Source organism: Streptomyces sp. XY006 (assembly GCF_002237655.1).
Taxonomy (GTDB): domain Bacteria; phylum Actinomycetota; class Actinomycetes; order Streptomycetales; family Streptomycetaceae; genus Streptomyces; species Streptomyces levis.
Map to the genome: position 1 here is coordinate 511264 of NZ_NOKT01000001.1, position 56848 is coordinate 568111.

Annotated in this window: 49 protein-coding genes and 1 pseudogene (2 of these 50 running past the window's edge); 30 read left to right on the forward strand and 20 right to left on the reverse strand. The window is 70.8% G+C overall.

All coding sequences use genetic code 11. The features are described from left to right. The 3 genes from CHR28_RS02295 to CHR28_RS02305 all read right to left on the reverse strand — a co-directional run. On the reverse strand, positions 1-1533 hold the 5' portion of the coding sequence (locus CHR28_RS02295; protein WP_094051685.1) for a glycosyl hydrolase. 1275 nt of this gene lie to the left of the window's left edge; 1533 of the gene's 2808 nt are visible here — the first part of the coding sequence; its start codon is at positions 1531-1533; the stop codon falls past the left edge of the window. Between the two features lie 333 nt (positions 1534-1866). Next, positions 1867-3192, reverse strand: a complete 1326-nt coding sequence (locus CHR28_RS02300) for an alpha/beta fold hydrolase (RefSeq protein WP_094051686.1) — start codon at positions 3190-3192, stop codon at positions 1867-1869. A 398-nt stretch (positions 3193-3590) separates the two neighbouring features. After that, positions 3591-5636, reverse strand: coding sequence for a terpene synthase family protein (locus tag CHR28_RS02305; protein ID WP_094051687.1), 2046 nt, complete (start codon positions 5634-5636; stop codon positions 3591-3593). A gap of 462 nt (positions 5637-6098) precedes the next feature. Between CHR28_RS02305 and CHR28_RS02310 the strand changes: the two genes are divergently transcribed. From CHR28_RS02310 to CHR28_RS02325, 4 genes are all read left to right on the forward strand, one after another. Then, the gene (locus tag CHR28_RS02310; RefSeq protein ID WP_094051688.1) at positions 6099-6362 is read left to right on the forward strand and encodes a hypothetical protein; all 264 of its coding nucleotides are present in this window, start codon (positions 6099-6101) and stop codon (positions 6360-6362) included. A 257-nt stretch (positions 6363-6619) separates the two neighbouring features. After that, on the forward strand, positions 6620-6874 hold the full coding sequence (locus tag CHR28_RS02315) for an EF-hand domain-containing protein (protein WP_094051689.1): 255 nt from the start codon (positions 6620-6622) through the stop codon (positions 6872-6874). Positions 6875-7276: 402 nt separating this feature from the next. Then, positions 7277-7699 carry a phage holin family protein gene (locus tag CHR28_RS02320; protein WP_179272293.1) on the forward strand — a complete coding sequence of 141 codons (423 nt, stop codon included), beginning with the start codon at positions 7277-7279 and terminating at the stop codon, positions 7697-7699. After that, the gene (locus CHR28_RS02325) at positions 7696-8148 is read left to right on the forward strand and encodes a DUF3618 domain-containing protein (protein ID WP_094051690.1); all 453 of its coding nucleotides are present in this window, start codon (positions 7696-7698) and stop codon (positions 8146-8148) included. Before CHR28_RS02320 ends, CHR28_RS02325 begins: the two co-directional genes overlap by 4 nt. 153 nt (positions 8149-8301) lie before the next feature. On the opposite strand, the gene CHR28_RS37645 is transcribed toward CHR28_RS02325, so the two are convergent. Beyond that, the gene (locus CHR28_RS37645; RefSeq protein WP_179272287.1) at positions 8302-8454 is read right to left on the reverse strand and encodes a hypothetical protein; all 153 of its coding nucleotides are present in this window, start codon (positions 8452-8454) and stop codon (positions 8302-8304) included. Between the two features lie 398 nt (positions 8455-8852). Here CHR28_RS37645 and CHR28_RS02330 point away from each other — a divergent pair, with 398 nt between their 5' ends. The 3 genes from CHR28_RS02330 to CHR28_RS02340 all read left to right on the forward strand — a co-directional run bounded on the left by CHR28_RS02330 (position 8853) and on the right by CHR28_RS02340 (position 11012). Continuing rightward, a complete protein-coding gene (locus CHR28_RS02330; protein WP_094051691.1) occupies positions 8853-9578 on the forward strand; it encodes a class I SAM-dependent methyltransferase in 726 nt (241 codons plus the stop codon). Between the two features lie 123 nt (positions 9579-9701). After that, complete coding sequence (locus CHR28_RS02335) at positions 9702-10286, forward strand: DinB family protein (protein WP_094051692.1); 585 nt, start codon at positions 9702-9704, stop codon at positions 10284-10286. A 360-nt stretch (positions 10287-10646) separates the two neighbouring features. Continuing rightward, positions 10647-11012 carry a hypothetical protein gene (locus CHR28_RS02340; protein ID WP_143655775.1) on the forward strand — a complete coding sequence of 122 codons (366 nt, stop codon included), beginning with the start codon at positions 10647-10649 and terminating at the stop codon, positions 11010-11012. Positions 11013-11260: 248 nt separating this feature from the next. Here CHR28_RS02340 and CHR28_RS02345 read toward each other — a convergent pair whose 3' ends face one another. Together CHR28_RS02345 and CHR28_RS02355 are read right to left on the reverse strand one after the other, a co-directional pair. Further along, positions 11261-12076: a family 16 glycosylhydrolase gene (locus CHR28_RS02345; protein WP_179272288.1), complete on the reverse strand. Its 816-nt coding sequence runs from the start codon at positions 12074-12076 to the stop codon at positions 11261-11263. 351 nt (positions 12077-12427) lie between these two features. Continuing rightward, complete coding sequence (locus CHR28_RS02355; RefSeq protein ID WP_094051695.1) at positions 12428-13000, reverse strand: GlcG/HbpS family heme-binding protein; 573 nt, start codon at positions 12998-13000, stop codon at positions 12428-12430. A gap of 249 nt (positions 13001-13249) precedes the next feature. Between CHR28_RS02355 and CHR28_RS02360 the strand changes: the two genes are divergently transcribed. Together CHR28_RS02360 and CHR28_RS02365 are read left to right on the forward strand one after the other, a co-directional pair. Beyond that, positions 13250-14662: a sensor histidine kinase gene (locus tag CHR28_RS02360; RefSeq protein WP_094051696.1), complete on the forward strand. Its 1413-nt coding sequence runs from the start codon at positions 13250-13252 to the stop codon at positions 14660-14662. After that, entirely contained in the window at positions 14659-15318 is a 660-nt protein-coding gene (locus CHR28_RS02365) for a response regulator (RefSeq protein ID WP_094051697.1), read from the forward strand. The genes CHR28_RS02360 and CHR28_RS02365 overlap by 4 nt, the downstream gene beginning before the upstream one ends. A gap of 380 nt (positions 15319-15698) precedes the next feature. Here CHR28_RS02365 and CHR28_RS02370 read toward each other — a convergent pair whose 3' ends face one another. From CHR28_RS02370 to CHR28_RS02380, 3 genes are all read right to left on the reverse strand, one after another. Then, entirely contained in the window at positions 15699-16277 is a 579-nt protein-coding gene (locus CHR28_RS02370; protein ID WP_094051698.1) for a hypothetical protein, read from the reverse strand. A 353-nt stretch (positions 16278-16630) separates the two neighbouring features. Beyond that, a complete protein-coding gene (locus CHR28_RS02375) occupies positions 16631-17563 on the reverse strand; it encodes an NAD-dependent epimerase/dehydratase family protein (RefSeq protein WP_094051699.1) in 933 nt (310 codons plus the stop codon). A 298-nt stretch (positions 17564-17861) separates the two neighbouring features. Then, the gene (locus tag CHR28_RS02380) at positions 17862-18788 is read right to left on the reverse strand and encodes a LysR family transcriptional regulator (protein WP_094051700.1); all 927 of its coding nucleotides are present in this window, start codon (positions 18786-18788) and stop codon (positions 17862-17864) included. Between the two features lie 358 nt (positions 18789-19146). Between CHR28_RS02380 and CHR28_RS02385 the strand changes: the two genes are divergently transcribed. Both CHR28_RS02385 and CHR28_RS02390 read left to right on the forward strand, forming a co-directional pair. Further along, the gene (locus CHR28_RS02385; protein ID WP_094051701.1) at positions 19147-20157 is read left to right on the forward strand and encodes an aldo/keto reductase; all 1011 of its coding nucleotides are present in this window, start codon (positions 19147-19149) and stop codon (positions 20155-20157) included. Positions 20158-20208: 51 nt separating this feature from the next. Then, positions 20209-20628 carry an SRPBCC family protein gene (locus tag CHR28_RS02390; protein ID WP_094051702.1) on the forward strand — a complete coding sequence of 140 codons (420 nt, stop codon included), beginning with the start codon at positions 20209-20211 and terminating at the stop codon, positions 20626-20628. Between the two features lie 167 nt (positions 20629-20795). Here the strand turns inward: CHR28_RS02390 and CHR28_RS02395 are convergent, their stop codons facing one another. After that, positions 20796-21581 (reverse strand): DUF1963 domain-containing protein, encoded by a 786-nt coding sequence (locus CHR28_RS02395; RefSeq protein WP_094051775.1) that lies wholly within the window; start codon positions 21579-21581, stop codon positions 20796-20798. A gap of 189 nt (positions 21582-21770) precedes the next feature. Then, positions 21771-22331, reverse strand: a complete 561-nt coding sequence (locus tag CHR28_RS02400) for a TetR/AcrR family transcriptional regulator (RefSeq protein WP_094051703.1) — start codon at positions 22329-22331, stop codon at positions 21771-21773. A 95-nt stretch (positions 22332-22426) separates the two neighbouring features. Between CHR28_RS02400 and CHR28_RS02405 the strand changes: the two genes are divergently transcribed. Next, positions 22427-23167, forward strand: a complete 741-nt coding sequence (locus CHR28_RS02405; protein ID WP_094051704.1) for an SDR family oxidoreductase — start codon at positions 22427-22429, stop codon at positions 23165-23167. A 356-nt stretch (positions 23168-23523) separates the two neighbouring features. Here the strand turns inward: CHR28_RS02405 and chrA are convergent, their stop codons facing one another. After that, entirely contained in the window at positions 23524-24945 is a 1422-nt protein-coding gene (gene chrA / locus CHR28_RS02410) for a chromate efflux transporter (RefSeq protein ID WP_256984078.1), read from the reverse strand. 291 nt (positions 24946-25236) lie between these two features. On the opposite strand from chrA, the gene CHR28_RS02415 reads away from it, so the two are divergent. The 5 genes and pseudogenes from CHR28_RS02415 (at position 25237) to CHR28_RS02435 (ending at position 27954) form a co-directional block, all read left to right on the forward strand. Then, positions 25237-25755: a Chromate resistance protein ChrB gene (locus CHR28_RS02415; RefSeq protein ID WP_256984079.1), complete on the forward strand. Its 519-nt coding sequence runs from the start codon at positions 25237-25239 to the stop codon at positions 25753-25755. Continuing rightward, a complete protein-coding gene (locus tag CHR28_RS02420; RefSeq protein ID WP_094051705.1) occupies positions 25752-26186 on the forward strand; it encodes a chromate resistance protein ChrB domain-containing protein in 435 nt (144 codons plus the stop codon). Before CHR28_RS02415 ends, CHR28_RS02420 begins: the two co-directional genes overlap by 4 nt. 134 nt (positions 26187-26320) lie before the next feature. Then, positions 26321-26437 (forward strand): annotated as a pseudogene (locus CHR28_RS38720) (DUF2795 domain-containing protein); the annotation flags it as partial. 260 nt (positions 26438-26697) lie between these two features. Continuing rightward, positions 26698-27207 (forward strand): hypothetical protein, encoded by a 510-nt coding sequence (locus CHR28_RS02430; RefSeq protein ID WP_094051706.1) that lies wholly within the window; start codon positions 26698-26700, stop codon positions 27205-27207. Between the two features lie 141 nt (positions 27208-27348). Continuing rightward, entirely contained in the window at positions 27349-27954 is a 606-nt protein-coding gene (locus tag CHR28_RS02435) for a dihydrofolate reductase family protein (RefSeq protein ID WP_094051707.1), read from the forward strand. Between the two features lie 21 nt (positions 27955-27975). Here the strand turns inward: CHR28_RS02435 and CHR28_RS02440 are convergent, their stop codons facing one another. Further along, a complete protein-coding gene (locus CHR28_RS02440) occupies positions 27976-28701 on the reverse strand; it encodes a dienelactone hydrolase family protein (RefSeq protein ID WP_094051708.1) in 726 nt (241 codons plus the stop codon). 571 nt (positions 28702-29272) lie between these two features. Between CHR28_RS02440 and CHR28_RS02445 the strand changes: the two genes are divergently transcribed. After that, on the forward strand, positions 29273-29638 hold the full coding sequence (locus CHR28_RS02445) for a MerR family transcriptional regulator (RefSeq protein WP_094051709.1): 366 nt from the start codon (positions 29273-29275) through the stop codon (positions 29636-29638). A 215-nt stretch (positions 29639-29853) separates the two neighbouring features. On the opposite strand, the gene CHR28_RS02450 is transcribed toward CHR28_RS02445, so the two are convergent. Beyond that, positions 29854-30594: a class I SAM-dependent methyltransferase gene (locus CHR28_RS02450; protein WP_094051710.1), complete on the reverse strand. Its 741-nt coding sequence runs from the start codon at positions 30592-30594 to the stop codon at positions 29854-29856. A gap of 304 nt (positions 30595-30898) precedes the next feature. Between CHR28_RS02450 and CHR28_RS02455 the strand changes: the two genes are divergently transcribed. Beyond that, positions 30899-32485, forward strand: coding sequence for an FAD-binding oxidoreductase (locus tag CHR28_RS02455; protein WP_094051711.1), 1587 nt, complete (start codon positions 30899-30901; stop codon positions 32483-32485). Between the two features lie 244 nt (positions 32486-32729). Here CHR28_RS02455 and CHR28_RS02460 read toward each other — a convergent pair whose 3' ends face one another. Then, complete coding sequence (locus tag CHR28_RS02460; RefSeq protein ID WP_094051712.1) at positions 32730-33896, reverse strand: IS701 family transposase; 1167 nt, start codon at positions 33894-33896, stop codon at positions 32730-32732. 267 nt (positions 33897-34163) lie between these two features. Here CHR28_RS02460 and ispH point away from each other — a divergent pair, with 267 nt between their 5' ends. The 5 genes from ispH to CHR28_RS02485 all read left to right on the forward strand — a co-directional run bounded on the left by ispH (position 34164) and on the right by CHR28_RS02485 (position 42220). Beyond that, complete coding sequence (gene ispH / locus CHR28_RS02465; RefSeq protein ID WP_094051713.1) at positions 34164-35114, forward strand: 4-hydroxy-3-methylbut-2-enyl diphosphate reductase; 951 nt, start codon at positions 34164-34166, stop codon at positions 35112-35114. Between the two features lie 27 nt (positions 35115-35141). Then, positions 35142-36185, forward strand: a complete 1044-nt coding sequence (locus CHR28_RS02470; protein WP_094051714.1) for a polyprenyl synthetase family protein — start codon at positions 35142-35144, stop codon at positions 36183-36185. Positions 36186-36189: 4 nt separating this feature from the next. Further along, positions 36190-38040, forward strand: coding sequence for a 1-deoxy-D-xylulose-5-phosphate synthase (locus CHR28_RS02475; RefSeq protein ID WP_094051715.1), 1851 nt, complete (start codon positions 36190-36192; stop codon positions 38038-38040). After that, positions 38037-39206: a flavodoxin-dependent (E)-4-hydroxy-3-methylbut-2-enyl-diphosphate synthase gene (ispG, locus tag CHR28_RS02480; protein WP_094051716.1), complete on the forward strand. Its 1170-nt coding sequence runs from the start codon at positions 38037-38039 to the stop codon at positions 39204-39206. The genes CHR28_RS02475 and ispG overlap by 4 nt, the downstream gene beginning before the upstream one ends. Before the next feature lie 605 nt (positions 39207-39811). After that, the gene (locus CHR28_RS02485) at positions 39812-42220 is read left to right on the forward strand and encodes an ATP-binding protein (RefSeq protein WP_094051717.1); all 2409 of its coding nucleotides are present in this window, start codon (positions 39812-39814) and stop codon (positions 42218-42220) included. Between the two features lie 86 nt (positions 42221-42306). Here CHR28_RS02485 and CHR28_RS02490 read toward each other — a convergent pair whose 3' ends face one another. From CHR28_RS02490 to CHR28_RS02510, 5 genes are all read right to left on the reverse strand, one after another. Then, on the reverse strand, positions 42307-43272 hold the full coding sequence (locus CHR28_RS02490; RefSeq protein ID WP_094051718.1) for a UbiA family prenyltransferase: 966 nt from the start codon (positions 43270-43272) through the stop codon (positions 42307-42309). Between the two features lie 36 nt (positions 43273-43308). Then, positions 43309-44697 carry an NDP-hexose 2,3-dehydratase family protein gene (locus CHR28_RS02495; protein WP_094051719.1) on the reverse strand — a complete coding sequence of 463 codons (1389 nt, stop codon included), beginning with the start codon at positions 44695-44697 and terminating at the stop codon, positions 43309-43311. After that, a complete protein-coding gene (rfbB, locus tag CHR28_RS02500) occupies positions 44694-45683 on the reverse strand; it encodes a dTDP-glucose 4,6-dehydratase (RefSeq protein ID WP_094051720.1) in 990 nt (329 codons plus the stop codon). Before rfbB ends, CHR28_RS02495 begins: the two co-directional genes overlap by 4 nt. Further along, positions 45680-46735 (reverse strand): glucose-1-phosphate thymidylyltransferase, encoded by a 1056-nt coding sequence (locus tag CHR28_RS02505; RefSeq protein ID WP_094051721.1) that lies wholly within the window; start codon positions 46733-46735, stop codon positions 45680-45682. Before CHR28_RS02505 ends, rfbB begins: the two co-directional genes overlap by 4 nt. Positions 46736-46952: 217 nt before the next feature. After that, positions 46953-50213, reverse strand: coding sequence for a BTAD domain-containing putative transcriptional regulator (locus tag CHR28_RS02510; RefSeq protein WP_094051722.1), 3261 nt, complete (start codon positions 50211-50213; stop codon positions 46953-46955). 241 nt (positions 50214-50454) lie between these two features. Here CHR28_RS02510 and CHR28_RS02515 point away from each other — a divergent pair, with 241 nt between their 5' ends. From CHR28_RS02515 to CHR28_RS02540, 6 genes are all read left to right on the forward strand, one after another. Beyond that, positions 50455-51039, forward strand: coding sequence for an NADPH-dependent FMN reductase (locus tag CHR28_RS02515; RefSeq protein ID WP_094051723.1), 585 nt, complete (start codon positions 50455-50457; stop codon positions 51037-51039). Between the two features lie 60 nt (positions 51040-51099). Then, a complete protein-coding gene (locus CHR28_RS02520) occupies positions 51100-52680 on the forward strand; it encodes an MFS transporter (protein WP_107473111.1) in 1581 nt (526 codons plus the stop codon). Positions 52681-52935: 255 nt separating this feature from the next. After that, positions 52936-54153: a class I SAM-dependent methyltransferase gene (locus CHR28_RS02525; RefSeq protein ID WP_094051724.1), complete on the forward strand. Its 1218-nt coding sequence runs from the start codon at positions 52936-52938 to the stop codon at positions 54151-54153. A 61-nt stretch (positions 54154-54214) separates the two neighbouring features. Next, complete coding sequence (locus tag CHR28_RS02530; protein WP_094051725.1) at positions 54215-54994, forward strand: SDR family oxidoreductase; 780 nt, start codon at positions 54215-54217, stop codon at positions 54992-54994. A gap of 31 nt (positions 54995-55025) precedes the next feature. After that, positions 55026-56381, forward strand: coding sequence for an FAD-dependent oxidoreductase (locus CHR28_RS02535; RefSeq protein ID WP_094051726.1), 1356 nt, complete (start codon positions 55026-55028; stop codon positions 56379-56381). Next, positions 56378-56848, forward strand: the 5' portion of a protein-coding gene (locus CHR28_RS02540; RefSeq protein ID WP_256984082.1) for a nucleotide disphospho-sugar-binding domain-containing protein. The gene runs 648 nt beyond the window's last position; only the first 471 of its 1119 coding nucleotides appear in the window; its start codon is at positions 56378-56380; the stop codon falls past the right edge of the window. The genes CHR28_RS02535 and CHR28_RS02540 overlap by 4 nt, the downstream gene beginning before the upstream one ends.

Sequence of the window (56848 nt, forward strand, 5' to 3'; positions counted from 1 at the left end):
GAAGGGGAAGGCGGTGTCGGTGCGACTGGGGTTGGCGGTGTCCCGCACGAGGGTCTTGACCATGCCGCCCCACGCGGAGTCGGCGGCCCAGCCCTGGTCGTACTGCGCGACGATCGCGGCCGCGTAGACGTAGTAGCTGTAGTGGAAGTGGTGGTCGTTGAGTTCGGTGTCGCTGCCGTACGAGGCCGGATAGCCGGTGAGGGTCTTCCAGTCCTTGTCGTAGCTGAACTCGTTCGCGCCGCCCGAGGTGAACCACTCCTGGAGCTTGCCCTTGATGAGGCCGAGCAGCCGGTCGCGGGTGCCGGTCTCGCCGATCTGCTCGGCCACCGGCACGAGTTGGGCGAGACGGCCGAGCGCCTTGCCGGTCCAGTAGGTGTCGGTGGCGCCGGAGAAGGGGTCGGAGGCGTTGACGACTTCGTTGAGGTAACCGCGCAGCCTGGCCGCGTCGACCCCGCCGGACTTGGGCAGCGCGGGCAGCACCCCGGCCGCCTTCTGGCTCGTGGTGAACGAGGCCGACTCGCGGACCTTCATGGTGCCGCGCGGGGAGACGTAGGTGTAGGAGGTCAGGGCGTCGGTGGTGTTCAGCCACTGGTGGCGGTAGAGCGCCTGCAGCGTGCCCCGCTCGGTGCCCTCCTTCGCCTCCGTGGTGAGCGTGTAGGTGGCCCTGACGGTGCCGCCGGTGTAGCTCCAGGCGACTTTGGAGTCGGTGACGAAGCTGAACGCGTACTTCTTGAACGTCGCCAGCGCGTCGGTGGACGGCAGTACGGCGACGGAGAAGTAGTCCTTGGAGCCCAGGCCGGCGGTGACGGTGGAGCCGGAGACGTTCCAGTCGCTGCCGGTCGGGGCGAAGAGGGCGTAGTGGTGTCCGGCGACGGTGATGCCGAGGACGTTGCCCTGGTCGCTGAAGACCGTGGGCGCACCGGCGGTGGTGACCTGGGCGTTGCCACCGGTGCCCTGGGCGTATACGAACGGGGAGCCGTGACCGATGGTCGTGCGCAGGGTGCGGGCACCGTCGGACCACAGGGGAGTGACCGTCCAGTCGGACCAGTTGTCGGCCTTGGTGTCCGGGGAGTTGAGGCCGCTCAGTCCGATGGTGAGGTCGCGCTTGTGGGCGTACTCGTACTGGCGGCCGTCTCCGACGATCGAGGGGGAGGTCGGGTAGCCGACGTCGAGCCCGGAGGCCGTGGCCTGGTACGTGAGGGGGTGCCCGTACATGGGCGTCGACCACGGGTTGTCGCCGTAGCGCTGGAAGGCCAGGGAGGACCACCAGTCGTTGGTGGGCACGGGCCGGTTCCGTGCGGCGGCGGTGACCTTGGGCGTGACGGGGGTTCCCGTGTTGGTGGTGGGGCCCGAGGTTCCCGACGGGCGGGAGTCGGAGTAACTGCCCGAGCCCACGGGCACGGTGGCCGCGGCCGCCGGGGTGGCGGCCGGGCCCAGACCGAAGGCGGCCAGGGCTGAGGCCGTCAGGAGTATCGCTGCCGGTCTGGTGCGTGTGCGTGTGCGCGTGCGCGTGCGCGTGCGTGGGGTTGGCATTGCGGCACCTCAAGTCTTGACAGGCGGGAGCGCTTGAGAGCGCTCTCAGATGGCCGGAACGTAAATGCCGGGTAATGCACGTGTCAATGCCTTGAACGCAGCCGGTAGTTGACGACTGACGCGTCTCTCTGTGTCTTCGCAGCGTGACGACGCGGGGCGGTGGTCGACCGGCTGGCCACCACGGCCGCCGACGGAAGCGGGGCCATGCGGTGATCGCTGCAGGGTGCGGCCACGAAGGCGCTGCCCGGAGCGGCGGTTGGCGCTCCGGGCGTCGGTGCTGTCCTGCTGCGGCGTGAGCGACCCTTCAACCGCCGCCCCGCACAGGGGGAGAGGTCAGGGTCGCCGGGGAAGGCTCGCGCAGTCGGAGGTGGCCTGCTTGCCGTTGAGCCGGTCGGTCAGCCAGCCGATGGCGTCACCCTGATCGGTGAGCAGTGGCGTGAAGTGGTTGATGAGGGCGCTGCCCAGGTCGGGCAGGGCGACGGGCTCGTAGGTCACGTCGGCGCCCTTGGCACACCAGTCGGCCGCGAGCCGGCGCGCCTGGGCGTGGGGTACGAGATTGTCGCTGGTGCCAGTGGCGACCCGGACCGGGGAGGCGGGCTTCAGGGTGCCGATGCGCTGGTCGTCCAGGAAGTCCTTCAGCGCCGGCTGGGCGTTGATGATGTCGGCGAGTGAACGGCCGTCGACGGTCCACCTGGTGCTGCGCGCCCCGTTGTAGGACAGCAGCGCGTCACCCACGCACATGGTCGACAGGTCCTTCAGGGCTGCCTTGCCCGCCGTGTTCAGGTGGGTGTCGGCGATCGGCTCCAGCGCGGGGTCGGACTGCAGGAAACCGTTCACCGACCAGCCCAGGGCACCGGCCAGTTCACTGCCGTCGATGGACTTCGTGACCTCGATCAGGTCCGCGGGCGGGGCGCCCGCGGCGGTGCCGGCGAGGGTGATGTCGGGGGCGTAGGACGGCTGGAGTTCGGCTGCCGACGCGGTGGCGCCGCCGCCCTGGCTGTAGCCGTACAGCGCCACGCGCGAGGCCGGGGTGACCGAGGTGCCGCTCAGGGAGCGCGCGGCGCGAACGGCGTCGAGGACGGCGTGGCCCTCGTCCACGCGGTTGACGTACGTGTGCAGCCGGTCGGTGGCGCCGAGGCCCGCGTAGTCGGTGACGACCACGGCGATGCCCCGGGCCAGCAGCCGGTAGATCGCCAGGTTCTCGTAACCGACCGACAGCGTCTTGCCGTTGACCAGCAGGGGGCGCTGCAGGGCGAGGGACGCGGCGCACTGGTCGCCCTGCCCCATCGTGCCCGGGGCCACGACGACCAGGGGGCGCGCTCCGTTGCCCCTCCAGGTGGCCGAGGGTTCGATGTAGGCGCCGGTGACCGCGACCGGACCACCGTTGGAATCGGTCGACTTGTACATCAGGCGGGTGGCGGTGCCGGGCAGCGGTCCGGTGAGGCCGGGCAGGCTGAGCGCGAGGGGAAGCGGTTCGCTGCGGATCAGGGCGCCGTTGGCCGCGGGCAGGTCCGCGGGTGGGGTGTAGAAGGCCGGGATGGTGACGCCGCGCGAGACGACGACGTCGGACTGCGGGGCGGCTGCGGCGGGTACGGCCGTGGCGCACAGACAGGTGGTGGTCGTGACGGCCGCGGCCAGCAGACGTGCGGAAACGGGCATGACGGATCTCCGAGGCGGTGGGGAGGCCGAGCTCTCGGCTGCGGCTCGGGCGATGACGGCCCATGAGGCAAGGGCCTGCGGTGCGGGGCCGCAGTCGTCCATCTGTCGCCCCACACCGCTGTTGGACGAAGTGTCAGCACCGTAACCGTGGTGGTGTTACCCGGGGTAGCCTCCGGTAGGTTACGGTTCGGTAAGGTGCGGTGCGACGGCTCGTCAGCGGACGAACGGCGTCAACTGCCCGCCGAGCCGGCGGGCGCCTCACATGCGGACGCGCTCCACTCACTCTCGGGCCGGTCGCCGGCAACAGCCCAGGGGGCAGCCGCGCGAAGACGCCGCTGTCCCCTGCCGTACGTCTGGGCGGATCTACGGGTTCCAGGAGCTCCAGCCCTTCAGACAGTTCACAATCCCGGCGTGGGCGTCAGCCGGTCGGCCTCTCGTTGATGAGGGAACCCGCGCTGAGCCAGCGGACGAAGGCGAAGACCCACGTGGCGAAGAGCAGGAGCAACAACGAGAGGGCGAGGAGCCAGGGGGCGGGGCGGAGCCATCCGAGGGCAAGGGCGGCGACCGCTGCCGTGACAAGGGCCGCCTGCACCGACGTGTAGGGCGGTCATGTCCAGATCCGGTGCGTCACCGCTCACCCAGGTGGGGAAACCGCCGTCCGGACCGGCGATGCCGCAGAGATACGTGCTCGCCCGGTCCAGCGCCTCGCGGTACCGGTCGGGGCCGGCGGCATGGAGGAATTCCATGCACCGGGTAGTGGTGTCGACGTCGGTCTGCCGCATCCCGGTGGCGAACGGCCAGCCCCCGTCCGGAGCCTGCCAGGCCGCCACGAGATCAGCCATCCGCGGCACGTACGGCGCCAGCGCCTGCTCGCCGGTGAAGGCCAGGCCCGCCACGGCGGTCAGCCACAGATCCTGGCTGTCCAGGAACGGCACGCCGTCGTCGGCGTTGATCGCCAGGCACAGCCGCAGCACACCGTCCTCGACGACCGGGTCATCGGGCCGGAAGGTGCGCACCGCGTGCAGGCCGAGCAGGTAAGTGGTGGCGCTGGCCTCCCACAGCACCCTGTTGCGCCCCCAGGACAGGAGCGACACCAGACGGCTCCGCTCGGCGTCGCTGACCAGGCCCGGGCGGCCGCAGGCGTGCGCGTGGACGATCCGCGCCGACAGCACGTGCACGTCGGTGAAGGTGGTGATGCCCTCTGGCCCGGCCGGGCCGGGAGCGTCGCTGTCGTGCAGCGGCGCACCGCACAGCAGGTGCAGCACCGTGCTCAGCATCACCGCCTTCAGCCGCCCCCGCCCAGCGGTGCCGCTGCCCATGCTCATGGGCAGTCCGGCGGTCCTTTCGGACGCCTGCCCGGCCATGCCTGCCGGGTCGAGGCAGGCGTCGATCAGCAGCGCATCCACGGCGCTCGCCCCGGCCCGGCGCCGTTCGAGAAAAGCGGTGAGCCGGGCCTGCTCCCCGACTTCGGCGCCCTGTTTGCGCAGCAGCGCCAGCAACAGCGCGGACTCCAGCACACGACTGCCGCACCGGTCCTCGACATGGCCGGCCGGGTCGACGCCGACGGCCAGGTGCTGCACGAGGGCAGGCATGCCCCGCTCCTCGGCACCGGCGGCATGGCCGCCGCCGGCCGGGTTGCGGTGGGTCTCCCGCTGCCACGCCAGGGAGCCCTCCCGCACCCGGCGGATCACGGCCGCCCGCTCGCCGTGCACGGCGGCCTGGTCGAAGTCGTCCATGCGCTCGGCCAGCATGACGCGGGCATGCGCCGCGGCCCTGGACCTGCTGCAGCCGTGATGCCGGGCGAGCACGCCGACGAGGTTCTCCGTGCCCTCGTCCTCCTCCCGTGCCGCGGAACGCAGATCATTGGTCCAGGCGACGATGTCGGCGGCCGCCTCGCGCAGCCCGTCCAGCCCGTCCGCGACAGGCAGCGATCGTTCCACGACGGCCAGCACGGGCAGCACAGTGATCGTGCGCCGACGCAACGCCAGGTACTCCTCCAGCCCCAGCTGCTCACCGCTCGCGCGCAGCCGCATCTCGGTGACCGTGGCATCGGCGAAGTCCCGGTACAGGGCGACGAACCGCTGCCGCCAGCCGGGCCGGGCCGCGCCCCTGGTACGCCCCCACAAGTCGGCGAGCGCACGCACCGCCGGCGCCGCCGACCTGGGGCACCGGCTGCCGTCCGCGTCCTCCAGCACACCGAGCAGCTCATCCAGCACGGCCCGGGCCTGCGTCGGCGACTGCCCGTGCCGGTCGAACCCGTCGTCGACCAGCGCGATGAAGGCACCCCACTGCGCGAGCAGCCCCAGCTCCGCCGGACTGGCCTGGGGCGCGAGCCAACCGGCCATCCGCCCGTGCCCCATCCGCGCCAGCCGCCGCATCTCCTCCTCGCCGACGACCAGAGCGTGCCGCGCGGCCCAGGACCGCACCTGACGCTCCGCCTGCACCCAGGCGGGATGACACACCCCGTCCGATGTCCCCGCCGGGCTGCCACCCGGCCGCGAAGGCTCGGCGGGAACGGCGACCAGAACCTCGCTCATCTGCGCCTGACCGCTCACGACACGCAGCCCGGCCCGAGCTGCCAGCAGGCGCCCCGCACAGCTCTCCCGCAGGTTCCGAGCCCTTCGGGGATCCTGTCGGTCCCCAGCCGGATGGCCGGGAGGGCTACCTGCTCGTACATCTCATCCTCCGTCCCGTCACACGCGGCACCTGCCGCCCACTCCAGGACACCCTGGCCTGGCACGGCCAGGCCAGGTCACAGCGGCAAACCACCCTTTGGTGCGAACCGTCCTCCGGACCGCTCCGGGGTTCTCTGGGGACCGAGCCCGTGACGGCCCGAAACGGACCGAGCCGTGACCGCCCGAAACCACGGCCGTGCCCTTCCGGCGCTCGTGATCGTTGCACCGGCCATGAGGAAGATCATCTCTTGTGGCCTGATCACCATGGCAGCGCTCTCGGCAGCCACGCCGGCCTTCGCCGCCGACGACTCGGACTTCGGCAGCGGTGTGAACGCCGCGAACAACTGGAACTTCAGCGCGGCTGCCGTATGCCTGCAGGAGGTCGCGGTCGTGCCCGTACTGGGCGACCACGCCTCCGACCACGTCAACAACTGCTCACTGGGCAATGTCCTCGACCAGGCCGTCGAGGGCGTGCAGGCGCTGGGCCGATCCTGACGCGGCCACGTCGCCCCGGACCTCGCCGCGGTGGACGTGAAGTGCATGCCCACCGCCCCCACCGCGGCAGCCGTCCGGCCTGGCGGGCGTCGGCCCGGCCTTCTGCCAGCAAGTGAGGCAGCTGCTGAAGGGAGGGCTGGGGCCGTCGGCGATCAGAGGGCTGTCGGTGGGGGGCAGGGGAACCTGGGGCGTTCGGCATGCGTCTTTCCGTTTGAGCGGGATGGCTTGCCCGACGACACCACCAACGGGGACACGTGATGAGTGACAAGGCCCGCAGGCTCTTCGACGCCCTTGATCTGAACGGCGACGGGCTCCTGACCCGTGAAGAGGTGATCAACGCCCTCCGAACGAAGGGGCCGTCGCTGGCCGCCACGGGCGTCATTCCGTCGTGGGGGGTGCAGGGCGTCGACGCGTCCTCCGCGCTGTTCGACGCCGCCGACCAGAACGGTGACGCTGCACTCACCTTCGAGGAGTTCACCGCCGTGGTCGACCGCCGGTTCGGCTGGAGCTGATCCACGAACCGAGGCCGTCTAGCGTCCAACGGACGTCCCCGAGGCTGAGCACCAGGTCGCCGTACACGAGGAGCAAGCGGTGACCGGGTACAGACAAATGAGGCGTCGTCTGCATGCGCCGGCCCACTCGGTACTGCGCGAGCGGGCCGGCGCCGTGTGTCCGCCGACCCCAACTGCCGGTCACACGCGGGCAAGTCGCTCAGGCCGCCGCCGCGACGCCCGAGAGCCGCAGACTCCGTACAACCGGCCCGCTTCCTTTCCACGCTTCCTGCTCAAGATCTGCCGCAAGTCGGTGTCCTGAACTGGTCTTTTGGGGTACTCGCCTGCGCACCGTGCCGACAGGGCGGAGCTCGTCGGCCAGGACGGGACGAGAAGAGACGGGAGGTGATCGTCGTGTCGACGATGCAGCCATCCCCTGCCGACGGCAGGGGCGGCCACAAGGGCGACGAACCGGTGGGCGAGCTGGTGCAGCGGGCGTCGCAGCAGCTGACTGAGCTGGTGCGCGGCGAGATGAAACTGGCGCAGGCGGAGATGAAGGAGAAGGGCAAGCGCTACGGCAAGGGTGGGGGACTGTTCGGCGCCGCCGGCGTCGTCGGGTTCTTGACGCTTGAGGCGCTGGTCGTCACTGCGATCGCCGCCCTGGCGGTGCCGCTGCCGGTGTGGGCCGCGGCTCTGATCGTCACCGTGGTGCTGGGCGTGATCGTCGCGGTCATGGCTCTGAGCGGCAAGAAGCAGGTTCAGCAGGGCGCCCCGCCCACCCCGGAGAAGACGATCGACAGCGTCAAGGCCGACGTGGCCGAGATCAAGGAGAGTGCACAGCGATGACCCAGCCGCACGACGAGACCACCGCTTCCCCGGCTCCCACGCCGAAGGAGCTGCGCGAACGAGTCGAGCACACGCGTCAGGAGCTGGGGCAGACGGCGGAGGCGCTGGCGGACAAGACCGACGTCAGGGCCCGGGCCCAGGACAAGGCAACCGAGGTCAAGGAACAGGCCACCGTCAAGGCCGGGGAGCTGAAGGTCAAGGTTGCCGAGACCGCGTCACGGGTGCAGGACAAGCTGCCCGAGCCGGTGAAGGACAAGGCGGCCCAGGCGGCGGGGCAGGTCCGTATGAAAGCGGCCCAGGCCGGTCAGCTGATACAGGACAAGGCACCCGAGCCGGTCCGCGCCCAGGCAGTCCAGGGCGCCCAGCTGGCGCGGGACAACCGCACCGTGCTGCTGGCAGCCGCCGGCGCCGGTGTCGCGCTGTGGCTGCTGCGCCGAAACAGGGGATGAGCCGGCTGCGGGGCTGAGTGGTTGTGCGGGGGCGGGCAGGCAACGGTGGTGTGCCTGCCCGCCCCCGGGAGCACACGCTCACGGGGGGGAAAGCGGGCCTCACGGGGTCGCTCTTGCGCCCCACTGCTGACAGCGCACCATCGCCCTCAGCTGTCACACCCGGGACACGTGACCGGCCGCGACGTCGGCGACCGTGCAGATGACGAGGGCCGTACGGCGCGCGGTGGCCTGCCTGTCGGCCGAGTGGCCGCCCGTCGGGGGCTGGTCATAGGGCGGGTATCCGGACGCCGGGTCGAAGTTACTCACGTCAAATCCCAATCTCAGGTCTTCATTACGCCTCCTACAGCGCCCCGTAACCGGCACTCGCACAACGATCCATATCGCAGATATTCCGGCACGTGCCCTGAAGGTCGCCCCACGGGGGATATTCCAGGCATCGATAGGCGCCTCTCACGGGGGAGTGACAACCTCATCGAACGCTCAGGCCCTCACGTTGACCACTTGCTGCCGGCGCCGGTAGCCCCGCATGCCCTCCTGCACACCCTCAGAGCTGGTCCCGGACCGCCGCAAAGTCGGGAAGGGAAGGAGGGGAGCGGTGATGGGCGGTTGGGGCGAGGGCGCGCCGATGGCTCCGGATCCGACGATTCCGATGGACCTGCGGAACTGGGTAGCTGTCGGGCCGGGCTCTGCATACGTTCAGCCGTATGGCTGACGACTGCTTCACGCATCCACGGCTCGCCGCGATCTACGATTCGCTCTACCCCGACCGCAGCGACCTCGATACATACCTGCACATGGCAGACGAGTTCGAGGCTGATCGAGTGCTGGATATCGGCTGCGGCACAGGAGTGTTCGCACTCCTCCTGGCCGACCGCGGCATCGAGGTCGTAGGTGTGGATCCCGCCCAGGCATCCATTGACGTCGCCCGCACCAAACCGGAAAGCGAACGAGTTCGCTGGATCTGCGGGGACGTAACAAACCTCCCGCCCCTGAAAGTTGACCTTGCGACGATGACAGCGAACGTCGCCCAGGAAATTGCTGACCCACAAGCCTGGCAGAAGACCCTACGAGCTACCCGGGAAGCACTGCGGCCTGGCGGACGTCTGATCTTCGAGACGCGCGATCCGTCCAGACGCGCCTGGGAAGAGTGGACCCGCGAGAAGTCCTACCGCGTGACCGAGCTTCCGGGCGTCGGCTCCGTCGAGAGCTGGGTTCAACTGGGGGAGGTTACCAGGCCCTTGGTGACATTCCGCTGGACGTACAAGTTCGCAGCGGACGGACAGGTCCTGACATCGGATTCGACGCTTCGCTTCCGTGAGCGGGACGAAGTCGAGAAAGACTTGGACGCGCACGGGTACGTGGTGGATGACATTCGTGATGCGCCCGACCGTCCGGGAAGGGAGTTCGTCTTCTTGGCGCGACGCCCGTGACCTTCGCAGACCAAGGTGACTCAACCTCGGAAGGCCTGAAAGGTTGTCTCATCCAGCAACCGGCCGTTGCGTCCACGTATGGGATCTTGAGGCCGCGAGAAGCTCATGGCAGGCTCATGCCGCATGATCGATGAATTCGCGAAGGCCACCCTGCACGGGAGACTGCGGCGAGACCGTACGGCCCTGCTCTGGAAGCTGGACGGCTTGTCCGAATACGATGCCCGCCGTCCTTTGACAGTGACCGGCACCAACCTCCTCGGACTGGTCAAACACATGGCCAGCGTAGAGGCCAGGTACTTCGGCGAGGTCTTCGACCGCCCTTCCCCGGAACCGCTGCCTCCGTGGCAGGACCATGACGGCAGCGATCTGTGGGCGACTGCGGATGAGTCCCGCGCTCAAATCATCGAGTCCTACCGGCGCACGTGGGAACACTCAGACGCGACGATCGACGCGCTTCCCCTCGATGCCCCCGGCCACGTGCCGTGGTGGCCGAAGCCGCATCTCAACACGAACTTGTTCGCCATCCTGGTCCACGTCCTCGGCGAGACCAACCGGCATGCCGGGCACGCCGACATCCTGCGCGAAGGCATTGATGGCCGAACCGGGATGCGGCCCGAACACGAGATGCAGATCGATGAGGAAGCCCGCGAAGCCTACTGCGCGAAGATCGAGCAGGCCGCCAGATCTGCCGCATCAATCAAGGCGTAGGAGGCTGTGCCACGTGACTTGATGTTCAAGCGGCATGATGCCGACCGTGAGTGCTGATCTGTCGAACGTGTACACGCAGGAGCTTCCTGGCCGGGCCCGAAGCGCCGGAAGGGCAAAGGGCCCTCCGCGTGCAGGAGGTGGACACCCCCTGACATCTGTCAGGACCGGCGGCACACCTGGGTTCTTACGCTACCGGTGCCTGGTCAGTGCGGCCGGATTGCACCGGCACGTGTGCGCCGAGGGGATCGCCAGCGAGGTGTCGGCGCACCGGGAGCCCAGCGAGCCGGTCACTGGCGAGGCACACGGCACATGTTGTTGAAGAGGGAGAAAAGCATTATGCGGCGCAGCACTTCACGCTCGTTGACCAAGCTCTCGACCGCAGCAGCGGCAGCCATCGTGGTGGCGGGAGGTGCGGCCGCTCCGGCCGCCGCAGCGCCGGTCCCGTCGGCGGAGCGCTCCGCGGCCCAGACTGTCAGCATTCAGGCGCAGACCGTCACGACCTGGATCAACGGGAATGTGCGCATCGGGCCGTCGACGGGCTACAGGATCGCCTACGCCGTCGCGGCCAACCAGAACCTGAGCGCCGAGTGCTGGCTCGAGGGTGGCTATGTCAACGCCAATGGCGTCCACCACAACAAGTGGGTGCTCCTCTCGGACGACAACTACATCTGGGGCGGCCTGCTCAAGGGCAACGAGGTGGGCAACGTCTCCAGGCCCTGCTTCTGACATGACGTCAGGCGTGCCCCGGTACTACAGGGCGAGCGCCGGGGCGCGGGTTGCAGAGGCTCCCGACACGGGCCCGCATCAGCCGCTGAAGGTCGGCCGTGAAGGGCTGGGGTGGGAGCGAAGCGGAAAGCGACGATGTGGCGGCGGCTGGGACGGGAGGACGAGCAGACGCCTTCGCCATTTCGTCGATCACGTCCGGGACTCGATGGTGTGAAGGCAGGCGCGTCCCGTCCTGGACTGGTTGACCTCTACAGCGCGTCGGACACGGGATTCGCGTCCCAGCCGCGTACGCGATGGACACGAGCGGTCTTCGGGTAGCGCGTGCGGGAGTCCGGCTGGGGGCCGATCTCGAAGAGGTCGATCAGCAGGAAGAGCGGATACGCCGGAGCCTGTGCCGACCGTTTCACGACGACGCCCTCACATCCGATGAGCGTCCCGGACGGCCCCCACAGGACGGTCCAGGTGTGCGGCTTCGACGCGTTCAGGGGCAGGACGACTTCCGTCATGTCGGTCGTCAGCCGCCGGTCCGAGTGCGCCTTCACCCCGCAACGGGCGCGGCTGTCCTGCTCACCGACGGCATCGGCGTCGATCTCGAAGATGCACACCTCTCCGGTGTCCTGTTCGGAGAGGTGCTCCGTCCCCACGAGCCATGCCGCGAGCATGCACCCCTGGTCCGTACTCGCACTGACCGTCACGTCCACACGTCCGGCCGTGGGTGCCCACGACAGGCTTTCCGGGGTCTGCGTGCGCACGACGAGCCCATCCGGCCGATGCCGATGCGTTCCGCGGTGCGATCCCACCGGCCCGGAGAAGACGCCGGTCTGCACGTTGGACACCCGCAGCGGAGCGTCCTCCTCGCGCCAGTCCGGCTGGTCGGCGTCGATCCGCAGCCGTAGTCCGGCGCGGTCGATGTCGTACCGGGCCCGTGACCTGTCGGGTGACGTCCAGTGCGGCAGATAGTGATCGACCCACCGATCCCGCCTGAGGTGCGGGGCGGCGAAATCGTCGTCGAAGTCAGCCGCACGGGCCGGGGGTTCGGGGAGACGCACGACATCGGCACACATGGCGCAATCCTGACAGACGACCACGCGGCCACCCTGCACACGGGCGCAACAGGCGAGCGAACCGGGCCGCGTACAGCCGCCCGACACCCATCCGGCGTTCAGAGGAAGAGGACGGCCAGTCCGGCGCCCGCCGAGCCGGACAGGTCATGGACCGCCTCCCTGCCCGCGGCGACGGCGAGGCCGCCGCGGATCCCGACTGACTGGGGTGTCGGGCACCTCCGCTGGCGGTCGGTGTCATGCCGACTGCATGCCCAGTTCCCCCTCAGCGTGATGCAGTGTCCGTGCGTCATCGGACGCGTGCCGGTTCCAGGAGGAGAGCGTCGACAGGCCTGTCCGGCGGGACATCACCGGCTAGCGGTCCAGGGCCGCTGCGCCCGCCCGCGCGTACTTCTCGTCCAAGGTGCCGGACGGAGCGCCGGCCACGCCGATACCGGCGATCGGCGCGTTGCGGTCCGTGACCTGGACGCCCCCGCCGAGGAAGAGGGTGCCGGGGATGTCCTTGAGGTTCGGCGTCTGCTGCAGGCGTCCGGACAGCTCGGAGGTGGGCGCGTTCCAGGACACGGCGGTGAACGCCTTGCGCTCCGCCGACTCGTACGACTGCGGGCCCGCGCCGTCGCCGCGGAGCGTGACGATGGTGTTGCCGTTGCGGTCGACGACGGCGACCGTGACCCGCTGATGCTCCGCCTCGGCGGCGTCGAGCGCGGCTCGCGCGGCCCGGGTGGCGGCGTCGATCGTCAGATGCGTGGAGGTGGTCGTGGCGCCCTGGGCGACGGACTGCGCCGGGCCGGCGGCTGGCACGGACTGCGCCGGGCCGGCGGCCGGTGCGGACGCGTTCGCGGACACCGTGCCGAAGGCCGCGGCGCCGACGACGGCGAGGGCGGCGGCGCCAGTGGTGATGCGGGCGCGCCTGGAGAGGTTCTTCATGCTGGTCTGCTCCTCGGGACGGGTGGGCGGCCACCGAGGTCCGGGCCGCCCGACGTGTTCCCACCCTCACCCCGCCACCTGCCCCGCTCGGTCGGTGTTCCGGCTGGTCCCGACGCGCGGAACGGACGACGGCGGTGTCATCCGATCGGTTGACCCCCACCTCGTCCCGAGCCGCGACAATGGCAGTGTTTGCGCAGTTCCGCGTGAGCGAGCGGGAGAGAAGAACGGCTGGAAGGGAGGTATGGGCGGATGCCGAAGCCGCACGACTCGCACGACCGGTGGCTGGGCGCCGTGCTGCACGCGGCGTTCTTCCTGCTGCTCGGTGGTGCCCTGGCCCGCTTCCTGACACGCCACCCGGGTGAGCCCCGTACGCCGTGGATCATCGCCCTGTCGTGCGCCCTGGCTGTCCTGCACCTGCTGGGGCCCGCTCTTGCCGATGGGACGGCGGGACCGGACCGGCAGCGAGCGGCCCCGCAGGCGCCGGACCGTAGCCGGGCCGCCCGCTTGTGGTCCCTCCGCCCCCTCCGACACCTCCGAACCCGTCGGCCGCACCGCGCACCCGCCCGCGACCAACCGACGCCCCTACGCCCGTCCCACCCTCGGCCATCGTCCACCCCCCAGCCATCGTCCACAGCCCAGCCATCGTCCACAGCCCGGCCATCGTCCGGTCCCCGGCCCTCCTGGCTCGGACCCGCTTGGCTCGCGCTGGTCGTCGTCGTGTGGATGGTGCTCGTGGTCCTCGCGCCGAGCTACTCCTGGTGCGCGGTGCCGCTCTTCTACACCGGCCTGCGCACCCTGCCGACTCGGGCGGCACTCGTCCTGGTCGCCGTACTGACGGCGTTCGTCGTCGCCGCGCAGGTCAGACTCGCCGGGCACCTCGACCCGAACCAGCTGCTCGCACCCCCGGCTGTCGCCGCCATCGCCACGGCCGTGTTCCTGCAGACCCGCAGACAGGCCGCCCGGCAACGCTCCCTGATCGACGACCTGCTGCGCACCCGCCGCGAACTTGCCGCTTCCGAGCGCCGCGCCGGTACCCTCACCGAACGCCAGCGGCTGTCCATGGAGATCCACGACACCCTCGCCCAGGGGCTGTCCAGCCAGCGCATGCTCCTCCAGGCAGCGGAACGGGTATGGGAGTCCGAACCGGGCAAGGCACGCGCCCACGTGCGGTCCGCCGCCTCCGTCGCCGAGCACAACCTCGCCGAGGCCCGGCGCTTCGTTCACGACCTGGCCCCCGCTGACCTCACCCGCGGCAGCCTCGACGTCGCACTGCACGCCCTGGCCGCGCGCGAGTCCGGCGACCACCTCAGCGTGCGCGTCAACGTGGACGCCGGAGCACGGACCCCGCTGCTGCCGGACCGCGTCCAGTCGGCCCTGCTGCGCGTCGCCCAGGGAGCCCTGGCCAACGTCCGGGAACACGCCGGCGCGACCACCGCGGTGCTCACCCTCACCGTCCTCGAGGACCAGGTCGTCCTGGACGTCACGGACGACGGCCGCGGCTTTGACCCGGCGGCAGCGGCCGTACCGGCCGGGACGCGCGGCCACGGTCTGCCCGCCATGCGGGCCCGGCTCGGGCAGCTCGGCGGCACCCTGACCGTCGAGTCGACGCGGCGAGAGGGCACCGTCCTGTCCGCCGTCGTCCCCCTGGAGACAACCCCATGACCCACCCCGCAGCCCCGGCCCCGGGCCATACCCCTGTGCGCATCCTGGTCTGCGACGACCACGCGGTCGTCAGAGCCGGACTGCTCGCCCTGCTCGACAGTGCCCCGGGCATCGAGGTGGTCGGCCAGGCGGCAACCGGCGAGGAGGCACTCGCCCTGTCCGCGAGGCTGTCCCCGGACGTGGTGCTGATGGACCTCCAGCTGGGAGAGGGCATCGACGGCGTGGAAACCACTCGCCGCCTCACCACCGCCCCCGGCGCATCCCCGCACGTCCTCGTGCTCACCACCTACGACACGGACGCCGACATCACCCGCGCCATCGAGGCGGGCGCCACCGGCTACCTGCTCAAGGCCGAACGCCCGGAGGAACTGTTCGCCGCGATCCACGCCGCTGCCCAAGGTCGTCCGGCGCTCTCCGCGCCGGTCGCCAGCCGGGTCATGGCCGGCCTGCGCAGCCCGCGCCCGGCCCTCACCGGCCGCGAGCGCGACATCCTGGCCCAGCTCGCCCGCGGCCTCGGCAACCGCGACATCGCCCGGGCCCTGTTCATCAGCGAGGCCACGGTCAAGACCCACCTGCGCCGCATCTACGACAAGCTGGCAGTGGACAACCGCGCGGGCGCCGTAGCCGTCGCGAAGGAACAGCGCCTGCTGCCGTGAACACCCCCGGTGCGGATGACTCCGCCCGCCCGACCACCCCCAACATCACCGCACGGGCGGGCAGAGGTGTGAAGTACTCGGCGAAAGCGCAGCGAGGCACCGTGGACATCGAGGCCTGGCCACGCGCGAAAAACCAGCCGACGGGGGGGCGACGGCACGCCGTAGGCGTTTGAGCGGTACCTCGCCGGCCGCGCCGAAGGCCTACGAATGAGCGGTACCTGGCCGGCCGCCACGAAGGCCTACGAACCCCGGATGGCCGGCCCTCCCACAGGCTCGCGCCATGCCCCGCGCCAGAACGAGAACGGGTCGGGGGCTCCCTCGTCGACTGGGCGCGAACAGCGCTGTCGCTGGCGTCTGTCGGGCCCGGACGCCGCAGTGGCTCAGGAGTACGTCATCGGGCAGCCGGACCGCAGGCAGTACTGCGCGGCGCGCAGGTAGAGCGCCACGTAGAACGCCGCGTCTTGGTCCTCGGCCCACGTTCCCGGCCGCTCCCGGGCGGTCCGCTCCGCCCCGCCCTGCAGGAACCACAGGCTCAGCGCGAGGTTCTCGCCCGCCGGTATCGCATCCACGGGCAGTCCCACGGCACCGGCCAGCCGCTCGGCCAGGGCGAGTACCCGCGAGGCCCCGGCGACCACTGTCTCCTCGCCGGAGTAGGCGGTGCCGACGGGGAGCACGATCTCCTCCTCCAGCGCGAACGGCACCAGCACGCTCCAGTCGAGGAGGGTCGACAGCTCCGCGTCGGTCAGCAGCGTCCTGCACAGCGCCACGAAGCCGTCCATGGACGGACTGACCTTCTCCTCGAACCAGCCCGGCGCCTCCCGTCCGCTCTGCCACAGCTCGTAACGGGGCAGCCCGCGTCGCTCCAGCTCGGTGTTGAGCGCCGCGGCGACGTCCCCGTACCCGTCTTCCCCCGGCCGCGACCAGTCCTGCGCAGCGACACTCACCAGATAGACACCCATGATCGCAACCTACCGGGCACCACCGACAACGCCGGAGTACAGCACTTCTTCTGCCGCAGCACGGCGTGCTGGTACGGCCGGTGCTTGCTTCGGGTGCATCCGCGGCGGAAGCCGGCTTTCCTTGTCTCCACCGTGCGCAGTTGCTTCCAGCCGACCCCACTGAAGGGGCCAGTATCTCGTACCAGGGGTACATCGCGATGGCCCGAATATCGGTCTGAGCCGCTGGTCGCCGCCGCACCGGGCACGACTCGGCGCGGGCCCAGCGCCAGATCGGAGAAGGGTGCGCTCACCCCTCCGCCCCGGCTCCACCCAGTAGGGCCGGCAGCACGGTCAGGTGCGACCCCGCCAGGCCGTCACGCGGCGTCGGAGGCGAGCGCTTCCTTCACGGCGGCGAAACCGGCGTCATGCGGGACGATGGGCCGGTATCCCAGTTCCGTCACGGCTTTGTCGGTGCGCAGCGTGCACGACTGTCCGATGAACCACCGGGCGGGTACCGGAACGACCTGTGCTGCGGTCTCTGCGTCGATGTCGGGGATGGGCGCGTCGACGCCGTAGAGCGAGAAGACCGTCTCCAGGAAGTCCCGCAGGATGACCGGATGCTGGTCGGTGACGAAGTACGCCTGCCCCGGCCGGCCGTGCCGCCATCCGAGGATCAGGCCCTCGACGGCGTTGTCCACGTACGTCACATCGGTGGTGTGCCGGCCGCCGTCGATCCAGGCGAACTGCCCGGCCTTGGCCGCAGCGGCCAGGCTTTCGGTCAGGCTGCTGTCAGGGCCCCAGACGAACCGTGGCCGTATGGAGACGGTGGTGAAGCCCGGTGCGTTGGTGTCCAGCACGACCTGTTCGGAGATGGCCTTGACCGCGCAGTAGGCGGCTTCGGAGTCCGGCCGCAGCGGTGCGGTCTCGTCCACGTCCAGCAGCGGTTCGCCGGCCAGGAGCGCGGACTCGCTGCCGCAGTGGACGAAGGTGGCGACCCCTGCGGTACGGGCTGCTGCCACAGCCGCTCGGGTGCCACCGACCGTCACCTGCTCCTGGCGCTCGCGGTCGGCGGTGATGTCTGTCTCGGCGGCGAGGTGGAACAGCACCTCGCTGCCCGCCACCGCGTCCTGCCAGCTGGCCGCCTCCGTCAACCGGCCCTGCACGGGCTGCGCGCCGAGGGCCGCGACCTTGTCGGCCGACGCTTGGCTGCGGACCAGTGCGCGGACCGTATGACCTTCGCTGACAAGCCGGCGGATCAGGGCCCGTCCGATGAAACCGGAGCCACCCGTGACGAATGCCTGTGACATGGGAGCCTTCTCTCTCGTGTAGGACGCTTCCCGCTCGCTGTGGGCGGGAGGCCATGTGGTGTGCAGCGATCACGGGCCGTCCGCTGTTCCCTCGAAGCCATTCATGAGTAGACGGGATGCCAAAGAACTTTTGGATGGCTCGCCTCGTCCTGACGCCGGAGCGCCCCTACGCAGCTACGGGCCTTCGGCGGGTCGCCCAAAAGTCTCGGGGTGTCGGCGAGTCACGCCCACGGGCTGACCCCGGCCGGGAGGAAAGTGTTCGACGAGCAGTTGCCCAACAGCGGGGGAGTGCCTGTGGTCACTCGCCCGCGACCACGACGCCTGCGTCGAGCTGTGTCTGTACGCTGCGGGGGACCCGTACTCCGTGACGGCGCAACCCCGCGATGAACCGCGCGACGAGCGGATCGGTGTCGCCGGATGTCACAGCCATCAACTGTCTGGTCCACCGCGGCGAGAACGGCCGGACCACACCAGGAAAGCCCGCACTGACCGCACTTACCGGACAGACCGCGACGCCCAGTCCGGCGGCGGCGAGTTGGGGTGCCGTAGCAGTGACGGACGTGCGCATGACCGCCTCCGGGTGCACACCGGCCCGGGCGAAGGACTCGTCGAGCCATGCGCCGAGGCGGTTGTGCGCCGTGTAGTGCACCAGTGGCGCGCCATCGAGGTCCTGGATCCGCACTGAGGCCCGTTGGGCCAGTGGATGGCCGGTGGGCGCAGCCAGCACGATCTCCTCCTCGGCGACAGCAGTCACCTGGAAACGGTCGGATGGCGGGTCCGGCAGCACGGCGACGTCGACCTCGTCGGACTCGACCAGCCCCAGTGCCTCGTCCATGACGGCGAGCTCATGCAGAGTGATGGTCACTTCCGGGTGGCGTCGGTGCCAGTGGCGGAGCACCGGGGCGAGCAAGGCGACGGTAAGGCTTTGCGCGCAGCCGATCCGCAGCAACCCGCCCCCGGCCTCTCCCACCGCCCGCGCCGACCGTACGGCGGCGGTAGCCGCCTCGACCGCCCTCCGGGCGTCAGCGACCGCGACCCGCCCTGCGGCGGTGAGCCTGACCCCGCGTGCCTCGCGACGCAGCAGGGCCGTGCGGGCTTCGCGCTCCAGTGAAGCGATCTGATGGGACACGGCCGGTTGCGAGGAGTGCAGCAGCAAGGCGGCTCGAGTGATCGATCCGGTGTCCGCGACAGCGATGAGGCATTCCAGCGCGCGAAGAGATGGCATCCAGCGATGCTATGTCAGCCTCGTGAGGCATCCATCTTCCGACGGGCGGAGGGGTCCGCCTGCCCGATCTGATCGGGGACGGCAGACGGCCGGGCTGCTTGAGGGCCACACCGCCCTACTCGGAGCCCCCTACTCGGAGCCGGTGCAGGCCGGGCCGGGGGCGGTGGCCTCATCCGTGTCCGCAGCGGCGGCCCGGCCCGGCCGGCAGACGACGACCACCTACCCGGCGCTGACGCCACTTGCATTTACCCCGCGTCTGCAACTACCGTCTGACGCAATAAAGCGCGCGTGCAACTAATGCGCGCCGACCGAGGCGGAGAGGTCTCGGTGCGGACACACCGATCGAAAAGGCAGCAGCATGTCCCTCAAGAACATCCTTCCCGGCCGACTCGGCTTCGGCACCGCCCCGCTGGGCAACATGTTCCGCGCGATCCCCGACGACGAGGCCCGCGCCACCGTCAAGGCCGCCTGGGAGCAGGGCATCCGCTACTACGACACGGCGCCCTTCTACGGCGCGGGCCTGGCCGAGGAGCGCCTGGGCCAGGTCGTCTCCGCCGAGCCGCGCGATGCGTACGTGCTGTCGACCAAGGTCGGCCGGGTCATCCTGGACGAGCAGGAGACCGACGTTCCCGACTTCGGCGAGAAGGGCGGTCTGTTCGAGCACGGCAACCCCAACAAGATCCTTCACGAGTGGACCGCCGAGGCCACGGAGCGCTCCATTGAGGGCAGCCTCAAGCGCCTTGGTGTCGACCGGCTCGACATCGTCTGGGTCCACGACATCGCCCAGGACTTCCACGGCGACGCATGGCTGCAGAAGTTCGAGGAGGCCCGCACCGGGGCCTTCCGCGTGCTGTCCCGGCTGCGCGACGAGGGAGTCATCAAGGCCTGGGGCCTGGGTGTCAACAAGACCGAGCCCATCGAGCTGACCCTCGCCCTGGACGAGCCTCGTCCCGACGGCTTCCTCCTCGCCGGCCGCTACACCCTCCTCGACCACGACCACGCCCTGCAGCGGCTGCTGCCCATGGCCCAGGAACAGAACGTCGACATGGTCGTCGGCGGCCCCTACAGCTCCGGCATCCTCGCCGGTGGCAGCCACTTCGAGTACCAGCAGGCCCCGCCGGAGATCATCGAACGCGTCGGCAGGCTCAAGGCCCTCGCCGGCGAGCACGGCGTCAGCATCAAGGCCGCCGCCCTGCAGTTCTCCCTCGCCCACCCCGTGGCCGCCGCCGTCATCCCCGGCGCCACCCGGCCCAGCCGCATCGCCGAGGACCTTGCCGCGCTGGACGAGGACGTCCCGGCCGCGTTCTGGCGCGACCTGCGTGCGAGCGGTCTGGTGAGCCCGGCCGCCCCGCTGCCCGAGGGCGCCTGACCCCACCCCACGCGCTTGCCCCCCCCCACATCACGATCCAGGAGAACGACCATGGCCTCCACGTCCGTCAGCCGCATCGTGCCCGCCTCACCCGACGAGGTCTGGAGCCTCATCGGCGGTTTCGACTCCCTGCCCGACTGGCTTCCCTACATTCCCGAGAGCACCGCACTCGAGGGTGGCCGGGTGCGCCGGCTGAAGAATGCCGAGGGCGAGGTCATCACCGAGCGGCTCGTCGACTTCAACGAGACCGAGCGCCACTACAGCTACGTCATCCTCCAGGCCCCGTTCCCCGTCGACGGCTACGTGTCCACCCTCCGGGTCCATACGGTCCCCGGCGAGGAGAACGCCGCCGAGGTCCAGTGGTCCGGCCGCTTCAACCCGGACGGCGCCGCGGAGAACGAGGTCGTGGACCTGTTCACCGGCATCTACCACGACGGCCTCGACGCCCTCCACAAGACCCTCGCCGCCTGACGCCGCGAAGGCAGCTTTCGGGCCGCCCACGAGGTGTCCGCGTCGACGGCGATGGACCAACGGCGGCCCGCCCGCCGGTCACCGAACTTCGGCGTCCCTCGGGGAAGCCGCACCGCCACAAGGGAGCTGGAGCCGTGCTGAGGAAAACGGTGGCAACCGGTGGCTGTTCAGACTTGCTGCTCGAACTCCAAGGCTTCGTACCGGCGCGCGGCGATGTCCTCGCGGGTGCCGACGATGAGGGTCTGGGTGTAGACGTGGCGGTCGATCGACTGACCGTGTATCTGCGCGAGGAGGACGAGGTCGCCCTCGTCCGGTGCTGACTGCCAAGGCCTGGAGAAACCGCCCAGTTGGACGGCGACTCCGTGTGAGGCGCCGCCCGCTGCCGCGTCGCGCACGGAGTCCTCGAAGTCGTCCAGTATGTCGTCGTGGTCCGCGCCACTGTCCAGGAACGCGCTGGTCGCCGGGGCGTCGCGCCAATCGGGTGAGACGGTCAGTCCCGGCACCGGATACAGAACATCCTCCTGGTAGACCCGGACCTGCTCCGGCTCCCCGTCGAGCTCGTATGCCGCCGAGCGTTGTGTGGTCCGCAGGCCGGCGGGGACGTGGAGTACCGCCGAGGACTCCGGCTCGTACTCGATCGCGGCGAAGAACAACAGGCTTCCGTCGGGCGGCAGTTCGATGTCCAGGGCTTCCCGAGGGAGCGCTGCACAATCGATGGTCAGTACCAGAGGCTGGCGCCCATCGGGCCAGTCGACGCCGTCCGGCAGGCATGGGAGGCCTCCCGTGCGCGCGGCGGGACGGGCCTGTTGCTGCTGGGCGGGCGTCAGGCCCTCGAAGGGGACCAGGTGAAGGCACGGCCGGGAGTCGGCGAGGAGTTCCTGTGCCACTGCCTCCGGAACGCCACGCTGCTCGGCCGTCCTCAGAACGAGCTCTTGCACGATCGCAGTGGTCATGTCCGCGATCATGTCAGGCCTCACTGACATCGAACGGTCTCAACTCCCGCACCGGCTATCGCAGTTGACGCGGGTACCGTTGCGTGTCGGACCGAAGGTGCGCCAACTCGTCAGGCGGGAGCCACCCGGGTGGCTCGGGCGGCAGCGGACACCACCTGGCGACGAGATGTCCCTGGTGGTCTGCTGTCTTCACCGGTCCGCGTCCTGTCGGCGAAGGCCGTCGAGGATGACGCTCATCAAAGGCCGCGCCATTGATTCCCAATGCTCCCTGTCCAGTCGGCCGAGGTAGGCGACGAGCAGGAGGACTCCGTGGGCGTCCACGTCCGTGCGGAGGGAACCGGCCGCTTTCCCGGCGTCCAGCAGGTGAGTGAGGGCGCCTTCAATGGGGTTCTGGCTGTGGGTGACGAGGTCCTGCCACGCCGCCGGCTCGAGCGCTGCCAGGACGCCGCGCTTGATCTCGGCGTAGTCGATCACTCGGTCGAGCCAGTGACGCAAGGCTTCCACGGGCTCGTGCTCCGCCAGCAGAGCGGAGGCGGCGGTCACCAGTTCTTCGACGTCGCGCCGGTAGACCTCGGCGAGGAGCGCTTCGCGGTTGGGGAAGTTCCGGTAGAGCGTTCCCTGTCCCACCCCGGCGCGCTTGGCGATCTCGTTGAGGTGGACGTGGCGGGACTCGGCGAGGGCTGCGCGGGCGGCCTCCACGATGCGGGTCCGGTTCTGCGCCGCATCCGGTCGGCGTGCCGGCGTGTTCATAGGCCTCTCCCGAAGTTCCGTCCCTGACAAGTGGACACGTGTCCGCTAGGGTGAATCGCACAGCGGACACGTGTCCACTTTACTTGGAGGCAGTGATGCTCTCTCTGCACGGCAAGATCGTCGCCATCACCGGAGCGAGTGGCGGCATCGGCGAAGCCACGGCTCGTCTGCTCGCCCAGCGCGGCGCCGCGGTCGTCCTCGCAGCGCGCCGCGGCGAGCGCGTCAACGCCATCGCACAGGACATCCGGGAGGCGGGGGGCCGAGCTGCCGCGTGCGTCGTCGATGTCACCAAGCCCGAGGACCTGCAGCGCCTGGTCTCCAGCACCATCGACCAGTTCGGCCGTATCGACGTACTGGTGAACAACGCCGGCATCGCCCCGATCAGCCCGCTGGCCGCCCTGGACACGGAAGGGTGGTCGGCCATGATCGACGTCAACCTCCGGGGCATGCTCAACGGTGTCGCCGCCGCGCTGCCCGTCTTCCGGGCGCAAGGGTCGGGCCACCTCGTCAGCATCGTCTCCGTGGCGGGTCTGTCCGTATCTCCCTCGATGGCTGTCTACGCCGCGACCAAGAACGCGGTGCGCACCGTGCACGAGGGACTGCGCACGGAGTCCACCGACGGGGTGGTGCGCACGACCGCCATCTCGCCGGGATACGTCCGCACCGATCTCGCCGGCTCCATGGCGGATCCGCACATCCGCGAGCAGACGCGCAAGAACATGGAGGCGATGGGCATCCCTCCTTCGGCGGTCGCCCGCGCGGTCGCCTTCGCGATCGAGCAGCCCGATGACGTCGAGATCGGCGAGATCAACGTCCGTCCCACTGTCCAGGCATGACACCTGCTGCCATGGTCGGCCCGGTCGCGGGCGGTGAGCGACTCCTTCCACGCCAGGACCGGGCGCGGGTCCAAGAGCGGACCCAGTCCGGCCGGCCGGGCACGCCCTGGCAGCAAGCGGCAGTCATTCCCGATGGCCAGGGCATCCTGCTCGCGGTATCGGTGACCGGCGGGAACCGAGGGCGAGGTCACGCGACTTCTGCCGAGTCGGAGTACCGCGCCGTGCGCCCCGACTCCGGAGGCGGAGTTCCTCGCCGGTACCGCCGTTGACGAAGGCGTCCTCCGTCACCCGGTGCGCTTCCTGCGGCCGCGCGAAGACCCGGCGACCGGGCAGGCGCCGCTGTCGGAAGCATGAGGTCAGATGCCGGGAACACCGGCCAGGGCGGCACTCAGCCCGAGGACGGCGCTGACGCCCAGGGTGCGCAGGACGCTCCAGCGCACCTTGAAGATCAGCACCACGGCCACTACGGCGATGGCCAGCGCGGTCGGCCGCAGGGTCGACCAGTCCGGTACGGCCGGCTTCAGCGGCCCGGCGGTCACGGTGTCGACGCCGGCGAAGAGAGTGTGTTCGGCGAAGTACAGGGCGAGGTTGGCGATGACACCGACGACGGCGGCGGTGATGCCGGTCAGGGCGGCCGAGACGGTGTGGTTGCAGCGCAGACGCTCGACGTAGGGGGCGCCGAGGAAGATGAACAGGAAGCAGGGCACAAACGTCACCCACGTGGTCAGCAGCGCGCCCAGGAGGGCGGCGGCCCAGGGGTTGAGGGCGCCGGGGTCGCGGTAGGCGCCAAGGAACGCGACGAACTGCACGACCATGATCAGCGGTCCCGGGGTGGTCTCCGCGAGGGCCAGGCCGCGGACCATCTCCCCGGCGCTGAGCCAGCCGTAGTGCTGGACGGCCTGCTGGGCGACGTAGGCGAGGACGGCGTAGGCGCCGCCGAAGGTGACCAGCGCGGTGCCGGAGAAGAACAGGCCCTGCGTGGTGAACACGCTGCCCGAGCCGGTCAGGATGGCGACGGCGGCGACCGGCACGGCCCACAGCAGCAGGCCGACGAGCAGGATCCGCAGAGCCCGGCGGCGGCCGGGCGCCTCGTGGTGGAGCGCGTCGTCGGGGATCAGCGGGGCGGGCCCGCCTTCGGCCGCGCGCGGGGCCGACGGCTGGAGGGTGTGCGGGGCGAGGCGGGCAAGCAGCCAGCCGACGACGGCTGCGGCGGCGATGACCACCGGGAACGGCACGGCGAACAGGGCGAGCGCAGCGAAGGAGACCACCGCGAGGGCGATCAGCGCCGGGTGGGTCAGGGAGCGGCGGCCGACCCGCCACACCGCCTGCGCGACGATCGCGACCACCGCCGGGGCGAGCCCGGCGAACAGTCCGGTGACCGCGGCCGTCGTGCCGAAGGCGACATAGATGGCCGGCAGAGCCAGCAGCGCCACGACGCCGGGGATCACGAACAGGGTGCCGGCGGCCAGCCCTCCGCGCGTGCCGTTCAGCAACCAGCCGATGTAGGTGGCGAGCTGCTGGGCCTCGGGGCCGGGCAGCAGCATGCAGTAGGACAGGGCGTGGTTGAAGCGTTGCTGTCCGATCCACCGCTTGTCCTCGACGAGAGTGCGCTGCATGACCGCGATCTGCCCGGCCGGGCCGCCGAAGGTCTGCAGTGAGATGGCGAACCAGGTCCTCACCGCCTGCCGGAACGGTATGAGATCCCCGCCCTGAGAGATGTCCTGCCCGCGCGGGGCAGTCTCGGAGGCGGGCAGCGGGGAGTGATCGGCGGCGGTCACCGGGGTCTCCGTCCGGTCGTGAGCGGCAAGGGCGGCACCATCCGGCGAAGCCCCACAGCACAGAGCGGGGACGGGCCGGCGCCGAAGGATGTCGCCTCCGGCACCGTCCACGTCCCCGCCGGGTGATGTAACCATGGTTACATCGCTTCGGGTGGCTGAGGGAAGGGCGCCTTACGGCGAGGAACATGAAGACTTCATGTCGCGCCCGCAACCGGCCGCCGGCGCAGTCGACGGCGAGGAAGGAACGTTCCACGTGACACGGCACGCCGAAGGGCGCAGGAGCACGCACAGGTGAGCGAAGGCAGCCTTCCGCAGCAGACCGTGGCCAGTGGCGGTGCGGGGCAGTGGGTGCTGCTCTCGTACCGGCTGCCGCGCGAGCCGTCCACCCCGCGCATCACCGTCTGGCGCAAGCTCAAGCGACTCGGCGTCGCCCAGATCGGCGACGGCCTGATCGCCCTGCCCGCCGACGCCCGCACCCGCGAGCACATCGACTGGATCGCCGAGGAGATCGAAGGGTTCGGCGGCACCGCCACCGTCTGGCTCGCCCAGCCCGGCAGCACGACCCAGGAACGCCGGCTCGCCCAGAGCATGGCCGAAGCCCGGACCACCGAGTACCAGCAGGTCATGGCCCAGGCCGAACAAGCCCGCACGCTCACCGAGGACGAACGCCACCGTGCTCTGCGGCGGCTCCGCGCCGAACTGCGCCGCATCCACCGTCGCGACTACTTCCCCCCACCGGCCAGGCGCGCCGCCGAAACAGCCGTCAACGCCCTGCACCCCACCCGCACCCCCACCGAGGAGAACGCATGAAGTGGGCCACCCGCGCCGGCATCCACATCGACCGCGCCGCCTGCGCGTGGCTGATCCGCCGATTCATCGACCCCGACGCCACCTTCGTGTGCGTCGCCGACCTCGCCCATGTACCTGACGACGCCACCCCGTTCGACATGCGCGGCGCCGACCTCGGCCACCACCACGGCGACTGCAGCTTCGAGACCATCCTGCGCCGCTACGACCTCACCGACGACCCGGCCCTGCAGCGCATCGCCGAGATCATCCACGAAGCCGACCTGGACGACGAACGCTTCGACGCCCCCGAAGCCCCCGGCCTCGACGTCGTCCTGCGCGGCCTGTCGATGATCGGCGACGACGAGCACACCATGACCGTCACCAAGCCCGTCTTCGACGGCCTGTACGAGTACTACCGCCGCGCAAGCCTCCTGGGCCGCGAACCCGCCTGACGCGAGCCGCGGGCCGTGCCCGCTCACACTCCGCCGGAGCCAGGTTCGCCATCAGGACGGAAAAGGGGCGAAACGGTTGGCGGTGCCGGGGTACCCGGCGGCCGCGAGCCACACATCGGAACGGAGAGCAAGCCATGGTGCACGGCACGAGTGCCCGGGAGGTCGTGGACGCCCTGAAGGACGTCGACTTCCCGGCGACCAAGGACGAACTGGTGGAGGCCGCCCGCAGGTCGGGCGGCGGATCGAAGGAGGTCGTGGCGGCGCTGCGCGCCATCCCGCCGGACGAGTACGCGAACAAGGACGAGGTGGCGCGGTCGGTACGGGTGGACCCCGCCTCCGACCTCGGCCTGAGTCCCGCACATCGCGCCGAGCAGGCACGCAAGGGCGGCAGGCCCGGGCCAGTCCCAGCATCTGCGGGACGCGCCGAAGCCGCCGATCCAGGAGGAACTGGACAGCTGACACCGACGGGAGGAACGGGAGGAACGGCAGAGCACGAGGACGGGAGAGCACCATGGCCGGCAAGAAGATGGAAGGCAACGAGGAGCAGCGCAGGGCCGCGGCCCGTGAGGCGGCGGCCGCGGGCGAGAGCCCCAGCGCCCGCAACGAGACCACGGGCGCCTCCAAGCAGCGGACGCATCTGCGCCACGGCGGTTCCGTGACGCACGACGACCGGATCGCGGCGCAGCACCGCGGCAAGCAGCAGTGGCGCCCCGGCGATCTGGCCGAGGAGCAGATCAAGGACCCGGCGGCGGCGGGCGCGGAACGGACGTTCGTCGAGGACGAGCGCCAAGAGTACACCCAGGAGCACGAGCGGGTGTTCCAGGCGGTGTCGGCGGGGCAGGCGGCACACGACGGCGATGCCGTGCTGCTGGACGACATCGCCCGGCGGGCGGACATGCCGCCGAACGAGACGCGGGCGCTGCTGCACGATCTGACACGGGTGCACCGCCTGGTGACCGAACTGGCGGGAACCGACACCCCGGACATGGGCCCCCGCTGGGAGACCAAGCCCCGTCTGTGACCCGGCGCCAAGTGCCGTGATCTCGGCTGGTGCCGTGATCTCGGCTGACCCGGCAGAAGCGGGCGGTGGTGCAGTGCGGGCCGAATCCGATGAGTTTCCGATGGTCGCGCAGTCCATCCCTCGACACGAAGGGAGCGCACCATGCGCAAGATCATCGTTTGCACGTTCCTGTCGCTGGACGGCGTCATGCAGGCACCGGGCGGCCCGGACGAGGACCCCGAGAGCGGCTTCGAGCACGGCGGCTGGCAGAAGCCGGTCTCCGACGACGAGGTGGGCGCGGCCATCGCCGGCTGGTACGAGCCCGCCGACGCGATGCTGCTCGGCCGCAAGACGTACGACATCTTCGCGGCGTACTGGCCGACCGCCGACCCGGACAACCCGTTCACCGAGCGCATGAACAGCATGCGCAAGTACGTGGCGTCCCGGACCCTGACCTCCCTGGAGTGGGAGAACTCCACGCTGCTGCAGGGCGACGTCGCCGACGCCGTGCGCGAGCTGAAGGCATCCGAGGGCGGCGACATCAACGTCGTCGGCAGCGGCGACCTCGCCCAGACGCTCATGCGGCACGACCTGGTCGACGAGTACCGGCTGACCATCCATCCGGTGATCATCGGCACCGGCAAGCGACTCTTCGCCGACGGAGCGGTCCCCACGGCTCTGGAACCGGTCAGCGTCTCGACGACGAAGAGCGGCACGGTCGTCGGCGTCTACCGCCCGGCCGGCAAGCCCGGCTACGACAGCTACTAGTTCCGGGATCGGCGACCAGGGTCACTCCGTTGTGGGCAGGCACTCGGTGAGTAGGTCGATGACGTCTCGCCAGGCTCGCCGGGCGTGCTCGGGGTGGTAGCCGACCCCGGGGAGCGTGTTGTGGTCGACCGGTGGGTGATGGAAGGCGTGCAGGGCGCCGCCGTAGACCACGAGGCGCCAGTCGACGCCCGCGGCCTGCATCTCGGCGGTGAACGCGTCCCGTTGGGCAGGTGGCATGATCGGGTCTTCCGACCCGACCCCGGCCCACACCGGGCAGCGGATGCGCGCTGCCTCGCCTGGTCGGCCCGTGGTGAGTCCGTTGACTGTCGCGATCGCGCGCAGGCCGACGCCGTCGCGCCCGAGTTCCAGCGCGATCGCGCCCCCGGTGCCGTAGCCGATGGCGGCGATCCGGTCCGGGTCGGTCCGCGGCTCGGCGCGGAGCACGTCGAGCGCCGCGTGGCCGATGCCTCGCATCCGGTCGGGGTCGGCGAGCAGCGGCATGCAACGAGCCAGCATCTCCTCAGGGTCGTCCAGATAGCGCCCGCCATGGAGGTCGAAGGCCAGGGCCACGTATCCCAGCTCGGCGAGCGCATCGGCCCGGCGGCGCTCGACGTCGCTGAGCCCCACCCCCTCGGGCCCGACCAGGACCGCGGGCCGGCGGCCGCCACCGGCCGGGAGCGCTAGGTGTCCGATCATCGTCAGGTTGTCGGCCGCGTATTCGACCGTGCGCGTGGTAACCGTCGTCATGAGCCTGGACTGTAGTGATCGTCGGGCCCGGTCAGGCCGGTGCTCTGCTGACGGCAGAAGGCGGATCTCCCCACCCGGACCGAGGTCGCAGACCAAGGCGCCGTTCGCACTGTGTGAGGGCTGCCAGGCCCCGCTGGAGCAGAAAATCTCCATCGGCCACAGTAGACATTGCCGTGTGTCAGGGCTATGGTTTCTGTTGTAGCCAGAGTCCATGAGGGCGCGGCAGAGACGAATTGCCGCGCACGCAGGTCAAGCAGTACGCGGCCCCCGGTAGGAGTCGGGGGCCGCGAGCAGTAGCCGCGTCATGAGTGCAGTCGAGTAACCGAAGGTAAGGAGCCGAACGCCATCAGGATCGCCCGGGCGAGGACGAGTCCGCCCGGGTACCGCAGGCCCCGGATTGGAAGGTGGTCCCCGGTCACGCATCCGCGATCCCCGCAGCCCCGCCCTGTCAGGCGGATCCTGCGGACAACGAAGGCCGGCACGGTGTGCCGGTAGATGGTGTTGAAAGCTCGGGGCCCGGGTGCCGTACGGCACCCGGGCCCCCCGATGCGTCCCCAGGAAGAAGAGGTCTATGCCCTCTGCCAGTACCCGCCCCGTCGACAACCTCGACGATGACGACTACCCCGCCTACACGATGGGCCGGGCTGCCGAGATGCTCGGCACCACCCCCGCCTTCCTGCGCGCCCTGGGCGATCACCGCCTCATCACCCCCTTGCGCTCCGAAGGCGGTCACCGCCGGTTCTCCCGCTACCAGCTGCGCGTCGCCGCTCGCGCCCGCGAACTCGTCGACCAGGGAACGCCCATCGAGGCTGCCTGCCGCATCGTCATCCTCGAGGACCAGTTGGAAGAGGCCCGACGCATCAACGAGGAACTCCGTGCCCAGAGCCGGGACTCGCAGTCGAGCACCCGGCTGCGGCCTGATGTCCCTCATGCCTGAACTGCCGTCGCCCGAAGAGATCGAAACTGCATCGCGCTCCCGGCGGTGGCTGCAAGCGTGACCAGCTCGCCGTCCGGGGCGTCCCCTGGTCGACGCCGAGAGGCTGCACGGAGGCGTTGACCAGGCGTCGGCGCGCCTGGCAGTGCGGTCGAGTCCGTCGTCGACCGGCGCGAGGAAGGTGCCCCACATCTGCCGTTCCGCCTGGACCGGGGACCTTACGGTTTGTGGGTTACCCAGAGCAGTTCCGACGGCCAACGGTGGGCCCAGTCGGGTGGTTCGGTTTCGTTGTAGCCGTTGGGTGTTCCGCGTTCGGGCCGCGGCTCGATGAGGTCGTCGATGACGAGACCCGCGCCGCGCAGGACCCTGACCCAGTCGCCGTAGGTGAGCTGATAGCTGGTCGCGCCGTCGTCTTCGGCGATGGTGTCCAGCCCGAAGTAGTCCTGCTGCAGCGTCGTGGTCACGCGGGCGGCGGCTTCGTCGTAGCACGCTTCGAACCATGGGCTGGCGACGTTGAACACCAGACGTCCGCCCGGGCGCAAGACGCGTGCGGCCTGCGGGACGGCCAGGTGCGGGGGCGCCCAGCTGAGCCCACCGAAGTCGCAGAACACCACATCGAAGCTGTCGGCGGCGAAGGGGAGTTGTTCGGCGGCGCCTTGCACCAGCGGGTAGCGGGCTGCTCCCATCGCACTGGCCGCGGCGGCGAGTTGGGCTTCGGACAGGTCGAGCCCGACCACGGTGGCGCCCTCGGCGGCGAGCGCCCTGGACCACTGGCCGGCGCCGCAGCCGAGTTCGAGGACGCGCTTGCCGGTGACGTCGCCCAGGGCGTGCAGGTGCGCGTCGGGGATGGAGTACATGCCCCACAGCCGGGGTGCGGCGCCGATGTGCGGGTCGTGCTCGTGCTGGTAGGCGCTGCTGATCCGGTTCCAGAACCGCCGGTTGGCGGGGATGCTGTTCACGTGCCGACTCCAGCACTGCCTGCCGGGGGCGGTCAACACGACGAGGGCACTGGCCGTCCTCGCCGCGGTGAGGCCCACGTCCACCCTGACAGGCCGACCGCTAGAGCCCGAACTGCCGGAAAATCGTCGCTCGTTGGCTGGTCCACACCACCTCACGGCGACCGAGATCGGTGTACCTGACAAATAGCCCGTGGAGTTCCGGACCGTCCCCGCCGGGAGCACGGACGCTGGTGGTGCGGCGAGCGAACGAGCCCGCCGGACCCCCAGCTCACGAAGCGGGAGCATGACACCGAGTGACGGGAGCATGAACCGAGTGAACAGCACCGTAGCCAACACCCACCCGGCTCCGGCCACCCCCCAGAGCACGACGCCGCGGCGCCACACCGACGCCATCCCCACCGTGACACCCGAGGACGCGCGCTACCCCGACATGATCAGGGGCCACGGCAACAACCGGCATGTGGCCTCTCCCGAGGCGATCCGCCTGCCCTCCACCACCGAGCAGGTCGTTGAAATCGTCCGGGAGGCGGTCCGCGACAACAAGCGCATCGCGGTCCGCAGCGGCGGCCACTGCTTCGAGAACCTCGTCTTCAACGACGAGACGGAGATCATCGTCGACCTGCGGCTGATGGACCACGTCGGCTTCGACGACGACCGCGGCGCCTTCGTGGTCGAGCCCGGCGCCACGCTCCTGAAGATCTACGAGACGCTGCACATCGGCTGGGGCGTCACCCTCCCCGGTGGCGGCTGCTACGCCACGGGTGCCGGCGGTCACTTCTCCGGCGGCGGATACGGCATCCTCTCGCGCAAGCACGGCATCCTCAGCGACCACCTCTACGCCGTCGAGGTCGTCACCGTCGACGAGCGGGGCGAGGTGCGCGCCGTCGTCGCCACTCGCGACCCGGAGGACCCGAACCACGACCTGGCCTGGGCCGTCGCCGGCGGAGGAGGCGGCAACTTCGGTGTGGTCACGCGCTTCTGGATGCGCAGCCGCGGCGCCGAGGGCAACCCGGGCGACCTGCTGCCGAAGGCGCCGCCCACCGTCTTCTCCATCTTCGCGGCCTGGTCGTGGGAGGACATCACCGAAGAGGCCTTCGCGACCTTCATGGCCCGGTACGCCGACTGGTCCAGGACCCACGGCAGCCTCGACTCGCCCTACATCGACATGGGGCACTGGATCTTCCTGCAGCACGCCGACTCGGGCACCTTCAACTTCGTCGCGCAGATCGACTCGACCGTCCCGGGCGCCCGCAAGCTGGTGGACGACTTCATCGCGTTCGTGTCCGACGCGCTGGGCGTGCAGCCGCGCGGCGTCGACATCACGGAGCAGCCGTTCCTCAAGGCCACCGCGCGGACCATGACCGCCGGCGAGACCATCACCAGCCCCAGTCTGCGGACCTCCCACAAGTCGACCTACATGAAGGACGCCTTCCCCGAGCACCAGGTGCAGACGATCTACCGGTACCTGACGAAGACGGTCAACCCCAACCCGTACAGCTTCCTGGTCATCAACTCCGTCCGCGGACAGATCAGCGCCCTGGACGACCACGCCACCGCCGCGACCCACCGGGACGCCCTCTGGCTGGTCTACTTCGAGTCGTACTGGCACAGGGCCGAGGACGACGAGCGGAACGTCACCTGGCTGCGGTCCTTCTACCAGGACCTCTACGCCGACACGGGCGGCGTCCCGGTGCCGAACGACGTCACCGACGGCTGTTACATCAACTACCCGGACAACGACCTGAGCGACCCCACGTTCAACCGGTCCGGGGTGTCCTGCCACGAGCTGTACTACAAGGACAACTACCCGCGGCTGCAGCGCGTCAAGGCGAAGTGGGATCCGCGGAACTTCTTCCGCCACCCCCAGTCGATCGAGCTGCCGGCCAACTGAGCGGTACAGCACGGGCCGGGCGGGCACCACGCACCCGCCCGGCCCACGGCTGCGCCGCCGCGTGCGCCGCCGAGGGTCGTGCCACTCGCCGGGGAGCATCGGCCGCTGCCGGCCCGCCAGCGGGTCATCGGCCGCTGCCGGCCCGCCGGCGGGTGCGTATCGAGTCGTTCACGGCCGTCGTCGCCCTGGTCCGGCCCGTTCCGGCCGCCGTTGCCGTCCTCGCGTTGGCTCAGCCCGGCCCGGCTCAGGACGCCTGCCGCGCCTGTGCGGCCGTCGTTGAGAGCACGGCGACGGTGTGTGCGGCCGAGGCGAGGGTGGTGTGGCGGTGCCAGCCGCCGTAGGAGCGGCCGACGTAGTCACGGATGCCCACCCGGCACGTCACCTCGTCGAAGTCGCGGTCGACGCGGCGCGCCGCGTCGCCGAAGCGCAGCACCGAGGCGGCCGGATGGGGCAGGTCGGTCAGCCACATCTCGGCCGGCCCGCGCCGTCCCGGTTCGTTCACACCGACCAGCGACAGCGGTGCCCCGCCCGGGGCCGCCCCCGGCAGCCGCACCCCGACCGCCGCCACCAGCGCGGTCCTGCGGACCGCGGGCAGCGAACGTGAGACGGTCTCCAGGCGGGCCATGGGCCGGAACAGGGCCCGCGCCGCCTGCATGATCTCCGGAGCGGTCAGCAGGTGCGCGCCGTGCCCGGTCAGCGCGGGATCGTGCACCGTCAACGGCAGGTCGCCGTGGACCCGCACCATGGCCGGGAAGCCCATGGCGCGCAGGCCGCGCACCGTGGCGGCGGGATCGGCCTCCTCGATGTCGACGACGACCGGCTGCGCCGGCAGCTCCCAGGCGGCCAGGCTCTCCCGGCAGGCCGTCAGCACACAGTCGCCCAGCGTCTCGGGCCCCACCTCGCACGGGATGGAGGCCTGATTGCGGCGCAGCCCGTCCTTGATCCAGGCTTGCGGCAGATACAGCCGCCAGCTGAACGGCGCCGTGACGGTGTCGGCGACGCCCCACACGCCCACGGCACGCTGGGCGTTGAGCGCCTGTCCCTCGTCGACCGAGAAGTACCGGCTGACTCCCACCGAGTGACGCCCCACCTTCGGGATCGTCATCAGGCGCGCGACGTAGGCCTGCGGCGGCGCGAGACGGGTCAGGTACCCGGCCAGGGACCTGCGCACCGGAATCCAGTCCCAGGTGGAGCTGCAGATGAAGTGATGGAGGCTCTGGCCGGTGCTGCCGCCCTTCAGCGCCGCCATGTTCCGTATCGACTTACGGCCCCGGGTGGAGAGCAGTCCGTGGACGTACTCCATGCCGCGGCGCCGCTGGTCGCTGCGGCGCAGTGTCGCGAACAGCTCCGTGCCCAGGTCGTCGAGCGCGTCCCCGAGCACGGCTTCGGGCCGAATGAGAGCAGTACTCATATGACTCCTCAGTCGATTCCTTTCACGCCGTGCGGACCGCTCAATTCGCGCCGTGCGGTCGGTTCGATTCACGCCGTGCGGTCGGCTCAACATTAGGAATCGGAGGCAGCCGTAATGAATGACAAGGGCCTAGCAAGGTTCAGCGGTTGGGGCGCCCTCGGTACATGACTGATTCGAGCCCGAGCACCCTGAGACGGTTGACCGGGGACACACCTGAACAGCACAGTCTCCTGCGGGAGTCGAACCACGCAGCGGAGACGGGTGAAAATGGGACGCACAAAGAAGGTCATCCTCGCGGAACCGCGCAGTTTCTGCGCCGGTGTACGCCGGGCCATATCGATTATCGAGCTGGCGTTGCAGCGCCATGGAACTCCGCTTTATGTGCGCAAGGAAATCGTGCACAACCACTATGTGGTGCGGCAGCTGGAACGGCGCGGCGTGCGGTTCGTGGACTCCGAGGAGGAGGTGCCCGAGGGGGCGGTGTGCGTGTTCTCCGCGCACGGCGTCTCCCCTCAGGTGCGGCACAACGCGCAGGCCCGCCGGCTGGACGTGATCGACGCCACCTGCCCGCTCGTGTCCAAGGTGCACCAGGAGGCCAAGCGGTTCTCCCGGGAGGGGCGCACGCTGCTGCTGGTGGGCCACGCCGGGCACGAGGAGGTCGAGGGGACCTTCGGCCACGCGCCCGACCGCACGGTGATCGTGGAGACCGTGGAGGACGCCGAGCGGCTGGACCTGCCGGCCGACACCCCGGTGGCCTTCCTCACCCAGACGACGCTGTCGGTGGACGAGACGCGCGACATCATCGAGGTGCTGCGCCGCCGCTTCACCGATCTGCGCGGCCCGGGAACCGACGACATCTGTTTCGCGAGCCAGAACAGGCAGGACGCCGTCAAACAGGTCGTGCCGCGCTCGGACCTGATGCTCGTGGTCGGCTCCCGGAATTCCAGCAATTCACTGCGGATGGTCGAGGTGGCACGGCGGCTCGGTGTTCCCGCCCATCTCGTCCCGGACGTCACGGAATTCGACGAGAGCTGGCTCGAAGGAGTGTCGGTGGTGGGCCTGAGCGCTGGTGCCAGCGCCCCGGAAATCCTCGTCGACCAGGTTCTGGAAAGGCTCGCAGAATTCGGTTACAGCGATATCGAGATCGAGCAGGTGGCGCAGGAGGACGTGGTCTTTCATCCGCCGACGCACCTCATCGACACGGCGAAGGCCGGCTGACCGGCCGGACTGGAGAGGGAGCAATTGATGACGACCGCGGTGACAGACCGGCTCACGGTGCGCGAGGCCCGTGCCGAGGTGCTGCGCAGGGCCGAGCGACGTCTCGGCGAGCTCCTCGCCGACGAACGCGCCCGCTGGAGCGGTGTCGACGAACGGGGCGCGGTGCCCGTGGACACGGTGACCTCCCTGGTCGACGCGGGCGGCAAGCGGCTGCGCCCCGCCTTCTGTGTGACCGGGTACCTGGCCGCGGGGGGCGACCCCGACGACCCGGCGGTGGCGGACGCCGCCTCCGCCATCGAGCTGGTCCACACCGGCGCGCTGCTGCACGACGACGTGCTCGACGCGTCCGACACCCGCCGCGGCGCCCCCGCGGCGCACGTCCGGCACGCCACGGTCCACGCGGAGCGCGGCTGGCGGGGCGAGTCACGCCGCTACGGCGAGGGCGTGGCCCTGATCTCCGGTGTGCTGGCCATGCTCTACGCCGACCGCCTCACCCGCGACCTGCCGCCGAGCGCCCGTGACGTGTGGAGCGAGATGGTCACCGAGATCCAGATCGGCCAGCACCTGGACGTGGCCGTGGCCGCGGAGGGGGTGATCGCGCCGGAGCTGTCGCGGTGGATCGCGGTCTGCAAGTCCGGCCGCTACAGCATCACGCGTCCCCTGCTGCTGGGCGCCGCGCTCGCCGGACGGCCCGACCTGACGGCCGCGTTCGAGGAGTACGGCGAGCGCCTCGGACTCGCCTTCCAGCTGCGCGACGACCTCATCGGCGCGTTCGGCGACAGCACGGTGGCCGGCAAGCCGGTCGGACTGGACCTGGAACAGCACAAGATGACGCTGCTCCTCGCCGAGGCCGCGGAGCGCGACCAGCACGTGCGCCAGCTCGTCAACCGCCCCGAATGGGACACCGCGGCGCTGCTCGACCTGCTCGGCGAGAGCAGGACCCGGATCGAGGAGCGCATCGACGCGCTCGTGGAACGCGCCGGCGCCGCCCTCGACCAGGCCGCGATCGAACCGGTGTGGCGGGAGGAACTGAGTGAGATGGCCCTCGAAGTCGCCTATCGGGACCGGTGATCGCATGTCGTTGCTGGAAACCGTGCACGGCCCGCAGCGCCTGCGGGAACTGAGCGCGCGGGAACTGGTCGCACTCGCCGAGGAGATTCGCGCCTTCCTCGTCGACCGGGTCTGTGCGACCGGCGGACACCTCGGCCCCAACCTCGGGGTGGTGGAGCTGACCCTCGCCCTGCACCGGGTCTTCGACTCGCCCCGCGACCGGCTGCTGTGGGACACCGGTCACCAGGCCTACGTGCACAAGATCGTCACCGGTCGGGCGGCCGGGTTCGACCGGCTGCGCCGGCAGGGCGGCCTGTCCGGCTACCCGAACCCGGCGGAGTCCGAGCACGACCTGGTGGCCAACTCCCACGCGTCCACGGCGCTGTCGTACGCCGACGGCCTGGCGCGCGCCGACGCCCACCAAGGGCGCACAGACCGGGCCGTGGTCGCCGTCATCGGCGACGGGGCGATGACCGGCGGCATGGCGTGGGAGGCCCTGAACAACATCGCGGGCGGACCGGACCGGCCGCTGGTCATCGTGCTCAACGACAACCAGCGCTCCTACGCCCCCACCCAGGGCGGCTTCGCCGACCACCTGGGGGAGTTGCGCTCCGGTCAGCAGGGCGTCCCCGGCCTGTTCGAACAGCTGGGGCTGGACTACCTCGGTCCGGTCGACGGGCACGATGTGCCGGTGCTGGAGGAGACGCTGCGCCGCGCACGGGACCTGCGCAGGCCCGTCGTCGTGCACGTGGTCACCGAGAAGGGCCGCGGGTACACGGTGACCGAGCACAACGAGCTGGACCGGGGCCACGCCATCAAACCGATGGACCCCGAGACGGGCCGGCCGCTGAAGGGTTCCGCCGGGCCGTCGTTCACCTCCGTCTTCGGACGCGAGCTCGTCCGCATCGCCGAGCGCCGGCCGGACGTCGTGGCGATCACGGCGGCCATGCTGGAGCCGACGGGGCTGCTGCCGATGCAGGAGCGCTTCCCGAAGCGGGTCATCGACGTCGGCATCGCGGAGCAGCACGCGGTCACCATGGCCGCGGGCATGTCCCTGGGCGGTGTCCACCCGGTCGTCGCCATCTACTCGACCTTCGTCAACCGCGCCTTCGACCAGCTGCTGATGGACGTGGCACTGCACGGCAGGGCCGTGACGTTCGTCCTCGACCGGTCCGGTGTCACCGGCGACGACGGTCCCAGCCACAACGGCATGTGGGACCTGTCGGTGCTCCAGGTGGTGCCGGGGCTGCGGATCGCCGCCCCGCGGGACGGCGCCCGCCTCGCCGAGCTGCTCGCGGAGGCCGTCGAGTGGGAGGAGGGCCCGACCCTGGTGCGCTTCCCCAAAGGCCCGACGGGCGACGACATCCCCGCCAGGACGACGTTCGCCGGCACCGACGTACTGCACCGTGCGGGACCGCTCGACGTGCTGATCGTCTCGGTCGGAGCGCTGGCCCCCGTTGCGCTGCAGGTGGCCGAGGTGCTGTGGGCGCAGGGCATCGGCGCGACGGTCGTCGACCCGCGCTGGGTGGCGCCGGTCAACCCGACGCTCGCCGACATGGCGCGCCGGCACCGCCTCGCCATCACCGTCGAGGACAACAGCCGCATCGGCGGCGCGGGTTCGGCCGTCGCCCAGTTCCTGCGCGACGAAGGGGTGCGCACGCCGACGCGGGAGTTCGGCATCCCCCGGCGCTTCCTCCAGCACGGCAGCCGCGCCGAGGTGCTCTCCGGCTGCGGACTGACCGCGCAGGACATCGCCAGGGCCGTGGTGGAGGAGATCAGCGGTCCGGTGGAGGACCGCATCAGCACCGGAAGTGTCGATTTCCAGCGGGAGATGGCCCGCCTCATCGAGCAGGAACACGGAGGAGAGACACGATGACGACGGTCGGTCTCGGAATGCCGTCGGTCAGGCCGGAGGCGGTTCTGCCGCCGCTGGCCCCGCGGCGCAAGTCCCGCCGGATCATGGTGGGTTCGGTGCCGGTCGGCGGGGACGCGCCGGTGTCGGTGCAGTCCATGACGACGACCGTGACCGCGGACGTCAACGCCACGCTGCAGCAGATCGCCGAACTGACGGCGGCGGGCTGCCAGATCGTCCGGGTCGCGGTCCCCTCCGCCGACGACGTGGCCGCGCTGCCCGCCATCGCCGGCAAGTCACCGATCCCGGTGATCGCCGACATCCACTTCCAGCCCAAGTACGTGTTCGCGGCCATCGACGCCGGATGCGCCGCCGTGCGCGTCAATCCGGGGAACATCAAGAGGTTCGACGACAGGGTCGGTGAGATCGCCAAGGAGGCGGCGAACGCCGGCATCCCGATCCGCATCGGTGTCAACGCCGGCTCGCTGGACCGCCGGCTGCTCGAGAAGTACGGCAGGGCCACCCCGGAGGCGCTGGTCGAGTCGGCGCTGTGGGAGTGCTCCCTCTTCGAGGAGCACGGCTTCCGCGACATCAAGATCTCGGTCAAGCACAACGACCCCGTCGTCATGATCGCCGCGTACCGGCTGCTCGCCGAGCGCTGCGACTACCCCCTGCACCTCGGGGTGACCGAGGCCGGTCCGGCCTTCCAGGGCACGATCAAGTCCGCGGTGGCCTTCGGAGCGCTGCTGTCCGAGGGGATCGGCGACACCATCCGGGTCTCCCTGTCGGCGCCGCCGGTGGAGGAGGTCAAGGTCGGCACGCAGATCCTGGAGGCGCTGGCCCTGCGCGAGCGGGGTCTGGACATCGTCTCTTGCCCCTCCTGCGGGCGGGCTCAGGTGGACGTGCACACCCTGGCGGAGAAGGTCTCGGCGGCGCTGGAGGGGTTCCCCGCGGCGCTCCGGGTGGCCGTCATGGGCTGTGTCGTGAACGGGCCGGGCGAGGCCAGGGAGGCCGACCTGGGCGTGGCGTCCGGCAACGGCAAGGGACAGATCTTCGTGAAGGGGAAGGTGATCAAGACCGTTCCCGAGTCGCAGATCGTCGAGACGCTGGTGGAAGAGGCCGTGCGGATCGCCGAGGAGCGCGGCGCGTCGGTCGACGGGGCGGGGCCGGTGATCGTCACCCCGTCCTGACCCCATGCCCCCTTCGTGCCGACGACGGTCCGCGGATCGCCCGCGGGCCGTCGTCGCGTGCCGCGGAGTTGACATTCTCCGTGCCTTTTCAGGAAGGTTTTGCGCCAACCAGCCGTGCCCCGCTCGCGTCTGCGACCGCACGCCACCGGCTCGGGCGACGGTCCGACGGCAGGGAACGCACAAGTGTTCCAGGGGTGTTGAGCTGCACCGGAAACGGGTCGCGCCATTCCGCGGGAAGCGATGGCCAGAGATGGTCGGCTGGAAACAATTCGCTCAAGCGCGCGACTAACTTACCGTGGCACTGTCCGGAACAGGATGGAAACGGGGGTGACTGCACGTGATGTGCGGCAGGGGTCGCGCGCGGCCACGGACGAAAGTTCCTGCGCCCGGCAGGCCGAGAGGGAGCGTCCGGCTCCCCGGCTGCGGCGCGGTTCCCGTCCCGCCGTCCCGAGACAGCGACGTGCCTCCGGCTCCCCCGAGGTGCTGCCGCGCCGGGTCACTGTAGGCACGGCGAGGACCACCTCGGCTCGTCCTGCGTACGAGCCTGCCGGAAATCAGCGGGATCGAATCCATCACGTGTGTCCGTTGATCCATAGGGGCTGCCCATGTACCCGAACAGTCCGAGCACCACCACTGACGACCTCGGCGCCGGCGGACCGGGTCTGCTCACCGTCGCCAACCGCTCCCTCGTGGGCCGGCAGGAGGAACGGGCCGAACTGCGCGGACTCCTCGGCAACCCGGCCGTCCGCGTCGTCACCGTCACCGGCCCCGCCGGAGTCGGCAAGAGCCGGTTCGCCGCGGCCGCGTACGCCGACGTCGCCCAGTCCTTCGAGGACGGCGGCCGGGCCGTCGACCTGAACGACGTCGCCCCCGACCAGGACCCCGAGACGCTGCTCGCGGAGATCCTCGGCCTGGAGACCGGCACCGGCCGGCCCGTGCACACCCTGCTGCGCGCCTACTTCCAGCCCCGCCGCTGTCTGCTCTTGCTGGACGGCTGCGACCGGATGCGCGCCGCGCTCGTACCGGCCGTCACCCGCCTGGTCAACGACTGCCCCGGGCTCACCGTCCTGACGACCGGGAACGAACGGCTCGGCATCTACGGCGAGGTGCTGCTGCGCCTGCGCCCGCTGGAGCTGCCACCGGCCGACCGGGAGCCGGACCTGGACGAGCTGCGGGAGATCCCCTCGGTCAAGCTGTTCGTGGAACGCACCGTCGTGAGCCGCCCCAACTTCGCGCTCACCGAGCACAACCGCGACGCGGTGGTCCGGCTCTGCCGCCGTACCGACGGCCTGCCGATGGCCATCGAGTTCGCCGCGGCCCGCATGAAGATGCTCTCCCCGCAGCGCCTCCTGGACGAACTGGACACCAGCCTCGACGCCTTGTCCGGGACCGAGTTCGACACCCTGTCCCGGCACCGCAGCATGGGCGCCGCCATCGCCCGCCAGCTCGACACGCTGGACAAGGACGAGCGGGACCTGCTCAGACGGCTCGCCGTGTTCCACCGGGCCTTCGACCTGCCCACCGCCCAGGCGCTGTGGTCGGGCGGCGCCGGCGAACTCCAGCGCCTGCTGGAGACGTTCGTCGACAAGAGCCTGCTGTACACCGAGGAGTGCTCCGACGGCGAGCTCATCATCTCCATGCTCGGCCTCACCCGGCAGTTCCTGCTGGAGGAGGCGCACACGCTGGGGGAGGACCGGGAGCTCTCGGCGGCGCACGCCGCGTTCTGCGTCGACCTCACCGCCGGCGCCGAGAGCGGACTGCGCGGCCCCGAGCAGAGCCGGTGGCTGCTCGTGCTCGACTACTGGCGGCAGGACCTCACCAGCGCGCTGGACTTCCTCGCGTGCACGCGTGACACCGCGAACCTGGTCGCGATCGCCGTGAACCTGCGCGAGTACTGGCAGGCCCGCGGGGAGATCGGAGAGGGCATCGCCCGGCTGCGGGCCGGACTCGACGACGCCGGCGGTCTCACCCCGGCCCAGCAGGCCGAAGGGCGCCTGGCGCTCGCCGAACTCCTGCTGGCCGCGGGCGAGATGACGGCGGCCGAGGACTGCCTCGGCAAGGCCCGTGCCGCGTACGAGGAACTCGGCGATGCCGCCGGGGTCGCCGCCTGCATCCGAGGCGCCGGGCTCGTCGCACTGCGGCGCGGGGACCTGGCCGAGGCCGACCGCCGTCTCGAGGACTGCGTGGCCGCCGCCGCGGACGACGACCGGGCGGAACACGCCGAGGTGCTGCGCGTCCTCGCGGAGGTCCGCCGCGCCGAGGGCGACGCGGCCTGCGCGCGCAGACTCGCCGAGGAGGCGCTGGAGTTCTTCGAGCGGCAGCGCGACGTCCGCAACATCGCGCTCACCCGTCTCGTCCTGGGCGACGTGGCCTTCGCTCTGGGCGACCAGGACGGCGCCGTCGACCTGTACCGGTCCGCCCTGCGGGACATCGCCGAGCTGAGGCACCTGGCGCTGTGCGCGCTCGGCCTGGAGAAGTTCACCCTTCTGCTCACCCGCAGCCGGGGCCAGTCGATGGAGACCTGGCGCCGGGCGGCACGGGCCCTGGGAGCGGCGGCCGGCATCCGGGCCGCCACCGGCTGCGTCGCGCCCGCCCCCGTGCGCATGGAGGTGGACGCGGTCACCGCCCTCACCCGGGTACGTCTGGGCGAGGAGGAGGCCGCGGAGCTCGCCGCCGAGGGCCGGCAGTCGCCGCCGGAGGCCGCGGTCGCCGCCGTACTGGCCCCTTCCGAGAGCGTCGAGCCGGACCGCGCACCGGACGGCGCCGGCAACCCGCTCACCCCGCGGGAGCGGGAGGTGGCCGAGCTGGTGGCCAACGGCCTCACCAACCGGGAGATAGCCCGCCGTCTCGGCATCGCCGAGTGGACGGCCGTGAACCACGTACGCAAGATCATGCGCAAGCTGGCGTGCACCTCACGGGTCCAGGTCGCCAGCTGGATGTCCCAGCAGGACTCCGCCCGCCGGAGCCGGCCGACGGCCCTGCGGCCCACCGGCGCGCGCGCCTCCCGGGCCTGAAGAGCCCGCCGGAGTACGTCGAAGGGCGGGGCCCGGTAGGCGGAGCGGCGGTGGTGCCACTGCTCCGCGTACCGGGCCCCGCACGCTCAGAACCAGTGGTGCGCCACGTTGAACAGCAGCACACAGGCGACGGTCGTCCGGAAGATCACCACGCCACGGGAGCGCGCCAGCAGCGCGTGGCCGTCGCGCAGGAAGGAGACGTACTGGCGCAGCCTCAGCGTCATCAGCGGCACGGTCGCCACCACGAACCAGCCGGGAATCCACCCCGCGGCGTACGGCCCGAGGATCACCAGGAGGTTCACCGCCGTCAGCGCCCCCAGGAACACCTGGTTGCCGCGCCTCGACGTCATCACCGCCACGGTGCGCCGGCCCACCGCCGCGTCCCCGCCGATGTCCTGGGTGTTGGAGTAGCCGGATATCAGCAACTGCCCGAACCCGAACAGCAGCGCCTCCACCAGCACCAGCGCGGGAAGGTCACCGGCGGTGAGGGAGTAGGGAGACAGCACGAACGCCGTGGCCGAGAAGAGCAGCAGCAGCTCACCGAGCCCGACGTAGCTGAGCTTCAGACCCCACGAGTACTGCGGGCTGAAGACGAACAGCAGCGTGGTGACCACGACACCCCACACGGGCGCGTGCGGCGCCGCGAGCACCGCCACCAGCCACCACAGCGCCCCCCACCCCAGGGCCACGTACCCGAACCGCTGCGCCTGGTGCACGGTGAGCTCGCCGGTGAGCAGCGGCTTGCGCTTGAGTGGCCGCAGCTCGGTGTTGTCGTCGGAGAGGTAGTTGGCCGTGTCGCTGCCGTCCTTGACACCGGTCACGTCGTCCAGCGTCATGACAGCGGACAGCACGCCCACCTTCCCCAGAGCGAAAACCAGCAGCGTCAGGAGCACCTGCCCGTCGAGGCGGGCGCCCGGCTCCATCGCCGTCCACACGATGAGCAGCGCGAGGAGGAAGTCGAGGACGAACTGGAACTTGACCAGCCTGGCGTACCTGCCGAGTCGCCGCAGAACGCCTGCTTCCGGGGCCACTTGCATACCCGCAGCCGCCATGGAGTGAGTCCTTACTGTCGGGCCGGGGACGCCCCCTCAGAGCGTCACCGCGGCGGTGTTGAGGCAGGCGAGCAGTGAACGTGCCTGCACGTTGACGTACCGGCTGTGCCGCACCAGCGCGTTGAGCTGCCCGGGCGTGATCCAGGCGAACCCCGCAGGCGGCTCGGTGGGTGCCTGCGACTCGTCCGCCTCGACGAACATGTAGCGGCTCTGCGCGTGATAGAAGCGGCCGCCCTCCTCGGAGTGCACCGCCTCGTAGCGGATCTGCTTCTCGTCGGCGCCGAGCACCAGGTCGAGGAAGCGCGGGCGCTGTGCGGGGTCGAGACGGCGGTAGTTGTCCGGCACGCACTGCACCGTCGGCGCCAGCTCCAGCGTCTCCGTCAGGCCACCCTCCGGCAGGGCCCGCACGAGCAGGTGCGGGACACCGCCGAAGCGACGGGTCACGAACGCCGTGACCCCGAGACCGAGCGGTTCGATCAAGGGCTGGGTCCACTGCGCGACCTCGCGGCCGGCCGCCTCCACCGCGACCGCCATCACCCGGAAGTAGCCTTCCGGCACATGGTCGATCGACCAGTCGCCGCGCACCCAGTCCGTCACCTCGGCGAGCGGCACCGACCGCACGCGGCGGTCGTGGCGGGCGCGCTCGGCGGTGATCCAGGACAGCAGCCCCAGGTCGGAGTGGAGCGCTCCGGTCTCGGCCGGCTGCCCGGGGGCGCAGGCGAGGACGGTACGCGCGTCCATGTTCACCACGTTGTCGAAGCGCAGCAGCGCCCCGATCTGCCCGAGGGTCAGCCAGCAGAAGCCGTCCTCCAGCGGGACCTCGCCCGCCGCCTCCACCAGCATGTTCCGGTTGGCCTTGCGCAGGAACCACGAGCCGTGCTCCGACTGGAGCACATCGGCGATCACCCGCTCCGGCGGCACGTCCAGGAAGTACTCGAGGTACTTCACGTCCGCGCCCCGGTGCACCTTCGTGTAGTTGCTGCGGGTCGCCTGCACGGTCGGCGACAACTGCACCAGGTTGGGGTTGCCCGGCTCCATCTTCGCCTGCATCAGGAAGTGCAGGACGCCGTCGAACTCCTTGGCCAGGATGCCCAGGATACCGACCTCCGGCTGGTTGATGATCGGCTGGCGCCACTCCGGGACCGGGTTCTCGGGATGGATGACGTGGATGCCCTCCACCGTGAAGAACCGGCCGCTGCGGTGCACGAGGTTGCCGGTCCCCGGCGCGAAGGACCAGTTGTCGAGGCCGGCGAACGGAATGCGCTCCACCCGGTACCGGTGGGTCCGCGCGCGCTCCGCCAGCCACGGCACGAGCTCCTCGGTACGCGGACCGCGGCCGTGCACCGCTTGCGCCGAGCGGATGAGGCGGTCCGGTCCGGCCGCGTGCTCGTCGCGGCTGCGCAGGGCCGGCGCCGGCGCGCTCATCGGGTCACCTCCGAGGTGGCGGCGCGCTTGACGTCCTTCCACCAGCCGGGGTGGTCCCGGTACCAGCCGACGGTCTCGCGCAGACCGCGGTCGAACGGCACCGCCGGCTCGAAGCCCAGCTCCTCGCGGATCTTCGTACCGTCGAGGGAGTAGCGGTCGTCGTGCCCCGGCCGGTCGGCCACCCGGCGGACGGCGGACGCGTCGGCGCCGCACAGTTCCAGCAGCTGGTGGGTGAGTTCCAGGTTGGTCCGCTCGACACCCCCTCCCACGTTGTAGATCTCCCCGGCCCGGCCCTTGGCGCGCACCGTCTCCACGGCGCGGCAGTGGTCCTCGACGTGGATCCACTCGCGGACGTTGTGCCCGTCCCCGTACAGCGGCACCGGCTTGCCCTCCAGGAGGTTGGTGACGAAGAGCGGGATGAGCTTCTCGGTGTGCTGGTAGGGGCCGTAGTTGTTGGAACAGCGAGTGATCGACACGTCCAGCCCGTGGGTGCGCCAGTAGGAGCGGACCACGAGGTCGGAGGCTGCCTTGGACGCCGCGTACGGCGAATTGGGCGCCAGCGGCCGGGTCTCGGTCCACGACCCGGACGCGATCGACCCGTAGACCTCGTCGGTGGAGACGTGCACGATCCGCTCCACGCCGGCGAGGCGCGCGCAGTCGAGCAGCACCTGGGTGCCCATGACGTTGGTGCGGATGAAGTCGGCGGCGGCCGCAACGGAGCGGTCGACGTGCGACTCGGCCGCGAAGTGCACGATCGAGTCGTGGCCGGGCAGCAGCTCCCGCAGCAGTCCGGCGTCGCAGATGTCACCGTGGACGAAGTCCAGACGCTCCGCGCCGGCCGGCAGGTTGGCGAGGTTGCCGCTGTAGGTCAGCTTGTCGACGACGGTCACCCGGGCGCCGACGGCCTGCGGATAACGGTCGTCGAGCACGGCGCGCACATAGTGCGAGCCGATGAAGCCGGCGCCGCCCGTTATCAGGATTCTCATGATGCGACCTCCACCCGGGAGTCGTCCCCGACGATCAGCCGGTGCCGGCGGGTGGCCGTCACCGAGGCGGTCCTGCCGATGAGCGAGCCGCTCAGCCTGCGCAGGTCCGACAGTGAGGACCCGTCCTGCACGATGGAGTCCTCGATGAGCGTGCGCCGCACCGCGCAGCCGGCGCCGATCGCGGTGTAGCGCCCGACGTGGCTGTCCTCCACCACGCTCCCGGGGCCGATGTACGCCGGCCCGTCGATGCGGGAACGCACGACGCGCGCACCCGGGGAGAGCACCACCGGACCGGTCAGTACGCTGGCGTCGTCCACCTCGCCGCGCCGCTGCGGGCGCACCTCGTCCAGCAGCCTGCGATTGGATGCAAGGACGGCGTCGACGCTCCCGGTGTCGGCCCAGAAACCGAAGTACTCGCTCGCCTTCACACGGGCACCGTCCTCCACGAGCCACTGGATCGCGTCGGTGATCTCCAGCTCCCCGCGCGCACTCGGCCGGATGCTGTCGACCGCGCGGTGAATGGCCGGAGTGAAGAAATAGACGCCAATCAGGGCGAGCTCGCTGCGCGGTACGGCAGGCTTCTCGGCCAGCCGGGTCACCGTGCCCGAATCGTCGATCTCGGCAACACCGAAAGCCCGCGGATCGGCGACTTTCTGGACGACGACCTGGGCGTCCGGCCGCTGCGCGGTGAAAGTCCGCGCGATTTCCGTGATTCCCTCCGACAGGACGTTGTCCCCGAGGTACATCAGGAAATCGTCGGCACCCAGGAATTCCCGGGCGATCAGTACGCAGTGGGCCAGCCCGAGGGGCTGTGCCTGGTGGATGTAGGTGATGCGGGCGCCGAACCGGGACCCGTCGCCCATCGCCTCGCGGATCTTCTCCGACCGGTCGCCGACGATCACGCCGATATCGGTGATGCCCGCAGCCAGAATGTTGTCGATGACATGTTCCAGGACCGCCTTTCCGGCGACCGGAATCAGCTGTTTCGGCGTGGAATAGGTGAAGGGCCGAAGCCGGGTTCCCATCCCGCCGGACAGTACGAGAGCCTTCACTTTGTCCTTCCGGATCGATTCTTCGGCCAATGAGTGATGTCCGTAGGATTTTCCGGGAGTGCACAGGTGAGGCTAACGGCGCCGCCGTGGGGGCCCGTTGATATGTTCTTGGACTCTGTCATGTCCTGCTGGGCGTGACGCACTCCGTGCTATTCACCCATGCCGGAAGGACGATCCGTGCGGGCCCTGGCGCGGGCCCGGCCGCACGGCCCGAGGGTCACACCTGTTCGCCGGCCGGCGTCTCCTGCGCCGCCTCCTCGGGGCTCAGCGCTCCGCCCCGTTCGCAGGCGGCGGTGAACCGCCCCTCGCCCAGACGCTCACGGGCGCCCGCCGCGATCCGGTCCACGTCGTCCCGCTCGCCCTCGGGCAGGGGAGTGCCCACGCGTGCCCGGGCCGCTGCGGCCGCGCCGAGCAGGCACGCCGCCCGCTCGGCGCGGCCCGCCAGGAGCTCCGCCCCGGCCAGACCCTCCAGACCCAGGGCGACCGCGCGGGGATCACCCGACTCCTGCGCCACTCTCAGGCCGTCCCGCTGCAACTCCAGGGCGGTGCAAGGGTCACCGCGCAACTCCGCGACGAACCCGAGCTCGGCGAGGATCAGCGAGGGCACGCCGGGCTGGTAGCCCATGCGCCGGTGCACGTCGAGCACGTTGCGCAGGTGACGCTCGGCGGTGTCCAGGTCGCCCTCCCGGCGGGCCCCCATGGCGAGTCCGATCTCGGCGAACTGCTCGCCGAAGTCGTCGGACTGCTCCACGGCGAGCCGCCGGGCCCGCTCGTGGTACTCGCGGGCCATCGCGTAGTCCCGGGTGAGCAGGGAGATCCGTCCCAGCCCCGAGAGGTGGAACGACACCTCGGGCCACAGCTCCAGGTCCTCCGCCACGCGCAGCCCGTCGCGCAGCAGCCGCCCGGCCTGCGGGTAGTCCCCGACCACCTCGGCCAGCGTCTGCAGCGGCACCATGGCCCGCAACTGCCCCCACCGGTCGCCCAGTTCGCGGAAGATCTCCAGGCTCTGCTCGCCGTACCTGCGCAGCGCGCCGAACTCGCCGCGCAGCTTGGCGATGAACGCCCGGCTGCTCAGTGCCGCCGCCGTGCCCCAGCGGTCCTCCAGCGACCGGAACGTCATCAGCGCCCGCTCGACCAGCTCCTCGCTGGGCCCCAGATCCCCGACGCCGTACAGGTTGGACCCCAGGAACCACTGGGCGTGCGCCTCGCCGCCGGGGTCGTCCAGCTCCTCGTAGGGGCGCAGCGCGGCGCGGTACTCGGCGAGCGGGTCCTTGCCGCCGCCGAGGAGCAGCCTGGTCCCGCCCAGCCAGGCCCGTGCCTCGGCGACGGCCGGGGTGACCGGCGTCCGCGGCACCAGGGCGAGCGCCGCGGTCAGGGAACGTTCCGCCTCGCGGTTGCGGCCGCGCAGGTGCCAGTACCACGCCAGGGCGTTGACCAGCCGCAGGGCCCGCTCACCGTCCCCGCTGTGCAGGGCGCTCTCCAGCGCGGTGCGCAGGTTCGCCGTCTCGCTGTCGAGCCGGCGCAGCCACTCCCGCTGCCCGTGGCCGCGCAGATGCGGCCTGGCCCGCTCGGCGAACGCGGTGTAGTAGGCGCGGTGACGCAGCCGCAGGGCTTCCAGCTCACCGTTCTCGCGCACCTGCTCCAGGCAGTACGCGGTGACGGACTCCAGCAGCCGGTAGCGCGGCCCGTCGACGCCGTCGCTCATGACCACCAGGGAGCAGTCCACCAGACGGGCCAGCAGGTCCAGCACCTCCGTGTGGTCCACGCCGGCACCCGCGCACAGTTCCTCCGCCGCCGCCAGCGAACAGCCGTCGGCGTGCACGGCCAGGCGGTGCAGCACCGCGCGCTCCCGGGTGCTCAGCAGGCCGCAGCTCCAGTCGATGACCGCGCGCAGCGTGCGGTGGCGCGCCGGGGCGTCGCGGGTCCCGGCGGCCAGCAGCGTGAACCGGTCGTCGAGACGGGCGGCCAGCTCCTGCACGCCCAGGACGCGCACCCGGGTGGCCGCCATCTCCAGTGCCAGCGGGATGCCGTCGAGGCGGCGGCAGACGGAGACCACGGGGGCGATGGTCTCCTCGCTCAGCCGGAAGCGGGGCGCGGCCGCGGCGGCCCGCGCCGCGAACAGCTCGACGGCGCTGAACCGCAGCACGTCCTCGGTGCCCAGGCCGGCGGCGGACCGCGGCAGGTCCAGCGGAGGCACCTCCACGAGCTGCTCGCCGCCCACGCTGAGCGAGGTCTGGCTGGTGGTCATGATGTGCAGCCGCGGCGCCGCTCTGAGCAGCCGTGCCGCCAACTCGGCCACCGGCTCGACGACATGCTCGCAGTTGTCGAGGACCAGCAGGGCCGGCTCGTCGCCGAGGGCGTGCACCACCCGCGCGGTGGAGGAGAGCGGGTCACCGTCGGGGGAGGGGGAGGAGGTGATGTCGTCGCGCACGCCGAGCACCGCCTCGACCACCTCGTGCACCTCCGTGGCCGACGTGGCGGAGCGGTCGAGGGAGGCGAACTCCGCCAGCCAGACACCGCCGGGGAACTCCGGGCCGACCGCGGCCGCGGTCGCCAGGGCGAGCTGGGTCTTGCCCACGCCGCCCGAGCCGGTGAGGGTCACCAGCCGGTGCCGGCCGACGAGTGCGCGCAACCGCTCGATCAGCGCGTCCCTGCCGATCAGGTCGACCGGCGGGGCGGGCAGGTTCGTCGGCGGCCGGGCCGCGGTGGTGCTCGGCGACGGCGCGGCCGCCAGGGCCGGGCTCTGGGTGAGGATCGCCTGGTGCAGCGCGGCCAGCTCGGGGGAGGGGTCCACGCCCAGCTCCTCCGCGAGCCGCTCGCGCAGCTCCTCGTAGCTGGTGAGGGCGGCGCTCTGCCGGCCGGCGAGATACAGGGCGCGGATGTGGGCCGTACGCAGCCGTTCCCGCAGCGGATGCGCCCCCACCAGATCCGCCAACTCGTCGGCGACCAGCGCGTGCTCGCCGAGCTCAAGCCGGGCCTCGGCCTGCTCCTCCAGCGCCGTCAGCCGCTGCTCCTCCAGGCGGTCGGCGGCGGTGCGGGCGAACTCCTCGTCGACGAAGTCGGCGAACGCCGGCCCCCGCCACAGGGCCAGCGCCTCGGTCAGCAGGTTCGTCCGGGTGCGGGGATCGGCGCTGTGGGGGGCGCGGGCCGTCAGGTCGAGGAAGCGGTCGGCGTCGACGGACCCGGGCGGGACCACGAGCTCGTAGCCGGGCGGGCGGGAGACCACCAGGTCCCTGCCGCCGGGCTCGGCGTCCTCCAAGGCCCGGCGCAGCTGCCACACCTTGTTCTGCAGGACACCGGCGGGATTGCTCGGCAGCTGCTCGCCCCACAGGTCGTCGATCAGCCGGTCCACGGACACGGGCCGGCCACGGTGGATCAACAGCGCGGTGAGCAGAGCACGCACCTTCAGCTCCGGCACCCGCACCGGCCGCCCCTCGTCCGTCCACACCGCCAGCGGGCCGAGCACCCCGAAACGCATGTGATCACGCTAGCCGAACCGGACGGCCCGCGACAGGACGATGCGACGCGAAGACGACCGGGAGCGACCGACCGGGGACGACGGGTCGCGCCGACCAAGAGGCTCAGACCGAGAAGGCCGAGAAGGCCGAGAAGGCGGGAAGACCGAGAGGCCCGAGAGAGGCCGAGAGCGGACCGGGAGTGGGCCGGGAGCGGTGCCGGGCAGCGTGGGAGCCGAGGACCCGAGCCCACGGAGGGGAACCATGCCTGAGCCGAAACTGCGGGTGTCCGTCATCATCGGCAGCATCCGCAACGGCCGATTCGGGCCCACGGCGGCCCGCTGGATCGCGGACGAGGCGGCCAAACGCGAGGATCTCGCCGTCGACGTGATCGACCTGGCGAAAGTGTGGCTGCCCGACGTACTGCCGGCGGACGAGCACGCCGAGCGGCCGGCCGCCGTCCAGGACCTGGCGCCGTGGCTGGCCCGCGCCGACGCGTTCATCATCGTGACCCCGGAGTACAACCACAGCTTCCCCGCCTCGCTGAAGAACGCCATCGACTGGTACGTCGACGAGTGGAAGGCCAAGCCGGTCGCGTTCGTCTCCTACGGCGGCATCGCCGGCGGTCTGCGCGCCGTCGCCCATCTGCGCGAGATCCTGCCCGGTCTGCACGCCGTGACGGTCCGGGACTCCGTCGCCTTCCCCGAGTACTGGAACCGCTTCGACGAGCAGGGCCGGCTGGTGAACGCCACGGAGTGCGAGGCCGCCGCCAAGACGATGCTCGACCAGCTGACCTGGTGGGGACGCACCCTGCGCGACGCGCGGGCCGAACGGCCCTACCCCGGCTGACGCTCCCCGCACCGTTCCCGTGGTCCGCACCACACCGTCCCCGACCCTGGAAGGACACCCATGTCATCTCATGTCTCCCCGGCGACGCCGGTGAAGGCAGGGACCCGTGAGTGGCTCGGTCTCGCCGTGCTCGCCCTGCCCACGCTGCTGCTGGCGCTCGATCAGAGCGTGCTGTTCCTCGCACTGCCGCACCTGGCGGAGTCCCTGAACCCCACCGGCACCCAGACGCTGTGGATCATGGACATCTACGGCTTCATGATCGCCGGTTTCCTGGTCACCATGGGAACGCTCGGCGACCGGATCGGCCGGCGCAGGCTGCTGCTGATCGGTGCCACCTTCGTCGGCGCCACCTCACTGCTGGCGGCCTACTCCACCAGCGCCGAGATGCTGATCGCCACCCGAGCGCTGCTCGGTGTCGCCGCGGCCACCCTGATGCCCTCCACGCTCGCGCTGATCAGCAACATGTTCCAGGACCCGGGGCAGCGCGGACGGGCCATCGCGGTGTGGGCGAGCTGCTTCATGGCGGGCACCGCGCTCGGCCCCATGATCGGCGGCGTGATGCTGGACTACTTCTGGTGGGGCTCGGTCTTCCTGCTCGGCGTCCCGGTCATGGTCGTCCTGCTGATCGCGGGTCCCGTCCTGCTCCCCGAGTACCGTGACCCCGACGGCGGCCGGCTCGACCTGTTCAGCGTCGCGCTCTCCCTGGGCACCATCCTGCCGGTCATCTTCGGCCTCAAGGAGATCGCCCGCTACGGCTGGCAGCCGCTGCCCCTGCTGGTGATCGCGGCCGGCCTGGCCGTCGGCGTGGTCTTCGTCCGCCGCCAGACCCGGCTGACGCACCCGCTGCTCGACCTGCGCCTGTTCCGCTCCGGCGCCTTCACCTCGGCGCTGCTCGTGCTGATGCTGGCGATGGCCACCATGGGCGGCAGCTACCTGTTCATCACCGGCTTCCTGCAGATGGTCGAGGGCCTGTCGCCCACCGCCGCCGGCCTGTGGATGGTGCCGTCGGCTCTCGCCTCGATCGTCGCGGCGATGATCGCCCCCAGCCTGACCAAGCGGCTGCCCATGGGCCTGGTGATCGGCGGCGGTCTCGCCCTGACGACCGTCGGCTACCTCCTGGTCGCCTTCGTGGACCCGGTGGGCGGTCTGCCGCTGCTGATCACCGGCTTCGTGATCGCCTTCTTCGGTACGGGGCCGATCGGCGCTCTGGGCACCAACCTCGTGGTCAGCTCCGCCCCGCCGGAGAAGGGCGGATCCGCCGCCTCCCTGTCCGAGACCAGCGGCGAGTTCGGCGTCTCGCTCGGCGTCGCGGCGTTCGGCAGCCTGGGCACCGCGCTCTACCGCGGGGACATCACCGTTCCGCAGGGTGTACCGGCCGAGCAGGCCGAGGCGGTGCGCGGCGGCATGGAAGGCGCGATCGTCGCCGCCCAGGAGCTGCCCTCGGACCTGCGCGACCAGGTGCTGGCCGCGGCGCGCGAGGCGTACACCGGCGGGCTGAACGTCGTCGGTGTCGTCTGCGCCTCGCTCATCGCCGTCACCGCGGTGCTTGCGGTGACCCTGCTGCGCAAGGTGGGCGGCACCCCGCCGGCCGAGGACGGGCCGGCAGCCGCCCGGCAGGAGTCCGTCCCGGCCGGTTCCTGACGGCCGGACGTCCCGGCGCGGGCCCTTCGCCACCCCGGCGAAGGGCCCGCGCCGTGTCTCCGCGCCGTGTCTCCGCGCCGTGTCTCCGCGCCGTGTCTCCGCGCCGTGTCTCCGTGCCGGGGCATCCCGCTGACCTGACACATGAGGCGGTCCGCTGATGGACCCCCACCGCGGCCGTCGACAGCATGGCTTCGCGCGCTCGCGTTCCCCGGCGCGTCAAATCCGCCCGCCTTCGACACGCAAAGGAATCCGTCCATGGTCCCATGCCGAATCTGCGGTGGCCCGGTCGACGAGTTCTTCGACTTCGGCCGGCAGCCCGTCTCCGATTCCTTCGTGCTGCCGGAGACGGCGGGCAGCGAGTTCTACTTCCGGCTTGCCGCCGGTGTCTGCACCGAGTGCACCATGGTGCAGCTCATCGAAGAGGTGCCCCGCGAGAAGATGTTCCACGAGGACTACCCGTACCGCTCGGCGGGCTCGGCCGTGATGCGCGAGCACTTCGAGAAGTACGCGCACCGGCTGCTGGAGGGCGAACTCGCCGGCGACGACCCCTTCGTGGTGGAGATCGGCTCCAACGACGGGACCATGCTGAAGGCGATCGGCCGGGCAGGCGTGCGCCACCTCGGCGTCGACCCCTCCGCGCAGGTCGCCGAGTTCGCCAAGGCCGCGGGCGTGCGGGTGCGCACGGACTTCTTCCAGGACTCCAGCGCACGCGACATCGCCGCGTCCGACGGACCCGCCGACGTGATCTTCTCCGCGAACACCGTCAGCCACATCGCCTACATCGACTCGGTGTTCCGGGGCGTGGACGCACTGCTCGGCCCCGACGGCGTCTTCGTCATCGAGGACCGCTACCTGGGCTCGATCATCGGGCAGAACGCCTTCGACCAGATCTACGACGAGCACTTCTACCTCTTCTCGGTCGGCTCCGTGCAGGCCATGGCCCGGCGCTTCGGCTTCGAACTGGCCGACGCCGAGCCGCTGTCCGTGCACGGCGGGTCCATGCGGTACACCATCGCCCGGCCCGGGCGGCGGACCGTCTCCGCGGCCGTCACCGAGCACATCGAGCGCGAGCGCGAGGCGGGCCTGAGCCGGCCGGAGACCTACCACCGCTTCGCCCAGCACGTGAAGAAGAGCTGCCGCGACCTGGTGCGGCTGCTCACCGAACTGCGCGAGCAGGGGCACTCCGTGGTCGGCTACGGCGCCACCGCCAAGAGCGCCACCGTGCTCAACTACTGCGGGATCGGCCCCGACCTGGTCCCGTTCATCTGCGACAACACCCCCGCCAAGCAGGGCCGGCTCGCCCCGGGCACGCACATCCCCATCCGGCCGTCCGAGCAGTTCTCCCAGCCCTACCCCGACTACGCCCTGCTCTTCGCCTGGAACCACGCCGAGGAAATCCTGGCGAAGGAACGGGAGTTCCGGGCCGCGGGCGGCAAGTGGATCCTCTACGTGCCCGACGTCCACATCGTCTGATCTCCCGCCAGGGACCACACAACGGGCCGGGAAGGCCCCCGATCTCCAACCGGAAGGTGTCATGAACAAGTACGCCGGCAAGAAGGCCGTGGTCACCGGCGGTACGCACGGCATCGGCATGGCCGTGGTGAAGAAGCTCATCGACGGCGGAGCGGAGGTGCTGCTCACCGGTCTCAACGAGAAGAACATCGAGGCCGCCCGCGCCGAACTCGGCCCGCGCGCCCACGTGCTGCGCTCCGACGCGGCGAGCATGGCCGACATCGACGCCCTCGGCAAGGCGGTCGGGGAGACGCTGGGCGAGGTCGACTTCGTCTTCGTCAACGTCGGTTACCTGAAGTTCGGTTCCCTCAGCCAGGTCAGCGAGGAAACCTACGACCGCATGTTCGACACCAACACCAAGGGCGCCTTCTTCACCGCGCAGCGGCTCGCGCCCCTGGTCAAGAACGGCGGCTCGTTCGTCTTCACCACCGCCGTCGCCGTCGGCATGGGCTTCGTCGCCACCAGCGTCGGCACCGGCATGAAGTCCGCCATCCGCGCTTTCTCCAAGGTCTTCGCCTCCGAGCTGCTGCCCCGTGGCATCCGCGTCAACACGGTCAGCCCCGGCTTCACCGACACCCCCACCATGGGCATCGCCGAGATCTCCGACGAACTGCGCGCCGCCAACATCAAGGAGGGCGTCGAGCTGACCCCCATGCGCCGCTTCGGCACCCCTGAGGAGGTCGCCGACGCGGTGCTCTTCCTCGCCTTCGACGCCACCTTCACCACCGGCGTCGACCTGCCCGTCGACGGCGGTCTCGGTCAGGGTTTGGAGTGGCCGCACGACGAGATCGTCGAACACTGACCCGGTCGGACCAGCAGACGGAGGTGAAGCGATGACCAGTCGCACACAACGCACCAGGACCGCGGTGATCGGCGGTGGCATGGCCGGCTGCGCCGCCGCCCGCCAACTGCTGCGCGGCGGCCGCGAGGTGGTCGTCTTCGAGGCGGCGGACGGACTCGGCGGCCGGGCCCGCTCCTGGCACCGCCCGGAGATCGAGCCCGACGTCGGCATCAACCTGATGTACGTCAGCTTCTACAAGCTGATGACCCAGCTCATCAAGGAGTACGGGCTGGAGGACGAGCTGGTCCGGATCTCCAGCAACGTCTGGATCTCCGACCACGGCAAGGCCGTGCCGCTCTCCTCCGACTCCCCGCTCAGCCTGCTCACCTACCGGCACGTGAAGCTGCGCGACCGGGTCGCCTTCCTGCTGACGACCCTCGCCCAAGTCGCGCGCAAGAAGAAGCTCGACCTGTTCGACCCGGTCAAGTCGGCCCCGTTCGACGACGGACAGAGCGCCGCCGACTGGGGCTGCAAGCGGGTGTCCAAGCGTGGCTTCGACTTCCTGCTGCGCCCCCAGATCGAGGGCTTCTGGAACTTCGCCTGTGAGGAGATCTCCGCCGTCCACGCCCGCGCCCTGCTCGCCTGGATGGGCGGCTCCGGCTTCTACGTGCTGCGCAACGGCATGGAGATCCTCGCCGAGAAGAACGCCGAGGGAGCCGAGCTGCGGCTGTCGCACGAGGTCACCGGCATCCAGCAGAACGGCACCGGCGTCGTCGTCGGCGCCGTCGGCCCGGACGGCACCCCGGTCACCGAGACCTTCGACGAGGTCGTCGTGGCCACGCCCGCGCCGATCGCGGCCAAACTCGTCGCCGCCCTGCCCGCGCAGACCGTGGGCCAGGAGACCCGCCGGTTCCTGGAGACGCAGAAGTACGAGCCGGCCCTGTCCGTCTCGTTCCTGGTCGACAGGGGCACCCTGCCCGCCGAGGCGCACATCGTGGCCGGCGGCCCCGAGGACCCGCCCCTGCGCAACATGATCACCTACCCGCGCACGGTGCGGGACGAGCGGGGACGGCCCGTCGAGAAGCTCCTCGTGTTCACCTACCCCGGCCGCGCCAACACCCGCCGCCTGCTCGGCCGTCCCGCCGAGGAGCAGTTCGCCGAGGTGACCAAGCTGCTGACGTCGCTGTGGCCGCAGTTCCCGGTGGAGAGCGCCGAGCCGTTCCAGATCGCGGAGCGGCCCTACGGGTTCCCCATCCCCGCACCGGGCCGCTACCGCCGCTCCGTGACGGTCCTGAAGGAGCAGCGGCCTCCGGTCGTCTTCGCCGGCGACTACTTCAACTCCCCTACGACGGAAGCCGCGATGCTCTCGGGAGTCCGGGCCGCCGCGGCACTCACGAAGGCAGGTTGAGACAGACCATGAAGGTCCTCTTCATCCCCGGAAACAGCCCTTACCCGATCTTCTCCCACACCCCGCTCGCCACGGCCGTGCGCAATGCCGGGCACCAGGTGTTCATGGGCGGCATCGACTGGGTGCTGCCCAACATCGCCAGCGTCGGCCTGCCCGCCGTGAAGATCTCCCCGGTGTCGATGGAGGAGGTCAGCGCCTTCATGGGCGCCATGCCGGACGACCCGGCCGAGCAGCTCAAGGCGGTGGGCCGGGTCTACGCCGAGATCGCCGTGGACAGCCTGGACCGCCTGCTCGACCTGGCCGACCACTGGCGCCCCGACCTCGTCGTCGGCGGCGGCATGTTCTACACCGCCCCGCTGCTCGCCGACCACCTGGACATCCCCTGCGTGCGCCTGGAATGGGACCGCATCGACTCCCGTGCCTACGACCCGGGCGCCGAGCCCGTGCTCGCCCCCGTCCTCGCCGAA

Excerpts from the sequence above, each read along its gene's own strand:
- CHR28_RS02300 (WP_094051686.1), bottom strand. The coding sequence starts at position 3,192 with ATGCCCGTTTCCGCACGTCTGCTGGCCGCGGCCGTCACGACCACCACC.
- CHR28_RS02310 (WP_094051688.1), top strand. The coding sequence starts at position 6,099 with ATGAGGAAGATCATCTCTTGTGGCCTGATCACCATGGCAGCGCTCTCG.
- CHR28_RS02315 (WP_094051689.1), top strand. The coding sequence starts at position 6,620 with ATGAGTGACAAGGCCCGCAGGCTCTTCGACGCCCTTGATCTGAACGGC.
- CHR28_RS02320 (WP_179272293.1), top strand. The coding sequence starts at position 7,277 with ATGCAGCCATCCCCTGCCGACGGCAGGGGCGGCCACAAGGGCGACGAA.
- CHR28_RS02325 (WP_094051690.1), top strand. The coding sequence starts at position 7,696 with ATGACCCAGCCGCACGACGAGACCACCGCTTCCCCGGCTCCCACGCCG.
- CHR28_RS02330 (WP_094051691.1), top strand. The coding sequence starts at position 8,853 with ATGGCTGACGACTGCTTCACGCATCCACGGCTCGCCGCGATCTACGAT.
- CHR28_RS02335 (WP_094051692.1), top strand. The coding sequence starts at position 9,702 with ATGATCGATGAATTCGCGAAGGCCACCCTGCACGGGAGACTGCGGCGA.
- CHR28_RS02345 (WP_179272288.1), bottom strand. The coding sequence starts at position 12,076 with ATGTGTGCCGATGTCGTGCGTCTCCCCGAACCCCCGGCCCGTGCGGCT.
- CHR28_RS02355 (WP_094051695.1), bottom strand. The coding sequence starts at position 13,000 with ATGAAGAACCTCTCCAGGCGCGCCCGCATCACCACTGGCGCCGCCGCC.
- CHR28_RS02360 (WP_094051696.1), top strand. The coding sequence starts at position 13,250 with ATGCCGAAGCCGCACGACTCGCACGACCGGTGGCTGGGCGCCGTGCTG.
- CHR28_RS02365 (WP_094051697.1), top strand. The coding sequence starts at position 14,659 with ATGACCCACCCCGCAGCCCCGGCCCCGGGCCATACCCCTGTGCGCATC.
- CHR28_RS02370 (WP_094051698.1), bottom strand. The coding sequence starts at position 16,277 with ATGGGTGTCTATCTGGTGAGTGTCGCTGCGCAGGACTGGTCGCGGCCG.
- CHR28_RS02375 (WP_094051699.1), bottom strand. The coding sequence starts at position 17,563 with ATGTCACAGGCATTCGTCACGGGTGGCTCCGGTTTCATCGGACGGGCC.
- CHR28_RS02380 (WP_094051700.1), bottom strand. The coding sequence starts at position 18,788 with ATGCCATCTCTTCGCGCGCTGGAATGCCTCATCGCTGTCGCGGACACC.
- CHR28_RS02385 (WP_094051701.1), top strand. The coding sequence starts at position 19,147 with ATGTCCCTCAAGAACATCCTTCCCGGCCGACTCGGCTTCGGCACCGCC.
- CHR28_RS02390 (WP_094051702.1), top strand. The coding sequence starts at position 20,209 with ATGGCCTCCACGTCCGTCAGCCGCATCGTGCCCGCCTCACCCGACGAG.
- CHR28_RS02395 (WP_094051775.1), bottom strand. The coding sequence starts at position 21,581 with ATGACCACTGCGATCGTGCAAGAGCTCGTTCTGAGGACGGCCGAGCAG.
- CHR28_RS02400 (WP_094051703.1), bottom strand. The coding sequence starts at position 22,331 with ATGAACACGCCGGCACGCCGACCGGATGCGGCGCAGAACCGGACCCGC.
- CHR28_RS02405 (WP_094051704.1), top strand. The coding sequence starts at position 22,427 with ATGCTCTCTCTGCACGGCAAGATCGTCGCCATCACCGGAGCGAGTGGC.
- CHR28_RS02420 (WP_094051705.1), top strand. The coding sequence starts at position 25,752 with ATGAAGTGGGCCACCCGCGCCGGCATCCACATCGACCGCGCCGCCTGC.
- CHR28_RS02430 (WP_094051706.1), top strand. The coding sequence starts at position 26,698 with ATGGCCGGCAAGAAGATGGAAGGCAACGAGGAGCAGCGCAGGGCCGCG.
- CHR28_RS02435 (WP_094051707.1), top strand. The coding sequence starts at position 27,349 with ATGCGCAAGATCATCGTTTGCACGTTCCTGTCGCTGGACGGCGTCATG.
- CHR28_RS02440 (WP_094051708.1), bottom strand. The coding sequence starts at position 28,701 with ATGACGACGGTTACCACGCGCACGGTCGAATACGCGGCCGACAACCTG.
- CHR28_RS02445 (WP_094051709.1), top strand. The coding sequence starts at position 29,273 with ATGCCCTCTGCCAGTACCCGCCCCGTCGACAACCTCGACGATGACGAC.
- CHR28_RS02455 (WP_094051711.1), top strand. The coding sequence starts at position 30,899 with ATGAACCGAGTGAACAGCACCGTAGCCAACACCCACCCGGCTCCGGCC.
- CHR28_RS02460 (WP_094051712.1), bottom strand. The coding sequence starts at position 33,896 with ATGAGTACTGCTCTCATTCGGCCCGAAGCCGTGCTCGGGGACGCGCTC.
- ispH (WP_094051713.1), top strand. The coding sequence starts at position 34,164 with ATGGGACGCACAAAGAAGGTCATCCTCGCGGAACCGCGCAGTTTCTGC.
- CHR28_RS02470 (WP_094051714.1), top strand. The coding sequence starts at position 35,142 with ATGACGACCGCGGTGACAGACCGGCTCACGGTGCGCGAGGCCCGTGCC.
- CHR28_RS02475 (WP_094051715.1), top strand. The coding sequence starts at position 36,190 with ATGTCGTTGCTGGAAACCGTGCACGGCCCGCAGCGCCTGCGGGAACTG.
- ispG (WP_094051716.1), top strand. The coding sequence starts at position 38,037 with ATGACGACGGTCGGTCTCGGAATGCCGTCGGTCAGGCCGGAGGCGGTT.
- CHR28_RS02485 (WP_094051717.1), top strand. The coding sequence starts at position 39,812 with ATGTACCCGAACAGTCCGAGCACCACCACTGACGACCTCGGCGCCGGC.
- CHR28_RS02490 (WP_094051718.1), bottom strand. The coding sequence starts at position 43,272 with ATGGCGGCTGCGGGTATGCAAGTGGCCCCGGAAGCAGGCGTTCTGCGG.
- CHR28_RS02495 (WP_094051719.1), bottom strand. The coding sequence starts at position 44,697 with ATGAGCGCGCCGGCGCCGGCCCTGCGCAGCCGCGACGAGCACGCGGCC.
- rfbB (WP_094051720.1), bottom strand. The coding sequence starts at position 45,683 with ATGAGAATCCTGATAACGGGCGGCGCCGGCTTCATCGGCTCGCACTAT.
- CHR28_RS02510 (WP_094051722.1), bottom strand. The coding sequence starts at position 50,213 with ATGCGTTTCGGGGTGCTCGGCCCGCTGGCGGTGTGGACGGACGAGGGG.
- CHR28_RS02515 (WP_094051723.1), top strand. The coding sequence starts at position 50,455 with ATGCCTGAGCCGAAACTGCGGGTGTCCGTCATCATCGGCAGCATCCGC.
- CHR28_RS02520 (WP_107473111.1), top strand. The coding sequence starts at position 51,100 with ATGTCATCTCATGTCTCCCCGGCGACGCCGGTGAAGGCAGGGACCCGT.
- CHR28_RS02525 (WP_094051724.1), top strand. The coding sequence starts at position 52,936 with ATGGTCCCATGCCGAATCTGCGGTGGCCCGGTCGACGAGTTCTTCGAC.
- CHR28_RS02530 (WP_094051725.1), top strand. The coding sequence starts at position 54,215 with ATGAACAAGTACGCCGGCAAGAAGGCCGTGGTCACCGGCGGTACGCAC.
- CHR28_RS02535 (WP_094051726.1), top strand. The coding sequence starts at position 55,026 with ATGACCAGTCGCACACAACGCACCAGGACCGCGGTGATCGGCGGTGGC.